The sequence below is a fragment of the Paenibacillus sp. TAF43_2 genome, from assembly GCF_052113545.1.
Classification (GTDB): Bacteria; Bacillota; Bacilli; order Paenibacillales; family Paenibacillaceae; genus Pristimantibacillus.
In genome coordinates this window covers 1-57671 of the sequence record NZ_JBFRDK010000013.1, presented here as the reverse complement: position 1 = coordinate 57671, position 57671 = coordinate 1, and the positions used below count along the sequence as shown (strand labels likewise).

The 57671-nt window shown below is 45.6% G+C and carries 51 protein-coding genes (1 of these 51 running past the window's edge); 35 read left to right on the top strand and 16 right to left on the bottom strand.

Going from position 1 to position 57671, the window contains the following annotated elements; translation table 11 throughout:
• The 7 genes from rlmN to AB4Z17_RS04965 form a co-directional block, all read left to right on the top strand.
• A protein-coding gene (gene rlmN, locus AB4Z17_RS04995; protein WP_441958497.1) for a 23S rRNA (adenine(2503)-C(2))-methyltransferase RlmN crosses the window boundary here: on the top strand, window positions 1–236 show its 3' portion. The gene continues 868 nt to the left of window position 1, outside the view; only the last 236 of its 1104 coding nucleotides appear in the window; its start codon lies beyond the left edge, outside the window; it ends in the stop codon at window positions 234–236.
• 183 nt (window positions 237–419) lie between these two features.
• Entirely contained in the window at window positions 420–1256 is an 837-nt protein-coding gene (locus tag AB4Z17_RS04990) for a YitT family protein (protein ID WP_076266441.1), read from the top strand.
• Between the two features lie 97 nt (window positions 1257–1353).
• Complete coding sequence (gene greA, locus AB4Z17_RS04985) at window positions 1354–1830, top strand: transcription elongation factor GreA (RefSeq protein ID WP_076266440.1); 477 nt, start codon at window positions 1354–1356, stop codon at window positions 1828–1830.
• 281 nt (window positions 1831–2111) lie between these two features.
• Complete coding sequence (locus tag AB4Z17_RS04980; RefSeq protein WP_441878364.1) at window positions 2112–3308, top strand: ParM/StbA family protein; 1197 nt, start codon at window positions 2112–2114, stop codon at window positions 3306–3308.
• Between the two features lie 52 nt (window positions 3309–3360).
• Window positions 3361–3732, top strand: coding sequence for a hypothetical protein (locus AB4Z17_RS04975; RefSeq protein ID WP_441958496.1), 372 nt, complete (start codon window positions 3361–3363; stop codon window positions 3730–3732).
• A gap of 233 nt (window positions 3733–3965) precedes the next feature.
• Window positions 3966–6770, top strand: coding sequence for a hypothetical protein (locus AB4Z17_RS04970; protein ID WP_441958494.1), 2805 nt, complete (start codon window positions 3966–3968; stop codon window positions 6768–6770).
• 24 nt (window positions 6771–6794) lie between these two features.
• A complete protein-coding gene (locus AB4Z17_RS04965; RefSeq protein ID WP_441958492.1) occupies window positions 6795–7742 on the top strand; it encodes a YbjN domain-containing protein in 948 nt (315 codons plus the stop codon).
• A gap of 71 nt (window positions 7743–7813) precedes the next feature.
• Here the strand turns inward: AB4Z17_RS04965 and AB4Z17_RS04960 are convergent, their stop codons facing one another.
• The gene (locus tag AB4Z17_RS04960) at window positions 7814–10114 is read right to left on the bottom strand and encodes a helix-turn-helix domain-containing protein (RefSeq protein WP_441958491.1); all 2301 of its coding nucleotides are present in this window, start codon (window positions 10112–10114) and stop codon (window positions 7814–7816) included.
• Between the two features lie 254 nt (window positions 10115–10368).
• Here AB4Z17_RS04960 and AB4Z17_RS04955 point away from each other — a divergent pair, with 254 nt between their 5' ends.
• Genes AB4Z17_RS04955 through AB4Z17_RS04945 form a run of 3 tightly spaced genes read left to right on the top strand, consistent with a single transcriptional unit; the run spans window position 10369 to window position 13797 of the window.
• Window positions 10369–11313: an ABC transporter permease gene (locus AB4Z17_RS04955; protein ID WP_441958490.1), complete on the top strand. Its 945-nt coding sequence runs from the start codon at window positions 10369–10371 to the stop codon at window positions 11311–11313.
• A gap of 18 nt (window positions 11314–11331) precedes the next feature.
• A complete protein-coding gene (locus AB4Z17_RS04950; RefSeq protein WP_441913011.1) occupies window positions 11332–12201 on the top strand; it encodes a carbohydrate ABC transporter permease in 870 nt (289 codons plus the stop codon).
• A 54-nt stretch (window positions 12202–12255) separates the two neighbouring features.
• Window positions 12256–13797 carry an extracellular solute-binding protein gene (locus AB4Z17_RS04945; protein WP_441958488.1) on the top strand — a complete coding sequence of 514 codons (1542 nt, stop codon included), beginning with the start codon at window positions 12256–12258 and terminating at the stop codon, window positions 13795–13797.
• Between the two features lie 64 nt (window positions 13798–13861).
• On the opposite strand, the gene AB4Z17_RS04940 is transcribed toward AB4Z17_RS04945, so the two are convergent.
• Together AB4Z17_RS04940 and AB4Z17_RS04935 are read right to left on the bottom strand one after the other, a co-directional pair.
• Window positions 13862–15043, bottom strand: a complete 1182-nt coding sequence (locus AB4Z17_RS04940; protein WP_076266432.1) for an NAD(P)/FAD-dependent oxidoreductase — start codon at window positions 15041–15043, stop codon at window positions 13862–13864.
• 36 nt (window positions 15044–15079) lie between these two features.
• Window positions 15080–15520, bottom strand: a complete 441-nt coding sequence (locus AB4Z17_RS04935; RefSeq protein WP_054025638.1) for a DUF1641 domain-containing protein — start codon at window positions 15518–15520, stop codon at window positions 15080–15082.
• Window positions 15521–15975: 455 nt separating this feature from the next.
• Here AB4Z17_RS04935 and AB4Z17_RS04930 point away from each other — a divergent pair, with 455 nt between their 5' ends.
• Together AB4Z17_RS04930 and AB4Z17_RS04925 are read left to right on the top strand one after the other, a co-directional pair.
• Window positions 15976–16299 (top strand): MGMT family protein, encoded by a 324-nt coding sequence (locus tag AB4Z17_RS04930; protein ID WP_441913006.1) that lies wholly within the window; start codon window positions 15976–15978, stop codon window positions 16297–16299.
• A 133-nt stretch (window positions 16300–16432) separates the two neighbouring features.
• Window positions 16433–16894 carry a hypothetical protein gene (locus AB4Z17_RS04925; RefSeq protein ID WP_441913005.1) on the top strand — a complete coding sequence of 154 codons (462 nt, stop codon included), beginning with the start codon at window positions 16433–16435 and terminating at the stop codon, window positions 16892–16894.
• 186 nt (window positions 16895–17080) lie between these two features.
• Here AB4Z17_RS04925 and AB4Z17_RS04920 read toward each other — a convergent pair whose 3' ends face one another.
• Complete coding sequence (locus AB4Z17_RS04920) at window positions 17081–19321, bottom strand: GDYXXLXY domain-containing protein (RefSeq protein ID WP_441958486.1); 2241 nt, start codon at window positions 19319–19321, stop codon at window positions 17081–17083.
• Between the two features lie 260 nt (window positions 19322–19581).
• Here AB4Z17_RS04920 and AB4Z17_RS04915 point away from each other — a divergent pair, with 260 nt between their 5' ends.
• Genes AB4Z17_RS04915 through AB4Z17_RS04905 form a run of 3 tightly spaced genes read left to right on the top strand, consistent with a single transcriptional unit; the run spans window position 19582 to window position 22289 of the window.
• On the top strand, window positions 19582–21030 hold the full coding sequence (locus AB4Z17_RS04915) for a DEAD/DEAH box helicase (RefSeq protein ID WP_441913002.1): 1449 nt from the start codon (window positions 19582–19584) through the stop codon (window positions 21028–21030).
• A 44-nt stretch (window positions 21031–21074) separates the two neighbouring features.
• On the top strand, window positions 21075–21650 hold the full coding sequence (locus tag AB4Z17_RS04910; RefSeq protein ID WP_441913000.1) for a class I SAM-dependent methyltransferase: 576 nt from the start codon (window positions 21075–21077) through the stop codon (window positions 21648–21650).
• Between the two features lie 21 nt (window positions 21651–21671).
• The gene (locus AB4Z17_RS04905; protein WP_441912998.1) at window positions 21672–22289 is read left to right on the top strand and encodes a class I SAM-dependent methyltransferase; all 618 of its coding nucleotides are present in this window, start codon (window positions 21672–21674) and stop codon (window positions 22287–22289) included.
• Window positions 22290–22298: 9 nt separating this feature from the next.
• On the opposite strand, the gene AB4Z17_RS04900 is transcribed toward AB4Z17_RS04905, so the two are convergent.
• A complete protein-coding gene (locus AB4Z17_RS04900) occupies window positions 22299–22985 on the bottom strand; it encodes a class I SAM-dependent methyltransferase (RefSeq protein WP_441958484.1) in 687 nt (228 codons plus the stop codon).
• Between the two features lie 108 nt (window positions 22986–23093).
• On the bottom strand, window positions 23094–24083 hold the full coding sequence (locus AB4Z17_RS04895; RefSeq protein WP_441958482.1) for an N-acetylglucosamine kinase: 990 nt from the start codon (window positions 24081–24083) through the stop codon (window positions 23094–23096).
• A gap of 229 nt (window positions 24084–24312) precedes the next feature.
• Between AB4Z17_RS04895 and AB4Z17_RS04890 the strand changes: the two genes are divergently transcribed.
• The 5 genes from AB4Z17_RS04890 to AB4Z17_RS04870 all read left to right on the top strand — a co-directional run bounded on the left by AB4Z17_RS04890 (window position 24313) and on the right by AB4Z17_RS04870 (window position 29412).
• Window positions 24313–26058, top strand: a complete 1746-nt coding sequence (locus tag AB4Z17_RS04890; RefSeq protein ID WP_441958480.1) for an ABC transporter ATP-binding protein — start codon at window positions 24313–24315, stop codon at window positions 26056–26058.
• Window positions 26059–26082: 24 nt separating this feature from the next.
• The gene (locus AB4Z17_RS04885) at window positions 26083–26757 is read left to right on the top strand and encodes a response regulator transcription factor (RefSeq protein WP_441958478.1); all 675 of its coding nucleotides are present in this window, start codon (window positions 26083–26085) and stop codon (window positions 26755–26757) included.
• On the top strand, window positions 26754–27815 hold the full coding sequence (locus tag AB4Z17_RS04880; RefSeq protein WP_441958476.1) for a sensor histidine kinase: 1062 nt from the start codon (window positions 26754–26756) through the stop codon (window positions 27813–27815). The genes AB4Z17_RS04885 and AB4Z17_RS04880 overlap by 4 nt, the downstream gene beginning before the upstream one ends.
• Window positions 27816–27954: 139 nt before the next feature.
• Complete coding sequence (locus AB4Z17_RS04875; RefSeq protein ID WP_076266420.1) at window positions 27955–28206, top strand: GlsB/YeaQ/YmgE family stress response membrane protein; 252 nt, start codon at window positions 27955–27957, stop codon at window positions 28204–28206.
• 276 nt (window positions 28207–28482) lie between these two features.
• Window positions 28483–29412, top strand: a complete 930-nt coding sequence (locus AB4Z17_RS04870) for an MBL fold metallo-hydrolase (protein ID WP_441958508.1) — start codon at window positions 28483–28485, stop codon at window positions 29410–29412.
• Window positions 29413–29497: 85 nt separating this feature from the next.
• On the opposite strand, the gene AB4Z17_RS04865 is transcribed toward AB4Z17_RS04870, so the two are convergent.
• From AB4Z17_RS04865 to AB4Z17_RS04855, 3 genes are all read right to left on the bottom strand, one after another.
• Window positions 29498–30346: a carbohydrate ABC transporter permease gene (locus AB4Z17_RS04865; protein WP_076266419.1), complete on the bottom strand. Its 849-nt coding sequence runs from the start codon at window positions 30344–30346 to the stop codon at window positions 29498–29500.
• Window positions 30347–30366: 20 nt separating this feature from the next.
• Entirely contained in the window at window positions 30367–31254 is an 888-nt protein-coding gene (locus AB4Z17_RS04860; RefSeq protein ID WP_076266418.1) for a carbohydrate ABC transporter permease, read from the bottom strand.
• A 97-nt stretch (window positions 31255–31351) separates the two neighbouring features.
• A complete protein-coding gene (locus AB4Z17_RS04855) occupies window positions 31352–32599 on the bottom strand; it encodes a sugar ABC transporter substrate-binding protein (RefSeq protein ID WP_441958475.1) in 1248 nt (415 codons plus the stop codon).
• A 543-nt stretch (window positions 32600–33142) separates the two neighbouring features.
• On the opposite strand from AB4Z17_RS04855, the gene bglX reads away from it, so the two are divergent.
• The 8 genes from bglX (at window position 33143) to AB4Z17_RS04815 (ending at window position 43273) form a co-directional block, all read left to right on the top strand.
• Entirely contained in the window at window positions 33143–35299 is a 2157-nt protein-coding gene (gene bglX, locus AB4Z17_RS04850) for a beta-glucosidase BglX (RefSeq protein ID WP_441958473.1), read from the top strand.
• A gap of 48 nt (window positions 35300–35347) precedes the next feature.
• Complete coding sequence (locus tag AB4Z17_RS04845) at window positions 35348–38707, top strand: GH36-type glycosyl hydrolase domain-containing protein (RefSeq protein ID WP_441958471.1); 3360 nt, start codon at window positions 35348–35350, stop codon at window positions 38705–38707.
• A 78-nt stretch (window positions 38708–38785) separates the two neighbouring features.
• A complete protein-coding gene (locus AB4Z17_RS04840) occupies window positions 38786–39769 on the top strand; it encodes a LacI family DNA-binding transcriptional regulator (RefSeq protein WP_441958469.1) in 984 nt (327 codons plus the stop codon).
• A 187-nt stretch (window positions 39770–39956) separates the two neighbouring features.
• Window positions 39957–40403 (top strand): MarR family winged helix-turn-helix transcriptional regulator, encoded by a 447-nt coding sequence (locus AB4Z17_RS04835; protein ID WP_441958467.1) that lies wholly within the window; start codon window positions 39957–39959, stop codon window positions 40401–40403.
• 195 nt (window positions 40404–40598) lie between these two features.
• Window positions 40599–41000 carry a DoxX family protein gene (locus tag AB4Z17_RS04830; protein WP_372238955.1) on the top strand — a complete coding sequence of 134 codons (402 nt, stop codon included), beginning with the start codon at window positions 40599–40601 and terminating at the stop codon, window positions 40998–41000.
• A gap of 61 nt (window positions 41001–41061) precedes the next feature.
• On the top strand, window positions 41062–42009 hold the full coding sequence (locus AB4Z17_RS04825; protein ID WP_441958465.1) for a ring-cleaving dioxygenase: 948 nt from the start codon (window positions 41062–41064) through the stop codon (window positions 42007–42009).
• On the top strand, window positions 42009–42620 hold the full coding sequence (locus tag AB4Z17_RS04820; protein ID WP_441958507.1) for an alpha/beta hydrolase: 612 nt from the start codon (window positions 42009–42011) through the stop codon (window positions 42618–42620). Before AB4Z17_RS04825 ends, AB4Z17_RS04820 begins: the two co-directional genes overlap by 1 nt.
• A 38-nt stretch (window positions 42621–42658) precedes the next feature.
• A complete protein-coding gene (locus AB4Z17_RS04815; RefSeq protein ID WP_441958463.1) occupies window positions 42659–43273 on the top strand; it encodes a flavin reductase family protein in 615 nt (204 codons plus the stop codon).
• A 162-nt stretch (window positions 43274–43435) separates the two neighbouring features.
• On the opposite strand, the gene AB4Z17_RS04810 is transcribed toward AB4Z17_RS04815, so the two are convergent.
• The 3 genes from AB4Z17_RS04810 to AB4Z17_RS04800 form a co-directional block, all read right to left on the bottom strand.
• The gene (locus AB4Z17_RS04810; protein WP_441958462.1) at window positions 43436–44197 is read right to left on the bottom strand and encodes an alpha/beta fold hydrolase; all 762 of its coding nucleotides are present in this window, start codon (window positions 44195–44197) and stop codon (window positions 43436–43438) included.
• A gap of 564 nt (window positions 44198–44761) precedes the next feature.
• Window positions 44762–45772, bottom strand: coding sequence for a DUF4179 domain-containing protein (locus AB4Z17_RS04805; RefSeq protein WP_441958460.1), 1011 nt, complete (start codon window positions 45770–45772; stop codon window positions 44762–44764).
• A gap of 11 nt (window positions 45773–45783) precedes the next feature.
• A complete protein-coding gene (locus AB4Z17_RS04800; protein ID WP_441958459.1) occupies window positions 45784–46323 on the bottom strand; it encodes a sigma-70 family RNA polymerase sigma factor in 540 nt (179 codons plus the stop codon).
• A 186-nt stretch (window positions 46324–46509) separates the two neighbouring features.
• Here AB4Z17_RS04800 and AB4Z17_RS04795 point away from each other — a divergent pair, with 186 nt between their 5' ends.
• The 4 genes from AB4Z17_RS04795 (at window position 46510) to AB4Z17_RS04780 (ending at window position 50940) form a co-directional block, all read left to right on the top strand.
• Complete coding sequence (locus AB4Z17_RS04795) at window positions 46510–47217, top strand: response regulator transcription factor (RefSeq protein WP_430056572.1); 708 nt, start codon at window positions 46510–46512, stop codon at window positions 47215–47217.
• Window positions 47214–48224 (top strand): sensor histidine kinase, encoded by a 1011-nt coding sequence (locus AB4Z17_RS04790; protein ID WP_441958457.1) that lies wholly within the window; start codon window positions 47214–47216, stop codon window positions 48222–48224. Before AB4Z17_RS04795 ends, AB4Z17_RS04790 begins: the two co-directional genes overlap by 4 nt.
• A 93-nt stretch (window positions 48225–48317) precedes the next feature.
• Window positions 48318–49085 carry an ABC transporter ATP-binding protein gene (locus tag AB4Z17_RS04785; protein WP_441958455.1) on the top strand — a complete coding sequence of 256 codons (768 nt, stop codon included), beginning with the start codon at window positions 48318–48320 and terminating at the stop codon, window positions 49083–49085.
• Window positions 49057–50940 (top strand): ABC transporter permease, encoded by a 1884-nt coding sequence (locus tag AB4Z17_RS04780; protein WP_441958453.1) that lies wholly within the window; start codon window positions 49057–49059, stop codon window positions 50938–50940. The genes AB4Z17_RS04785 and AB4Z17_RS04780 overlap by 29 nt, the downstream gene beginning before the upstream one ends.
• A 58-nt stretch (window positions 50941–50998) precedes the next feature.
• Here AB4Z17_RS04780 and AB4Z17_RS04775 read toward each other — a convergent pair whose 3' ends face one another.
• Window positions 50999–53077, bottom strand: coding sequence for an acyltransferase family protein (locus AB4Z17_RS04775; RefSeq protein WP_441958451.1), 2079 nt, complete (start codon window positions 53075–53077; stop codon window positions 50999–51001).
• Between the two features lie 302 nt (window positions 53078–53379).
• Here AB4Z17_RS04775 and AB4Z17_RS04770 point away from each other — a divergent pair, with 302 nt between their 5' ends.
• Complete coding sequence (locus AB4Z17_RS04770) at window positions 53380–54621, top strand: hypothetical protein (protein WP_441958449.1); 1242 nt, start codon at window positions 53380–53382, stop codon at window positions 54619–54621.
• Between the two features lie 160 nt (window positions 54622–54781).
• Complete coding sequence (locus tag AB4Z17_RS04765) at window positions 54782–55162, top strand: VOC family protein (protein ID WP_441878494.1); 381 nt, start codon at window positions 54782–54784, stop codon at window positions 55160–55162.
• A gap of 91 nt (window positions 55163–55253) precedes the next feature.
• Here AB4Z17_RS04765 and AB4Z17_RS04760 read toward each other — a convergent pair whose 3' ends face one another.
• Entirely contained in the window at window positions 55254–55769 is a 516-nt protein-coding gene (locus tag AB4Z17_RS04760) for a DUF4309 domain-containing protein (RefSeq protein ID WP_441958447.1), read from the bottom strand.
• Window positions 55770–55824: 55 nt separating this feature from the next.
• On the opposite strand from AB4Z17_RS04760, the gene AB4Z17_RS04755 reads away from it, so the two are divergent.
• Window positions 55825–55950 (top strand): hypothetical protein, encoded by a 126-nt coding sequence (locus tag AB4Z17_RS04755; RefSeq protein ID WP_441958445.1) that lies wholly within the window; start codon window positions 55825–55827, stop codon window positions 55948–55950.
• Between the two features lie 60 nt (window positions 55951–56010).
• Here AB4Z17_RS04755 and AB4Z17_RS04750 read toward each other — a convergent pair whose 3' ends face one another.
• Window positions 56011–56673 carry a hypothetical protein gene (locus tag AB4Z17_RS04750; RefSeq protein WP_441958443.1) on the bottom strand — a complete coding sequence of 221 codons (663 nt, stop codon included), beginning with the start codon at window positions 56671–56673 and terminating at the stop codon, window positions 56011–56013.
• Window positions 56674–57176: 503 nt separating this feature from the next.
• On the bottom strand, window positions 57177–57671 hold a 495-nt coding region (locus tag AB4Z17_RS04745), incomplete at its 5' end, for an MraY family glycosyltransferase (RefSeq protein ID WP_441958441.1).

Genomic DNA, 57671 nt, shown 5'->3' with positions numbered 1-57671 from the left:
ATGTTAACCTCATTCCCTACAATCCGGTGGATGAGCATAGTCAATACCAACGAACGGATCGCGAAACGGTGCGAGCTTTCTATGATACGCTTAAGAAACAGGGTATCAGCTGCAGCGTTCGCCTTGAGCATGGTACGGATATTGATGCCGCTTGCGGACAGCTGCGGAGCAAACAGATCAAAAAATCCAAAGAGCAGAAATTGGGGCAAGAAAGCGCAGCAGCAGCGTCCCTCTAGAAGCGTATCATACCTTTGCAGCTGCTGCTTTTAAAAGATAATCATGTGAATAATATGAGAACACCTTCTAAAAGAGGTGTTCTTTTTATTTGTTTATACAGCCATTTTTTCTGAATATTTACAATTTCGGATAAGATGGACATACTACGAYCATATATTTTTAGATAAGAAGGGTGTATGCATATGAAGAAGAGAATAATGGATGTCATTACAATTATGGTTGGCGCACTTATTTTTGCATTAGCAATCAACTTATTTGTTATTCCGAACGAGTTTGGCGAAGGCGGGGTTACCGGGATAACGATTATTTTATATTATGTTTTTGGGTGGGCACCATGGTTAATGAGTTTAATTTTCAACTCCTTCTTGCTCATTGTAGGCTACCGTTTTCTGGATCGACAGACGGTAATTTATACAATCGCAGCAGTTCTTTTTCATTCTTTGTTTCTCCATTTAACAGCAGACTGGAGTATTCAATCCGATGAATTAATCGTAAATGCGCTGTTTGGCGGCTTGTTTGGCGGAGCGGGAATTGGGCTTATTATCCGCGTTGGAGGCACGACTGCCGGAACAACGATTTTGGCACGTATTGCGAATAAGTATTTGGACTGGAACATTAGCTATGCCTTGTTGTTCTTTGACTTAATCGTCGCGTTCTCCTCTTATTTCATTATCGGTGCCGAGGCGCTGATGCTTACTATTGTCATGTTATACATCGGTACCAAGGTGATGGACTTCATCATTGAAGGGGTTAATCCGAAAAAAGCAGTCACCATTATTTCCAAGGAGCAAGGCAAAATTGCTGAGCAGGTTAATGTGGTGATGGATAGAGGAGTTACTGTTATTTATGGCCGTGGGCACTATACGAAAACACCGCAGGAAATTTTATATATTGTCATTAGCAAGCAGGAACTGAGTCAATTGAAAAAAATTGTAAAAGCATGCGATAAAAATGCGTTTATTACGATTCATGATGTGCGGGACGTATTTGGCGAAGGATTTATTGATATTTCAAAATGATTACAGCGATTGGTATAAAAAAGAAGGTCGTGGAATTTCGCTTATTTTCGGGATATAGAGTAAAATTAAAACAAGATAGCAGATAGGAGTTGTTTAGATGTCGAAAGACGAAGTAATTTTGACGCAAGAAGGCTTAGAGCAGCTGCAAGCTGAGCTGGATGATCTTAAATATGTGAAGCGCAAGGAATTGGCTGCGCGGATTAAACTCGCGATCAGTTATGGCGACTTAAAGGAAAACAGCGAATATCACTCAGCCAAAAATGATCAGTCCTTCATGGAAACGAGAATTCTTATTTTAGATAAAATGCTGAAGAAGGCTCGCGTGATCGAAGCGAAGACCTTAGACCTATCAAAAGTAAGCATCGGTTTAACCGTCATTTTAAACGATATCGAATTTTCCGAGAAGATCGAGTACAAAATCGTAGGTACTGAGGAAGCAGATGTTGCGGAGAACAAAATTTCCTACGAGAGTCCACTAGGCAAAGAGCTGCTTGGTCAGACGGTAGGCAGCATCATTAACGTAAGTGCTCCTATGGGTGTTATTAAATACGAGCTTCTCGAAATCAGAGCATAATTCATTATCCTATAGATCATTTCATCACAGCTAATCCGCCTGAAGCGGGTTAGCTTTTTTTGACGAAATAGGGCAGAAACGACAGCATCGTTAAAGAACCGATCGATACAAACATATTGCGACAGAAACAGATGAGAAAAGATTAACGGGCATTGGGACTATAGCTTGATGTAAACTAATACTTTGTATGGCAAAGTATTACCATGACAGTTGCAACAAAAAAACATAATCTTTGGAAGCTGTACAAGTTTCCAAAAACCTTTTCTAGGAGGAAAGCCATTATGAACTATCATTTCTTTGTAGGCAACGATAACGGAAACAGCGAGCATGATCTTATCATTGACGGCAAGCTGGTTCAGCAGCCTAATGTAAATTGTACGGTGGACGAGCTTCCATGGAGCGAAGAGCAAACACCAGAGAGCTTTATTAAGAATTTGCAGGATCAGCTTGTTGTAACCATCGATTCGCCATCAGCAAGACCAGGGATGTACTATGTCGGGAAGTTCGCTTTAGAGAGCGGAGAAGTGCTGGACAATCTGCAAATCGGAATTGATCTGAAGAGCGATATGGATTTGCCGGTTATCAATACGCTTGCCCAAATTGCGGCGATGGCTGTTCAGAAGGCGTACGAGGAAGAGAAAAAAATACCTGCACAAATCGATGTGGAAGTAGATATGGCAACGGCGCTTCCGGTTACGCAGCACACGGATGAGACCTCTGCTAAGTTTGAGAAACGATTTACGTCTGGCTTGCACCATGTGACGGTTCATTTGGGCATGCAGCGCGTAGCTGTAAAAATCGTGTTCCCGTTTGCGAAGGTCGTTCCAGAAGCCACTCCGGTTATTTTCACGCTGCAGAAGGATACAGCGGGCGGCTGGAGAGAGGGCGAAATCTTTGGAGATTTCCTTGAGTCCTATGAAGTAGATAAGAAATTCAACGGCAGTTATTTCAAAGACAAACGCATTCTTCATGTGGATATCGGAGACGGCTCTACGGAATATCCGATTACGGAGGGGAATAAGTTTCTGCGTCAATTCGTGCATGGCAGCCATCATGGCGCCGGTTATGCGATTGAAGAAGCGCTGCAGGAGTTTAACCGACTCATTCATTTGGCGGACAGCCCGCGTCAATTTTTCAGCGATGTTATCAAAAATCCTAACCATAAATACCATGCACGTGCGCTTAAGACATTAAGAAGACCGCTTGAGAGCCAGGTTAGACAAATCGTGCAGCATGTCAAAAAACAGCTGACCAAAGCACGCAATGAAATCGATCTGATTTGCGTTTACGGCGGCGGAAGCATACTTATGCGCTCAGTACTCTACGGACAGCTGAAAGAGCTGTGTACGGAAAGAGAGATGCAGCTGCTGTATATTCCTGCTGAGTACGCAGTGCAGCTGAATGCAATGGGTCTTGATGCATTTGTGCGTGGCAAAATCTATGAGGCATTAAAAAATAAAGCGGTTCAGCCTGCATAAGCTTGTTCATCAGGTTGAGGTATAATCTAACGGATTCTGGTAGGTGAGAGGTATGAAGAAAACAAAACTGCCCGGTGAAAATATAAGCTTGAAAACCAAGAAATCAGAGGATCCCTTAATTATGCTTTGGTTGAATTCTCAATCGAATCTCATGGATTCTCTTCGATATTTGGTTGAAAATGAGATCGCCTTAAACGGCGTTCGGAATTTACAAGCTTTTGTTCCGATGGAGAGAAGTCGATTGCAAGGCTCATCAGCCTTGCAGCAAGGCAGCGAAATTAATTCTCCATTAACAGGGGAGGAACAATTGTCAGCAGCGATCGCTGAAGTTAGCGCCGCTGTCACTGCTCCCATTCCTGACCCAAAAGCTTCTCCGGTTGTAGAGGAAGAAATTGATGATGATGATATTGAAGCATGGAGCTAATGAAAAAATGGCAATATTGAGACTTACTTAGTTGTGTTATGTATGACTAAGTAATTCAAAGTATTACCGAATAACACAAAACACCACTAAGGGATGCTTGATCATTCCTTGTGGTGTTTTTTTACGTAAAACAGTTCTTTAAGTCTAGTAACCCTAGTGTATAATAGTAATATGTTCCATTTATTTTCATCATATCCGTTTAGTATATAAGACTATATAGAGGTGGGCCGTCCATGCCTTTTTTCTCACGAAGCTCGAATCCAACCGTTGCTAAACCAAAACCAGCTCCTCCAGCGCAAAGCACTGCGCCTGCGCAGCCACAGCAATCACTTCAATCACCGGCTGTGAATGCTGGGCAGCTCCTGCAATTGCAGCAGACGGCAGGCAATCAGTCTACGAGTGCACTAGTAGGCGGGGCTGCGACTGCCCCTCAGAAGTCACCTAAAGATGTGCGAAAGGATGAGCTCAAAGCAGATCGTGATGCGCAGGTCACTGTCAAACCACAGCAGCTCTTTGATGGGCTTATTCAGCAAACGAGTCAGCRTATACATACGTTCTTAAATAGTGATAAACAAACAGCATCGCTAAGAGCCAGTCTGCAGGCTAAAGCCAAGACGGCGGTAGAAGCAAATATCGATCAGAACGGTGTAGCAGAGGCCCATGAGAAGGCTGATGAAAAGCTTTATGCTGCAGAACATGTAGCTGCAAAAGGCATCGTATCCGATACGTTAAAGAAATATGCGAGCGATACTGTCGTGAGCAAGCTTCCATCGAGCCAAAAGAGCCTGCTGGCGAATAAGTTCATTGAAGGCTATAACAAGACGGAGGCAAGGCCTGAGGTTCCTTTAGCTAAACAAGTGTTAGCTGCGAACGCACAGGCGACGAGGGAGGCAACTGCTGAAGCTGAACGGTTGTCTAATGTTTCTCTTGCACAGATTAAAAAAGATGCTGTGGACAAGGTTAAGCAAAGTGCAGCATTTCTCGATAGCAGTGTAGACGTTGGCGATTTGGGTAAAGCAGAAGTGGAAAATCGRCATCAAATGGATAGTACGCTTGTTCAGCCAGCTGTTATTAATACGGTTTATACGAATAAGCTGTATGAACCCATCAAGGAAGCTGTCGTTATGAAGCTCGGCGTAGGACGAGGCGCTTGGCGAAGATCCAAAGAACTTAATGCTTTTCGTCAGAAGATGAAAGATGCTGCGCGAGAGCAGTCGAGAACGGATATTGACAATCAATTGGACACGAATGCACTAACATCGGGCAAAACGCAGCTCGATAAGAAGTTTACCGGCATGATGGCAAAGAAGGAAGCACATGCAACCTCCAAGAGCTCTGTCGATGCAGCTATGACCACTGAGGCAGTCAATATCACGAAAAGAGTGCTGCCTGAAGGGGATATTAAGAAGCTGCTGAAAGAAGCAGCACAAACCTCAGCATATGGCGTAGCACGTACAAACGCTGCGGGTGTAAAAGTAAATGAAGCGGCTTTAGCTGGTGCTGAGAAGAAAGCGATTGAACTGCTGAAGAGCAAACAAACCGAAGCGGTGAACGCTGTTCGAAGCATTACGAAAGGCGATAAAAAGGTGCCAGGCTCGAAGCCGGATGCTGCGCAGCTTACGGCACTTGCTGAGAAAACGAAGGAGCAGGTTACGGCGGATGATATAGCTGGCAAAGCCATTAAAAAAACAGTAGAAGCTCCTACGCTAAACAAAGGGCTCTTCGTCATAGGCAAGGTGCTTGATCTTGCCGCGCCGAATATTGGCGACTCCAGCTCGTTCAGCTTTGATTTGAAAATACCCGTTCATGCTAGCGGCGTCTATGTTCTGTTCGGACTGGCTGGCTCGGTAGGCAGGGAAGATAAAGAATTAACGATGGCCGCTGAAATTACTTTCGGAGCTGGCTTCCAGTCGTTTGGCTTCGACGCCAATTTCCGTGCGGGCTTCTTCCTGGAGAGCATAGGAACAGATTCAGCCGGTGTCATGAATTTAACCTCGTACGGCATGTACAGGCAAATAAGAAACATTTCCGATAGGGCAGCGGATTATTTCTGGGGTATGGGAGGCAAGTCCGGAATGGCCGAGGTCGAAGAAGCAGAAATATGGGCAGCTATGATCGAGGAGCAGGAATTGCAAAAAGCAGACAATCATGTTGATATTGGTTTGATGTTTAAAGGGGAAGCTGAAGCGAATGCGGGGGTAGCCGAGATGGGAGCAGCCCTTGGCTACAAGTTCTTAGGCCGCTTTGACAAAGAAGCTCTTGAGAAACAAGCGCCTAACGGATTTGGCGGAGCAACGGATCTGACGAAGCTGAAGGAAAAGGCAGCAACCCTCCGCAGGGGTATGAATGTGCATGTTATGGAAGCATCTGCCGAAGCGAAGGTGAAGCTCGGCGGCAACGATATCTCCTTTGGACTCGAAGCCGCAGGCTCCGTAATCAACAATAATTTGAGATCGCTCGAAATTACAGCTAGCGGCTCTATTCCATTCCAATTCGGTGAAGATGCGGACGAATGGGTCAAGATTGCATCGAAAGTAGCGACACCGGTCGCAGGCTCGGCCAAAAATCTCGTTGGTTTCATCACTAGCAAAGTGAAAAAGGATAAGGATATGGCGGCGAAGGGTATAGGATCAGCTCTAGATACCGGGACGGATTTGTTATTTGTGGTTCCGCAATTTGAAGCAGCTGGCAAAAGCCTTGCCGAAAAAATCAAAGGCGATGAAACTGTCAATGATACAATTCGAGGTTGGTTAACGGGTGATTCAAGTGCGAGTGCGATTGATGAAGGCAACAAAATAGCGCTCGCAAGCTCTCTTGATCTGAGTATCGGGTTTGAAAAAAAATGGGATAAAGATAATAAGTCCAAGGGCTGGGAGATTGCACTAGAAGTTACGCAAACGAAGTCATTCGAAGTGGAGGCAGGCATCGTGAATGTAGCGGTAGAGAAGTCCAAGCGGCTTGGAAAGCTGAAATATGAACAGGATGCGAGTGGAGCAGGGTCCATTGCAGGGGAACTGGCGGGGCACGAAATAGGTTAACATTTGCTAGGAGTGATCGTAGTCATGTCCAATCAACAGAAGTATACGGGAGATACAAGCATTACTACAGAGCTGCCGATAAATTTCCATACGCTGACGGGAGAGTCTGTGCCTGCTGTCTTGCGGAAAGTTAATTTTCAAAGCTTCGAGGACTCGCTTTCTTGTCAGATGATGATCGAGGTTAGCGGCCAAACTTATCAGGATATTATGGAGAACGAGTGGTTTAACCTGTTCGCCAGCATGAGGACAGGCAGCAGCGCGGCTATGGATGATAATCAACCTGTAGAAGTTCATGTCGCGCTAAGGCCAAGCTTGACGAAGCTGGCTGCTCAGCACGGATTCGATGCAGAAGCTATATTTGATAGCGTGCGCTCAAGTACGGAGCCAACGAGCAAGCTGCTGAGCTTAGATCATACCRAGTGCTGGCTTGCGCTGGAATTAAAGCAAAGCGTTGTTTTGCCTGAAGCGTTGAAGGATGAAGGCGTCTTAAAGATGGGATTCAGGACGGCATGGGCTGCAGAAATGGATCAAGAAATTTCAGTACCCGAAGAGCCTTCTATTGCAAATGGGGCTTTAAATGAGCATATCACATCATTTCTAACGGACAATGAACTGAAATATGAGGTTATAGACGATCAACTGTATAAGCTTATATTTACTAGTAGAGGCGAAAGCTGGGTTGGTCTCATTCGGATTGAGGAGGTCCAGGATTATTGTGCGGTTTATTCCGTCTATCCGGAGCTCGTCCCTGAGCATCAGCGTGAGGAGCTTGCCTTGTTATTATTGAACGAGAACATGGACCTCCTCAGTGGCAGCTTCGAGCTGGATGATGAGGATGGCGAGCTAAGATTCCGATCCTCCTATTATGCCGGGAAAACGTATGATTCTGAGGTATTCAGCAGAATACTCGGCAATCACCTTGAAGCGGTAGAGTCTTATTTCTCTGAAATTCGTGAAGTGCTTAAACGCTAATATCATCGATAACCAAAGGGCTGTTTGCAGGAAGGGTGTACCCTCCCCTGTGCAAACAGCCTTTTTTGTGTTTATTTTGTATGTTGTTCGCGGTACTGAGCGGGTGAAATGCCGTATGTTTTTTTGAACAGGGTGAAGAAATAGGTTGTGTTGAGCACGCCGACACTTTCGCTGATGACTGCAATGGAATCATTTGTTGTCGTAAGAAGCCGTGTAGCTTCCTCCAGCCGAATTTTCTTTAAATAATCATTAAACGACAGCTGCGTATGGCTGCGGAACAGCTTGCCGAGGTAGCCGGAAGATAACTGTACGGTCTCCGCTATCGTTTCAATGCCCAGATCAGACTCGTGATAATGCTTATGCAAATAAGCGCAAACCGATTCAATCAACGTGTCTGTTTTGGTCGTTTGCTTCTTGTCCATCATGAGGCCGATAAGGGTACAGAAGTGACGAAGCAGCGAGTGAACCTCTTGAAGCGTTTCCTGCTTCTGCAATTGGTTAACCGTATCGTAATATTCTTTGGAATATTCCTGCATAATGGGCAACGCACCGTCAAAATCACGCAAAAGGGCGTTCAAAAGCTGATTTGCGCTGGAGATGGCTTGATAGTAGCTCATCTCGCCCAGCTGCTTCATAAACTGATCAAGTGCTTGATTGACCTTGTCATTGTGGTTTAAACGAAGCTCCTCGCATAGCTTCTTCTCAGCTGCTGCAGGGTACACACTTGCTTGCTGCATGACCTTAACAACCATAGCTTCATGAATAATAGCCTGATGTCCGTAGAAGAAACGATACTTGGCGTATTCCTGTGCCGATTCGAAGGAACGATCAATTTCATATTTGTCTTTAACCGTTTCTCCTAAGCTGAACGTAACCGTAAATTTGAAATAGCTGTAGATGATTTCTTGAATTTCGCCAAGTGTTAATAAGATATGCTCGGGCACGGAAGGCGAATCCAGAAACAATAAAATGGCTAGTGTCTGCTCATCGACAACGATTGTTTCGTTTTTCGCGTGTTTCTGAAGCAGCTCATTCGTAATATTACTGACAGAGAAGCGGAAAAGTCCCTGTTTCGTCTGATTGTTATGCTGCGCAAACTCCGTAAACCGATCAATTTGCGCGACGATAACGACATAATTCGAGCTGGTAAAATACTCATTAATCGCGGATTGGATCATATGTGTCGCAGATAAGTCATGCAGCGTTCCATGCAATAAATGCTGAAGATAGGTTTTCTTTAGCACCGGCAAAGACTGCTTCTGCTCCAGTTCAACCATATTCGCTTGATCAATCACGTTGGAGAAGGCCTCAGAGAGTAGTGCAAATTCATTTTGATTTTGCTCAGCAAGCGGTTTTTTGTTGCCCGTAACCTCATGCACTTTCTTAATTAGACGGCCAAGCGGATTGTACAGTTTATTTGTGGCAAAAAAAGCTGTTAATGCACCAAGCGCAATAATGACCATAGCAATCAAGCCCGTGAAGGTTCTCAATACGGAAATATCCGAAATAAGCAGTCGGTACGGCTTAACGCTGACAAAATACCAATTAAGCTGGTTTGATTTCACAAAGGTGACCAGCTGTTTCGATCCGTTCACTTTAGCTTTGAAATGCCCCGCATTCATGGACGAATTCAAAATTCGTTCGATATGGGGCATCGATGCGAAGCTTTGCATGAACTGGTTCGCATCGGTATGGGATAATACAAGCCCGTCTGCATTCATGACAAATACATCATCGTTAGCACTGCTAATCGCTTTGATCGTGTTCAAAATATACTGTTCATCCACATGGATGGTGATAGCTCCTTTGTATGCAGAGGTAAGCGCATAGTTTGGACGCAAAATCGCAGTGAGCACATGTTCCGGCTTGCTTGTGCTTGGAGCGTTTGGCATACGAAGCTGGTTTGCGAACAGCTCCATATACTGCAAGTGATTGATATCCGTAATTCGCTCCCTCTCCATATCATTTAACACATAGGTTGTCCCCGCCGTGTTCAAATACCGCTTCGTATGATCGTTATAAATGCCAATGTATTTAATGAACGGATAAGTGGACTGGATATCCAGAAGAATATCCATCGCGTCACGATCCTGAACATAATCATGTTCTTTATTCATCAGTACGGTGATGATTCGATTATTGCTTAACAAATGGTTGCCTATCGTTTCGATTTGCTCATGGACGATGCTGGAGGTATAGCTCGTTTGCTGCAGCATGGAAATGACGTTTTTGCTGATCGTCTCTTCCGTTTTGGAAGCAAAGAAAAAGTATAAGGTGCTGCTGACAGCTAGAACAGCGAGAGCGACGAGTAGGATGTAATAAATCAACATCTTGCGGTAAACGGAATAATTAAATAATTGCTTCCATTTCATCGGGCCTGTCTCCTTACTCCGTTAATAAATGAATCGCTTACATCGTTTATTTAGAAAACTTTAAAATACATCCTTCTTTAATGCAACGTTCTTTCGCTTTATTAGCAAAAATTGAAGGTTTAACTGATTTTTATAGTCCCAAAAAGCCTTGATTTTAAAGGGTTTATCAAGATTTTAACTATTCAGCGATACTTGCCGCGGCGCATACTGAAATCACCGAAAACAAACAAATCATCATGAAGGGAGATGCTGCTGTGAGTAAGGCTAAAGGTCAACGGCAAAAGCGATACACTTTTTTTACCGACATTAAGCGAAACAAGGTTTCATATTTGCTCGTCTTGCCGGCGATGCTTTACACATTCGTATACGGTTATATGACGCTGCCTTATATGGTTATCGCTTTTCAAAAGTTCAATTATACAAAGGGCATCTTCGAGAGCGACTGGGTAGGATGGAAAAACTTCGAGTTTTTCTTCAACTCAACGGCTGCTGCGATGGTCACTTGGAACACGATTAAGCTGAACTTTTTATCTATTTTATTTGGGACGATTGTCGCGTTGGCATTTTCTATTCTACTGAATGAAATTCGCTCACGCGTATTTAAGCGAGTATCGCAATCGACGCTGTTGTTCCCGCATTTCTTATCATGGATTATCGTCAGCTACATCGTCTACAGCTTGTTTGCAACCGAGCATGGCCTTATCAACAACATGTTGGAGACGTTTGGTTTTGATACGCACAATTGGTATTCCGATCCTAAGCCATGGACATGGATTTTGGTCGGGCTCAGCATCTGGAAAGAGACGGGCATGTCCGCCGTCATCTATTTAGCAGCGATTACAGCAATTGATGATTCCTTGTATGAGGCCGCAAAAATCGATGGAGCCAATCGCTGGCAGCAAATTAAATCCATTACGATTCCAATGTTGATGCCGACGGTATCTATTCTAACGCTGCTTGCGATCGGCAAAATCTTTTACTCCGATTTCGGAATGATCTACGCCATTATCGGCGACAATGGCATGCTTTATTCGACAACGGATGTTATCGATACGTATACGTTCCGAACGCTTCGTACATCGGGCAATCCTGCAATCGCAATGGCAATTGGATTGTATCAATCGGTCGTTGGATTTGTGCTTGTTCTATCTGCCAACTGGATTGTGAAGAAATTCAATAAAGATAGCGCGATGTTCTAAGGAAAGGAGGGAATGTGCTTGAAAAAAATAGATGTATTTCAAATCGTTAATACGATTTTTGTATTGTTGTTCGCACTGCTTTGTACGCTTCCCATCCTGCTCGTTCTCATCGTGTCTTTCTCGGATGAGGAGTCTATCCTGAGAAAAGGCTACAGCTTTATACCGGATCACTTTTCACTAGAAGCCTACAAATCGGTATTCGGCAGTAATGATCAGCTGCTGCAAAGCTATGGGGTTTCCATCGGCGTAACGGTTATTGGTACTTTAGCGGCAGTCGTCATCACAGGAATGGCCGGTTATATGCTTGCCAATCGACAGGTTCGTTACCGCAATCCAATCGCGTTGTTTTTCTTCATCACGATGCTCTTTAACGCAGGCCTTGTGCCTTGGTACATGATGAATGACCTTCTAGGGTTCAAAAACAATCTGCTTGCCCTTATCGTACCGACTTTAATATTCAGTCCCTTTAATTTGTTTCTCGTACGCAATTTCATGCAGGAGCTGCCTGAAGCTCTACTAGAGAGCGCAAGAATCGACGGAGCAAGCGATGCCTATATCGCATTCCGCATCGTATTTCCATTATCCTTGCCGGTACTGGCAACGATCGCTTTATTTTACGGATTAGGCTACTGGAACAATTGGTTCAACGCGATCATGCTGGTCGACAAAGAAAGCTTGTACCCTTTGCAATATTTATTGTATAAGCTGCAATCCGAGATCAATATGGTGAACCAGATGCAGGGCTTGGTCACTTCCAACATAACGATTCCAACCGAATCATTCAAAATGGCGGTAGCTATCATAACCATTGGTCCTATCGTACTGCTTTACCCGTTCCTGCAGCGTTTTATTATCAAGGGTCTTATCGTTGGAGCAGTCAAAGGATAGATATGTCGCCTTAGGGCCATATATAATTAAAGATTCAGAGAGGGGTTAATCAAGATGAACAACAGGAAGATGCGCTTCATTCCGGCAAGCTTGGTTATTGTTATGATGCTCGTTCTTATGATGGCTTGCAGTAATGCGGGAGACAAAGCGGGTTCAAATGGCAACGCCAGTGGAAATGAAGGAGATAACGCTGAAGTATTGCCGCTGAAATACGTGATTCCGGGTACAGCCAAACCTCATACCGATGAGGTTGTTCAAAAAGTAAATGAAAAGCTGAAGGCTGACGGCGTTAACGTTAAGCTGGAAATAAATTTTATCCCTTGGGATGCTTGGGATCAGAAAACCAACCTAATGCTGAGCACAGGTGACGAGTTCGACATGCTTCATGTTATGGAGAACAGCTCCGTCCCTACAGGCTCCTATGTTGGGCGAGGCGCGCTTCAGCCACTCGATGAGCTCATTGACAAGTATGGTCCAGAGCTGAAAAAAATCATTCCTGACTACGCATGGGATGCCGCAAAGATCGATGGTAAAATCTATTCCGTTCCGGCTGTATGGCGCTTTGAGACCTCAGGCAGCGGTGAGATGGGTACGCTTGGCTTCCGCCAAGATTTGCTCGATAAAGTAGGCATGCCTTTCCCAAAAACGTCGGACGAGCTTATCGCAACGGCTGAGAAGATGCAGCAAGCTTCCGACAAGAAATTATATATTCAAACGGAAACCGATGTTACGCCAGTATTTTTACACCGTACGTACGATTCATGGCCATTTTTTGTAGATTACCGCGAACAAATCATTAAGGTTGATCAAGCGGGCAATATAAGCTCGTGGCTCGAGAGTGAAGAATTCAAAAAGGATGCAGAGTTTTTCCGCCAGCTTTATGAGAAAAAGCTGATTAACCCTGATATTTTGACGTATAAGAAGGAAGAGCGCGACAAAGCCATGACACTGGGCGATTTTATTTACAGTACGAACGGCGCTTTGTACTCTTCGATCGCAATTGCGAGAAATAATCCAGAAGCAAAAGTAGGCGAGGGTTATTTGGCAGAAGAGAAACCGCTGCTTCAATACTTGGCATTCGGAAATACAAATGCAGTTCCAATTACATCGAAGCACCCAGAAGCAGCTATTATGTTCTTGAACTGGCTGTACAGCAACAAGGATAATCACAACCTGTTCCTATATGGGGAAGAAGGCACGCACTACAAAGCGGTAGGCGAGCGTACGGCAGAATTTATTCGTGACGCGAATGATGAATCGTATTATTTTGATTCGTGGATGATCGGCAACATTAACTACATGTTGTTTGATGTTAAAACGCCGGAAGATTATTTGAAAATGCAAACGACAGAGCCATCGAATCCAGTTGAATTCTCACCAGTTCTTGGTTTCCGCCTAAATACGGAGCCGATTGCTGTTGAATATGCGAATGTGCTATCCGAAGTGAAATCGAAGATCATTCCAATTAAAATGGGCGTGGTATCCTATGATAAATACTTCCCGGCAGCTCTTCAAAGCTTAAAGGCTGCTGGATTAGACAAGGTTGTCGCTGAATATCAGAAGCAATTTAAAGAATGGCAGGCACTCCAGAAGTAAGGTTAGCGATGGGTAAAACAAAAAGAAGGAGGGCAGCTGCCCTCCTTCTTCTTGTTTGTGTATATTAGTAAGCTAGTGCGAACAAACCGTGAATATGCGACAGGTAACGAACGTTGCTTGCTTCCTTCATTAGGGAAGCAGGCAAGCCCTTAAGCTGAGTTGCGTTGCCTCCGATTGTACCTACGCCATCTTTGCGGCCAAGGCTGCCTAGTGTTCCGGAGAATACAGGTACAAACTTATCCATAACTCCGCCTTTGATTTGAACCGCTAGGTTGTAGCCTACCGTTTCGCCCATTTGCCAAGCAAGCTGAGCTGTTGGAGGGTAAGGACGTTCGCTGCCTTCTGGGAATACAACTGCGCAGTCGCCAGCAAGGAATACATCAGCATGTGAAGTCGATTGAAGCGTTGGTGTAACAAGTGAACGACCACGGTCTTCTGCAAGACCGCTGCTGCCGACAACTGGATTACCTTTAACGCCGCCAGTCCAAATGATTGTGCTGGATTCAATCGTACGTCCGTCTTTAAGCGATACGGAGCTTTTTGTCGCTTCTGTAATCGCTACGCTAGTGATGAAGTTAACGCCGCGTTTCTCAAGGCTTGTTACAGCGCGGTCGATCAATACTTTCGGGAAGATTGGCAGAACGGCAGGGCCGGCTTCTACGCAATAAAGCGAAATATCATTGAAGTCGATGCCTTTGCTGCGGCAAATCTCAGGAAGTCTGTCAGCGAATTCGCCAACAAGCTCAACGCCAGTCAAGCCGCCGCCGCCGACAACGATTGTTGCGTCAGCTTTGTTGCCTGATTTTTTGTAAGCGTCAAGACGATCTTCAACATGCTTGCGGATTTTGTTAGCATCAGCAACGGATTTAAGAACAAGGCTGTTCTCTTCCAATCCTGGAATGCCGAAGTAGTTCGTTTCACTTCCAAGTGCTACAACAAGAGTGTCGTACTTTTGCACTTGTCCGCTTTCAAGAACCACTTGCTTCTCGTTAGGTTTAATTTCTTTAACCGAGTCAACGATGATGTTAACTTGTTTGTCGCCTAGAAGCTTGCTAAGCGGTAGAGCAACCGCTTGCTCAGCAATTGTGTCCCCAGCAAGTCTGTGCAGCTCAGTAATGATTTGGTGAGTTGGAAAACGGTTTACGATTGTGATGCTAGCTTCTGCTGCAGTCAAATGTTTGCGTGCTGTTAGAGCAGTAAGAAGACCGCCATAACCGCCACCAAGAATTAGTATTTGCTTCGACATGTTCATCCTCCGTTCGTTCTATACGTATTCGGTGTATTATACTTTATCGTTTTTGCGTTCAGACAAAACACTAAGGAAAGCTTGAGCGAAACGAAGCGTTTTTTGAACTTCCGGATCTTTAAGCATTTTCAACATAGCGAATAGGCCAACAGAAGAGTTAGCCGCTTCTTGCGAGCGCTCGCCAGCTTCAATAGCTGCTGTTGCGATACCTTTTGCTTTCTCTTGAACCGGTTTAACGAATTCACCGATACCTTGAGCGAAATCGTTGATCAACACTTTGTCTGTAGCGATGTTTTGTGCAAAATCATAAGCTTTGGTCATTAGAGTAACCATTTCAGCTAATTTAGGCAGGCTGTCCACGAGTACAGTTAGAGACTCTTGAACCTCCGGCTTCATCAATTGATCAAGTACATCCAACGTTTGTTTTTCTTCGACGAGGCTAGCTGCAACCTCTTGTCCAGCAGATGGTTGTGACATAATAGAATGTCCTCCTTTACGTAAATTTGAAAGTAAGTTGTAGTCTCAATTGTGTCAGCCGCTAAAGCCTAAGATGCATCCTGAAAGATTGTTACACTTTTCACATAGTTACTCGAAAAATGTTTATACGGACGTAACAGTCTTATTTCTGCATGAGGCAGAAGGATGTGAATGCGCGTATGACGTAATCGGATTAAACCCTTTGTTTCTATTCTACATCGTTTTCACCAAAAGTTAAAAAGAAATTTATTGCTTTCGGTAAAAAGATTTGGAATATTGCTGGCATTCAGGCATATAGCTGCTGTTCGTTGATTAATCATCCAATTTATGGATATTAAATTGGATGATTTAATGTGATTTCAAACGCTTTATCGTTCAACAAGCGTAAATGAAGCGCAATTCAGTTATGATAATAAAAAACAATGATTAAAAACATACATAAAAGGAGTTTTAATATGCAGCCCTATACGCAAAGAGTCGTATCCATTATTAAGGCGATTCCGGAAGGCACCGTAATGACCTATGGGCAAGTCGCAGAGCTGGCTGGCAATCGCAGGGGGGCAAGGCAGGTTGTCCGTGTTCTGCATTCGCTAAGCGGCATTTATAATCTTCCCTGGCACAGAGTTGTTAATGCAAAAGGGGAGATATCGATTCAAGAGGAGGAATCTCGTTACATGCAGATCTTTTATTTAAAAGAGGAAGGTGTTTCAGCGAGCGAGGACGGGCGAATTGATTTGGAAAAATACCGCTACAATCCGGAAAGAGAAGAAGAAAGATGACCTTGCCCGGATGAAAATTATGCTTCTTCGCGGTTAAACGGCTGCGATTAACTTTTTCTAATGAGGCCCCATTTGAAACCCCGTATCCGAACCTTTATTATGGTATAGACCATTCGGAAGGGAGAGAAAGAACATGACATCAGAAATTACACCGGGAAACGTTAGAAACTTCACTGTTTCCACCGAAATCTTTTATAACCAAAGCTTGGATATTTATTCGCAAATGATTTATATCGTACTCAGCTCAAGCACGGCGGATTCCGCATCGCTCACCTTAGACGAGGTTGCCAAAAAAGGCCGTATGACGACAAAACTTGCAATAAAAGCGATGCAAGCCTTAGTTGACGAGCAGCTAATCCCACATAAATTGTTCCGTAAAATGATCGGTGAATTCCAGGATGATCGCTTATCTTGGGCAGCCAAAGGGCTGCTCACGTATTGCAAGGAGCATAAAAACATTACATTGCCTGAGCTCTTAGCACTATCAGATCAATCTGGCGAGGATGAGGTTAGCATTCGGAAGGCATTGATGGAGCTGGAGAGAAACGGTTATTTAGAGGAATTTACGGAATTGAACAAACTGATGCACGGATAATCGAAAGAATATGAAAAAAGCCATCAACGTCCTCAGCAAACGGAAGCTGCGTTGTTGGGCAAATATAAGCTAAGTAGAAGCAAATAAAATATTTCCTTCTATTTTGAAAGAAGCAGGACCTCCACAGCTGTTGCGCTGTATAGGTCCTGCTTCTTTTTTTGTTTATTGGCGGTCAATTATACAGCACTATTCTTTCGTTAATTTCTCTAGAATAGCGTCGCCTTTTGTTCCAACCATGACATACGCAAAGCGGGCATTTTGCTCCGTTTCCAGCCCAGTGCCTTCGGGTACAAAATAAGATTCTATGCCGTACTGGATGTTTCTCCAGCCGCTAGTGGAACCGTTAATAATGATTTCCTTGTCAGCTAAAGGCTCACCTTTTTTATATAAACGATCCAAGTTGTATACGCCGCCCGCACCTTGTTGAAGCACGACCTTAATTCGGCTGTTGCTTGGACGTCTTTCCAGTTCCTGAGCGATGTGATCTGGCGGTGCCGAAATATTGTATTGAAGYGCTACATAATCGCCTTGCAAAATGGATCGTGGATCAAGCGGCACGATGGCCAGCTTAATCGGAGTGCCGCTCGAGAGCAATATTTCGCTTACTGCGGCATGGTAACCGACATAACCGAGCTGCAGCACTACCACGATAGCAATGAGAGCGGGGCTTCTGCGCAGCAATCGGCTGAATGAGTCTGCTTGCTCAGATACTGCTGCGCGTGTTCTATAGGCGTAAATATAAGTAGCTGCTATGATAATCACGCCAAGCAGAGCGAGCGTAATCGACTTGTGCAATAACGTCCAGAACAAGTCGTAATATTTGAACGCAAGGAAGATGAACCAGAATACGAAGCTAATTGCTGCTTCAAGAGCTTGGCTGCGCCTAACAAATAGAAAGGCTGCGATCGTAACTACAATGAAATTCAATATATTAAATAGCTCATATGAGTAAGGGAAAATGTTATCCATGAAGGTTAGCCAAAATAGAAGCAGCAAAGTAAAGAACCAACCGCATTCTCTTACATGAATCTTGAATGCGCCTTCCCTAAGCAGATGGTGACTTGCGTAAATGACTGCATTGAGCGACGTTACGATGAACACGATGAAGGAAGCCGCATTATGAACAGATCCAAATAACTGAAACAGAAGAATAGCGATATTGATATTCAGTAAGGTGTAGATAAAGAAATGCGGTACCCTTCCTTGCCATTTGAACCATCCGACAAGCAGTACCGCTATGAAAAAAATAGACAAGGCTGAAGTATCAATCCAAGCGGTCGAGATAAGTCCAGCTATATATCCAATCGTAAGCACGGTGTAGCGTACAGCCGTATTTAAGCGCGTCAGCAGCAGTGTTGGAATAATAAACAGCAGTGACAGGACAAATAAAATGTTTTCGGGCGGGACTTCACCAGAGGCTAATAGTACTAAGCCTACTAAGGAGATACTGCCAATCAAAACACCGATTACGGTAACGATTGTGAATGCGATTTTGCCAACAAGAGTGCTCTTATGTTCTTCTGATGGATGGGATGCTTGGTCAGCTGGGTCATTAGAGCTTGACTGATGCTTGCCGAGCTTGTTTAAGTAACGGAAGAAAAAGACGTTGGCTGTAAGTAATAAAGCGACAAAGAGGAGTCCAAATATAAAAAATAAGGTGGAATAATGCTCGGACATCAGCTCAAAATATTTAAATACAGCGAAAGCGGAAGCAGCCAGCGCGTTAAGGGTAAGCATCATTTTGTCCAGACGCACTTGGGCGAAATAATAGAATCCGAACGCGATTGCCGCAGCGCTTGCGACGTTCATCCATGCGCCATAATGTTCGTATAGATCGGAACTTGTCAAGACGAGCAAAGAAATATGAAAGACAATAAAGCTAATATATTTAAGCGGCGCTGATGCGAGACGTTTGGCTTCTATTAATGCGAATAAAATAAGATTGATAAGCGCAAATAACCAGCCAATCAGCAAAATTTCTTGGTCGCTATGGACGATGGAATACGCGCTTGGGAAAAAGTATTGCCACAGGGTTAGATGAACGAGTATATAGGCAAGGATATAAAAAGGATTAAAGCGGGTAATGAACGCAAGCAGCAGGGCAGGAATGGACCAGACGAGAAACAGCTCATAGGTGTCTGCATGCGAATTATATATTTGATTTAGAAGGGCAACCGCCACGCCAAACGCGACACAGCCGCCGACTAGAAAAGTAACAGACAAAAAATAGTGATGCCCAAGCATTATTTTCATTTTGGAAAATACGAAAGCAGCGCCATAGAATAACACCATGATGCCGGCAGACGCGAGAATTTTATCGGCGCGGACCAGGCCGCCCCAGTTCGCCGCGAAGAAATAGATGATGGAAGCAAGCAGAAGTGAAACGCCCATTAGAAATCCAACACGCGCAACATTTAATCGAAGCATAGCACTCACAAGCCTTTCTAGTTGATCTGGCTTTTATTATAATGACCCAATCCAAAGTGAACTAGTACTCACTTTTTGTAGTACTGCCTTGCTTAGAGCGAAGCAAGCTCTTATACGATATAACCCGATTTAGCGGTTGATCTAACAAATAATTTTTGAAAGCTGGGCTGTACAAAGGTTTATGAATCAAATGGGCCGTTAATATGCTATTCTTAAGGTTACGAAAGATTTAACTACTAAAGTGCGGAAGAGGTCTATAGATGAGTGAAATAAAGTTTGCGGATTATGCGTTAAGCCAAGAAATCGTTCGAGCGTTGGAGAGTTTGTCCTACGAAACGCCAACGGAGGTGCAGCGCGAGGTTATTCCGGTTGCGCTTGAGCAAAAGGATTTGGTCGTTAAATCACAAACAGGCAGCGGCAAGACGGCAGCCTACGGTATTCCATTATGCGAGCTGGTTGATTGGAACGAAAACAAGCCTCAGGTGCTTGTGCTGACGCCAACGAGGGAGCTGGCACTGCAAGTCAACGAGGACATTACAAATATCGGCCGCTTCAAGCGGATCAAATCGATGGCCGTCTACGGTAAAGCGCCTTTCCATATCCAGAGAGCCGAGCTTAAGCAAAGAACGCATATGGTCGTAGGGACGCCTGGACGCGTACATGATCACATTGAGCGTGGAACACTTCCCATCGAACGAATCAAATATTTAGTCATCGACGAAGCGGACGAAATGCTGAACATGGGCTTTATCGAGCAGGTACAAGCTATTATTGGGCAGCTGCCTACGGATCGAGTGACGATGCTGTTCTCTGCAACGTTCCCTGAGGATGTAGCTAAGCTAGCGCATAGATATATGAACACTCCTGTACAAGTAGAGATCAAGGCAGAGGGACTTACGACTGCTACGATTGAGCACTCGGTTATTGAGGTGAAGGAAGCAGATAAGTTTAAGCTGCTCCAAGACGTGATGATCGTCGAAAATCCGGACAGCTGTATTATTTTTTGCCGGACACAGGAGAATGTGGATCAAGTGTTCAGACAAATGGCGGAGCTCGAATATCCGTGCGACCGCATCCATGGCGGCATGGAGCAGGATGAGCGTTTTGAAGTAATGAATGCGTTCCGCAGAGGGCAATTCCGTTATTTGGTTGCAACGGATGTTGCAGCTCGAGGCATTGATATTACGAATATTACGCATGTCATCAACTTTGATATTCCGCTGGAGAAGGAAAGTTATGTTCATCGTACGGGCAGAACGGGACGGGCTGGCAAAACGGGTAAAGCGATCACCTTCGCAGCATCTAAGGATGCAAGGCGCCTAGCTGAAATAGAAGGCTACATCGGATTTAGCATTAACAAAGCGAAGGCGCCATCCGAAGAAGCGGTTGACCTTCGCAGAGAAGATTTTGAACAGAAGCTCAATATTGGTCCTGTTCTCAAAAAAGACAAGCGCGAGCAGCTGAACAAGCAGATTATGAAGCTTAACTTTAACGGCGGCAAGAAAAAGAAGCTTAGAGCGGTCGATTTTGTCGGAACCATTGCCAAAATAGAAGGCGTGTCCGTGGAAGATATTGGTATTATTACGATTTTGGATAATGTTACCGATGTTGAAATTTTGAATGGCAAAGGCTCGCTAGTGCTGGAGGTTATGCGAAATACGACAGTGAAGGGCAAGCAGCTGAAGGTTCGCAGAGGGAATAAGTCTTAACTAACAGAGCGGATTCAAACTAGGGAAATAAAGCGGAATCCTCCATGAAACAAGATAGGGGGATCATCGTGGAAAGCTTCATCTATCAGAATGTATTGCTGGTCGTGGCAGCTATCGTGCTGATTGCCTTGCTGTCCATCGTATATGCAAGCTGGCGGAACGGGATATCGCCTATGCCTTCCTCAGCGCCGGTACGGCGCGTTGTAGTTGATGAGATCAGACGGCTGCAAAGCCGCGGCGTTATGGTGGAGGCGGGCTCTGGCTGGGGTACGCTCGCGCTTCAAGCGGGGAGAACCAGCAGAAACCTGCGAATCATCGGGATCGAAAATTCAGTTATCCCCATGTGGATATCTTTTATGGCTGCGAAACTCGAAAATCGAACGAATGTATCGTTTAAAAAGGGCGACTTGTACACATATTCGTACCGGGATGTGGATATGGTTGTGTGTTACCTCTATCCGGGCGCGATGCGGCGTTTAGGTCTTATTTTTCACGAGCAATTAAAGCCGGGTGCACATGTCATAAGCGTATGTTTTGCGCTGCCGGACTGGGAGCCTGAGCGTACTCTTATTTGCCGTGATATGTATCGGACGAAGGTATATGTATACAAGGTAAAGTAAACATCATAGAAGGAGGAGCAAATGATGGAGATGGAATTGAAGGAGCAATTTGGCCGCATCGATATTTATTTATTTGATCAGCTGCTAAAGGGATCACTGACAAAGGATATGCGCATTCTTGATGCAGGCTGCGGCTCAGGGAGAAACCTAACGTATTTGCTTCGCAGCGGCTATGACGTATTTGCAATCGATCGATCAGAGACGGCTATTCAAGAGTTGCAGCGGTTAGCGGACTTGATAGCTCCTAAATGGGCGAAAGAGCAGGCACGCGTGGAAGCGGTAGAGCAGATGAGCTTCGCCGATGCCAGCTTTGACTTTATTATTAGCAGCGCGGTTCTGCATTTTGCCGATAATGAGGAGCATTTTGATCAAATGGTTGACGAGCTCTGGCGCGTGCTTAAGCCAGGCGGGAAGCTGTTCGCTAGGTTGGCCTCCTCCATTGGCATGGAGTCCCGTATGCAGCCGCTTGGTGAAGGACAATATCTGCTTCCTGACGGAAGCAGACGTTTTCTGGTTACGGAGGAAAAACTGCTTGGAATGACGGCAAAGCTGAGCGGGCATTTATTCGAGCCGCTCAAAACCGTTATCGTGGCAGACAAACGCTGCATGACTACTTGGTGTGTAGAAAAATCAGGCTAACACGCTTGATTACAAATGAAGCCACCAAATACCAGCGCATTCGGGCAGGTGGACGAGCTTGTCCCGCGCTACCCTGTCTGCTAATTCATCGCTAAAGAAGAAACGTGTTAATTGCTCCGCTTGTTCCACATTGTCAAAGGCATAATCCGTTCGTATCCATTTGTGCGAGAAACCATAATCCTGCTCGAGTGCAGCGTAATATTTTTTCAAAAAGTCAGGCGGGTTTGGTGTTTCGAAGCCAGTGCCCATCGTCTCAAAAATAATAATGGTTCCGTTACCGCGGAGCACACGTYTCATTTCGCTCATAACCTGCCGTATGTTCTGCTCCCAGTTCGGTAGATTATCGCTGCCTAAGTAACAAATACTCCAGCCGGAAACGATGAGATCCGCGCTTTGGCTCGCAAGAGGCAGCTCGCGATGATCAGCAGCCTGCGTTCTCCAATTCGTATAGCCAGCAGAGCGTAATCGTTCTGCCGCTACGTGCAGCATAGGTTCAAATGCATCAAGCGCAACAATCGTTTTGGCCTGATCGGCTAGTACGGCAGTCAGTCTGCCGGAGCCGGCACCAAGATCTACAATATCCAATCCTCTAATTGGTCTTATCTCTTCGATCCAATGCTGCACGCTCGGCTGCTTCGCGATTAATTCATGATAACGCGCCGCTTCCTCCTTATAAATCACATCATGGTCTGGCATTGCAATTCCTCCTCAGTAGGGTTCAAAATGATTCATCCCTAGCTTAAAGGTATACGTAACGGAAAGGTCAATAGCCATGTTCTAAACGGTTCACGTGCGACCAAGCTTCTATTCAGCAGTCACAAATGTATATTCACTTAGGTTATGGATTACGTCATCATTTATGGCAATATCCAGCTGCTTCAACGCGAGTAAAACAGAGCCGACTACAGGCGGGAATTTAGGCTGAACAACGGTGTAGCGCTTGTTGTTTCCTTGCCGAAGCTGCTCGCCCAGCTCGCGAATAAAATAAGGGCTGTTTGCAACGCTGCCTGTGAAGGTAACAGCAACCTCATCACTATAGAAGGAGGCAGCAATCATTTCAATGCCTACCTTGATTTGATCGATGGCACGGCTGCACACGCGGATAGCGAGAGAGCTACCACGTTCGGCGGCTTCTGTAACCGCAGGAGCGAACTTCCCAAACTGCTTATCTCGTGCACGGCGATCATCCACAAAGCCTTTTTTGGCTATATCAGCAAGCTGCTGGGCCGTTGAAACATCCCAATGAACAAGCATGGCTTCGCAAAGCTCACGGTCTGTATCATCACAATTGCCTGCCAGCATCTCATATACAGCGTCATAGGCAACAAATCTCGCTGCGCTAGCTGCATAATGGTGAAAATCATAGTTGCGAATCAATTGTCCGTCGTCCGTCATGCCTACGATAATCGAGCCCGTTCCAGCGATAACGACGATGCCTTGTTCGCCCATTAATGCGCCTCTATGAGCCGAGACCGCATCGTTCACATGCCACATCGGGCAGTTAAGTCCCGGAAGCTTTGTTAATGTCTGAATCCATTCGAGGTCAGATGGCGAATCGAAGCCTGCAATGCCGGCAACCAGTGCCAGCGCATGTTCAGGAGTTCGGCCAGCTTGCTGCAGTGCTTGGGCGATAGCGCCTTGCACATTTTCTGCTGCCATCTCGTCTTTGTAAATAGAGGCGGAGCCTCGTTCCAAATAAGAAAGCACATGTCCTCTATGGCTGCAAACCATGACGCGGGTATGAGTTCCTCCGCCGTCTATTCCAATCACAACCTGCTCTTCTTGCATATACATAGGCAGCTCTCCTATTCGTAGTGGCTTGTGAGGCGTCGAACGAACGCTTGGTCAAACTATCGCATTATTTTACCTCAATTTACCATATAGAGGAAGTGGCGGATTACAAAAAGTGAGAATGGCTTGCTTAAATACGCAGCGATAGCTTCGTTGTTTATATTGCGTTTAAACAGGCAAGGTAAAGTAGGAACTGTAGTGGAGAGAATAGAGAGATACAGGAGTGATACTGATGAAAAATAAAAATAGCAACGTTAAGCGATTCATAGGGCTGATTATGGAGACGAATCCCCCGAAGATGATGCTGTCTATTGCGGTTATTTTGAGCGTCATTACGACGCTAGTTAGCTTGACCATACCCCTATTCACGAAAAATATGGTTAATGGCTTCTCGCTGGGGTCATTGAGCACGGGGCAAATTGTCTGGATGGCGGCTGTCTTTATCGCGCAGGTTGTGTCTGGAGGCGTGTCTGTTTACCTGCTGCATTACAGCGGCAATAAGATCGTCTCGTCTATCCGGGAGCGGTTATGGAGCAAGCTGCTGCGCTTGCCAGTCCCGTATTATGACAACAAATCCTCCGGCGATACGATTAGTCGGCTGACTAATGATACAGCGCTGCTAAAGGGTCTTATTACGGAGCATGTAACTGGTTTTTTCACAGGCATTTTGTCCATTATCGGTGCATTGTCGATTCTTTTCTATATGAATTGGCAGATGACGCTTATCATGTTAACCGTCTTCCCTTTGGCCGCACTCATTATGGTGCCGATTGGACGGAAAATGTACAGCATATCCAAATCCACGCAGGCGGAGAACGCAAGATTTACTTCCGTCGTAAATCGTGTGGTGTCGGAGATTCGGCTGGTCAAAGCATCCGGCTCCGAGCCTGCTGAATATGAGCAAGGACGCGTCGGCATTCAGAATTTGTTTGGTTTTGGTTTAAAGGAAGCACGCATGCAGGCGCTTATTTCGCCAATCGTCACTTTTATCATCTTATTGCTGCTGGTATGCTTAATCGGCTTTGGCGGTGTTCAAGTATCATCAGGTAAGATGACTGCGGGTGAATTAGTCGCCTTTATTATGTACCTGTTCCAAATCATGCTGCCGATTACGCAGATCTCACAATTTTTTACGCAATTTCAGAAGGCAATGGGCGCGACGGACAGCATTATTGGTATATTAGAATCCGATGAAGAAGATCAAGATAATGGCAAGGAAGTAACTCAGATGGACCAGACCTTGCAGGTGGAAAATGTATCGTTTGCCTATAAGCCCGATGAGCCAATCCTGCGGGATGTGAGCCTGACGATTGAAGCGGGCAAAGTAACGGCACTGGTCGGCCCGAGCGGCAGCGGCAAAACGACGCTATTCTCGCTGCTGGRGAGGTTCTACGACCCGACATCCGGGGCGATTAGGCTTGGCGGAACGGACATCCGAGACGCGTCTCTGCGTTCATGGCGCAGCCAGATTGGCTACGTTTCGCAGGAGAGCCCGATTATCGCAGGCACGATCAAAGATAATTTATGCTACGGTCTGACGCATGAGGTGACGCAGCAGGAAATCGAGCAGGCTGCACGAATGGCTTATGCAGACGGTTTTATTGAAGCATTGCCTGAGAGCTATGAAACCGAAGTTGGCGAGCGCGGCATTAAGCTGTCGGGTGGTCAGCGTCAGCGGATTGCCATTGCAAGAGCGCTGCTGCGTGATCCGCAAATCCTTATGCTCGACGAAGCGACGTCTAATCTCGACAGCAAGTCAGAAGAAGTGGTGCAGGATGCGCTCAAAAATCTCATGATCGGACGGACGACTGTCGTTATCGCCCATCGCTTGTCGACGGTTGTTGATGCGGATTCGATCGTCTTCCTAGAGAAAGGCGTCATTACCGGGGTAGGAACGCATGATCAATTATATGCTAGCCATACCATGTATCGAGAATTCGCTAATGGACAGCTTCGAGTGAATAAAACGGCTTCTTAAGTAAGCAGAGAAGAGGGTGGAGAAATGGGCTATGTGCTGATTGCAGACGATGATCCGCATATTCGTGAGCTGGTTCGTGTTATTTTGGAGAAAGAGGCATTAAGCGTGCAGGAGGCTCCGGATGGGCAATCGGCGCTTGCTCAAATGGAAGTCTCTCCGGCAGATATGGTCATATTGGATATTATGATGCCGAATATGGACGGCTGGGAGCTGTGCCGTGAGCTGCGGGAGCAGTACGATATTCCGCTGCTCATGCTGACGGCCAAGGGAGAAATGGGCGATAAGGTACGAGGGTTCCACCTCGGAACGGACGATTATTTAGTAAAGCCGTTTGATCCCGCGGAGCTGACTGTCAGAGTTAAAGCGCTATTGAAGCGATACCGAATCGCGGTGTCGCAGCAGGTTTCCGTAGCGGAGATCATGCTCGATCGGCAGACTTATGAAGTGAAGATTCATTCGGATTATACGACGCTTCCTCCGAAGGAATTTGAGCTGCTGTTCAAGCTCGTTAGCCATCTAGGACGTACATTGACACGCAACCAACTGATCGAAGCAATTTGGGGCTATGATTTTGACGGCAACGAACGAACGCTGGATGTACACATCAACCGGCTGCGTGAGCGTTTTGTCGCTTGGGAGGTATCGATTAAGATCAGTACGATCCGTGGACTCGGTTATCGGCTGGAGGTACTTCAATGAATCGTAAAATGTCAAAATGGGAAGTTTCACTGCGTGTTGTAGGAGCTACGTCGATGGTATTCCTACTGAGCGGAAGTGCCTTCTCGCTGGCCTATTGGTTGACGAAGTGGTTTTACACGAGACATGAGGTCCGCTTTCCTGAATATATAGTGCAGCTGGTGAACTGGGGACTAGGCATTTTATTTATTATTGTGCTTTTCGCTATCGTTAATTTGGTGATACGACCGAAGCAGAGGGAAGTTTGGGTTGAAATGATCGATGCGCTAAAACGAATGGCAAAGGGAGATTTCAACGTGGCCTTGGATCGTGACAAGAAATTTCATGGCCAATTCGGGGACGTTATCCAGTCCATCAACGATATGGCGCATGACCTGAAGCAGGTAGAGCTGCTTCGCCAGGAATTTATTTCTAACGTATCGCATGAAATTCAATCACCTCTGACCTCGATACGCGGATTTGCGAGCACGCTGCAGCGCGAGGACCTTAGCCCTGAGGAGCAGCGTCATTACTTGTCGATTATTGAGCAGGAAACGACACGGTTGTCCAAAATTAGCGACAATCTGCTTAAGCTGACAACGCTCGAATCCGAGCAGCAGCAGCTGGACACGAAGCGATACAGGCTCGATGCGCAGCTTGAGAACATTGTACTCGCTAGCGAGCCTCAGTGGCTGGACAAAGCACTTGAACTTGAACTGGAGCTGGAGGAAGTAGAAATTTCGGCGAGCGAAGAGATGCTTAGTCAGGTTTGGGTAAACCTCTTTCATAATGCGATTAAATTTACACCTGCCAAAGGGAGCATTAAGATTGTACTGGAGCGCCTAGGCGATGAGGTCAAAGTAAAGATTACAGACACGGGTATTGGCATTTCTTCGGAGGATCAGCTCCGCATCTTTGAACGTTTCTATAAGGGTGACAAGCAGCGGACGAGAACGGCTGACGGCAGCGGATTAGGCTTGTCGATCGTCCATAAAATCGTTGAGCTCCACCACGGCAATATTCGTGTAGACAGCAGGTTGAATGAGGGTTCTTCTTTTGAGGTGACGCTGCCGCTTACTTAGCAGCCAGCTATTCATAGAAAGTGCCTTGAAATGACAACGAGTTCTGTTCTTCCATATATTACACTCGACTGTTTTGTTTCAAAATAGCCATATGAGGTTAATCATAGCTATATCGAATGACAGAGAGGGGCAAAAAAATATGGGTCTATTATGGACATTAATCGTTGGCGGAGTAATTGGTTGGTTAGGTGGTTTGCTTGTTGGGCGCGACGTACCGGGAGGAATTATCGGCAACATCGTAGCTGGCTTCATCGGAGCTTGGTTAGGTACGCTAATTCTTGGCTCGTGGGGACCGACGATGGGCGGATTTGCTCTCATCCCGGCTATCATTGGAGCTGTTGTAGTCGTGCTGCTGTTAAGTGCAATCTTGCGAGGAACACGACGCGCGTAGTCTAATCTTTACGTAAACTTGATAAAACCGTTGTTGAAGTAGTAACGTATACTTCAATAGCGGTTTTTCTGCGTGTAGATATTGATACGGCAAGGGGAGAGGTTAAAAGGCATGCTCATATTCGTTAGTATTATTGCGGTAGTCATAGTTGTTGTGTATTTGGTCCTCCAGTATTACCCTGCTTTTGGGGCAGCACAATCGAGGGAGCGGCGGCAGCAGTTAAGCCGTTCGAACCAATATGGCCGTAAAAAATTTATAAATGCGATTCCTACAGCCATGGATACGACAACAAGCGAGAAGCTGAAGCTGCTCGTTCAATTTATGAAAGGCAATAAGATGGCTAGGCCAAGCAAAGCGTTAGTCGTTGAGTCGATGAGTGAAGGATATGGTGCCGGGCAGCATCAGCCTAAGCTCACATGGTTTGGCCATTCTGCAGCTTTGCTTGCAATCGACGGGAAAACACTGCTGCTTGATCCGATGTTCGGCAAAGCGCCGTCCCCGTTCCCGTTTATAGGCGGTAAAAGATTCAGCGATAAGCTGCCGTTTGAGATGGAGCAGCTTCCGATGATCGATGCAGTACTCATTTCACATGATCATTACGATCATTTGGACTATGGCTCGATCGTAAAGCTTAAGGATAAGGTGAGACGCTTTATTGTGCCGCTTGGCGTTGCGCCTCATTTGGTAAGATGGGGAGTAGATCCATCCCTTATAGAGGAGCATGATTGGTGGGATGAGTTTTCTTATGAGGGGATTCAACTGGCTTGTACGCCAGCAAGACATTTCTCGGGTAGAAGTCTAACGGATCGCGATGCAACGCTTTGGTGCTCTTGGGTAATACATGGCCGAGAGGCACGCATCTTCTTCAGCGGAGATAGCGGCTATGGTCCTCACTTTAAAGAAATTGGCGACAAATACGGACCCTTCGATCTCACATTAATGGAATGTGGACAGTATGATGAGCGCTGGGCAGCTATCCATATGATGCCGGAAGAAACGGTACAGGCGCACTTGGACGTTCGCGGAAAGATTATGATTCCGATACACTGGGGTGCATTCACACTTGCCATGCATGATTGGACCGACCCTGTGGAGCGAGCGGTAAAGGCAGCTAAGGAGATGAAAACACGTATTTCGACTCCGAAAATCGGTGAGACTGTACTGCTTCAAGCGGCTGAGTATCCGTCCTCGGCGTGGTGGCGGTAGCATATATAGCTGAAATGCTTATAAGACATAGCAGGGGCTGTCTTCAAAGGTCTAAACATACCTTTAGAGACAGCCCCTGCTGTTATTATTTGATGCCTGAGATCGCGTAGTTCTCAATAATATGCTTCTGGAAGAAGATAAAGATGATAATGATAGGCACAACCATAAACGTTGATCCAGCCATCTGGAGCGCATAGTTGCCGCCGTATTGCCCTTTGAGCAATGACAGACCAACGGAGAGAGTGTAGAGCTTCTCATCGTTCGCGATAATAAGCGGCCAAAGGAAGCTGTTCCATCCGCCAATAAAGGCTAATATGCCCTGTACCGCAAGTATCGGCTTCGAAATAGGAAGCACGATTTGCATGAACGTCCGGAATTCACTTGCACCGTCAAGACGGGTTGCTTCCAGCAGCTCATCTGGAATGGTAGCCATGAACTGACGGAACAGGAATATACCGAAGGCGCCGACAAGTCCGGGCAGAACGATACCGATCATCGTATTCGTCAGATGCATTTCATTTAGGATTAGATAGACCGGAATCATCGTCACCTGACCAGGAATCATCATCGTAGCAAGTACGATATAGAACAAGTTATTACTGCCTTTGAATTTGTATTTCGCGAAGCCGAAACCAGCCATCGCATTCAGGAATAAGCCAATAAAGGAGAAGAAAACGATAATGAGCGTATTTTTCAAATAAACGCCAAAGTTCATATTCTCAAACAAGTTCTTGAAATTTTCCGTCGTGAAGCGTTCAGGCAGTAAGGTAGGCGGGATATTCTGAATCTCGCTCTCTGGTTTAAAGGAAGAAAGGATCATCCATACGAAAGGAAGGATGACCAATACCCCGCCGACCGCGAGGCATATGCCTAGTATCCACTTGAGCGCTTTTTCGCCTTTTGAGGCGCTTGACGCTTTTGCTTGCGAACTCATCCATTACACCTCCGTTTGGATTATAGATCCGTTTCTTTATTTTGAAATCTGAATTGTACGAGCGTAATAATAATGATTGCGATGAACAGGACAAATGATCCTGCTGCCGCGTATCCGAAGTTGCTAAGCTGGAAGCCGTTCCGATAAATAAACAGGGCCACAGATGTTGTGCTGTCCAGTGGACCACCGTCGGTCATAATGAATGGCTCTTCGAAAAATTGCAGCCAACCGATCATGGTAGTGATCGATACAAAGAAGATCGCGAAGCGCAGCATTGGAATCGTGATGTAAGTCAGTTGTTTCCATGTGCTGGCACCGTCGAGCTGTGCCGCCTCGTAATAAGACTTCGGAATACCTTGAAGCGCGGCGATGAAGATGATCATATTGAGGCCGATCCCTCTCCATACCGCCATCAGAATAAGCGATATTTTAGCCATGACTGGATCTTGAAGCCATGGAACCGTAGGCAGATTAATCGAATCAAGAATATAGTTGAGCAGACCGAAAGCCGGATTGTAAAGGAAACCCCATACAACAGCAACGGCAACAACGTTTGTAACTGATGGCATATAATAGACGACGCGGAAAGCTTTAAATGCACGGTTTGCGCCGAAATTAATCATGATCGCAATAGCAAGTGAACATAAGATAACCAGTGGAACACCGATGATTACATAGAACAACGTATTAAGTATGGCTTTTACGAAAATAGGATCAGCCAGCACGTCTACATAGTTTTTGAATCCGACGAATGAAATATTGGACCAGTCAGCAAGGCCTGCCAAGTCCATGTCCGTAAAGCTTATTATTAAGGCTACAAGGATCGGCAATAACGAAAATAAGGTAAGCAAAATAAGCGTTGGAGCGATAAAGAAATACGGTGCCTTACTCTGAGAGATGCCTTTCATAAACGACCCTTCCTTTGCTATGAGCGCCTGGCTTTATCCATTTCTAATGGAACCGGCAGCGGCTCTGTTCCAGAACCGCTGCCGGCGATGGCGATCATTATTTATTCAAAATTTGTTCAGCTTTGGCGTTGAAGCTGTCAAGTTCCTTCTTAATTTCAGACTTGCCGCGGTAAATTCTCTCGAATGTCGATAGCACGTTTTGAGCAATTTCTTCCCATGGCTTAATAAGCGGCATAGGCTCCGAGCTGTTCAACTGCTCACCGATAACTTTTACATTAGGATCTTTCGTCAAAGCTTCGTTTTCCCATGCTTTTTTCGTGGAAGGAAGCGAGTTTGTAAGCTCCAGCCATTTCAGCTGTGTCTCAGGCTTGCTCATGTAAGCAAGGAATTTCAAGGCTTCTTCTTTGTGCGTTGTATGTTGGAAAATAGACAAGTTAGAGCCGCCTAGAGAAGAAAGGTTGTTCTCTTTCTTAGGAAGTACAGCTGTTGCCCATTTGCCTGCAAGCTCAGGTGCTTGGTCATTGATTAGTTTAATCATCCAAGGTCCGCTGATGAACATTGGCGAGATACCCTCACCTTTAAATGCAGGGATAATATCCATACCTAGATCAATCGGTGCAGAGCCGTCTTTGAAGAAGCTGTCCAAATATTCAACGGCTTCCACGAATTCTGGTTGGTTGAATTGTGGTTTGTTGTTCTCGATAAGCTTCGAGCCGTTTTGACGAGCGAACATGAATAGCAGCGATTGTTCTTTAACATCAAGGCTGATGCCGTATTTGTTTTTGCCGCGAGCTTTAAGCTTTGTTGCAGCATCTTTAAGCTCATCCCATGTTTGTGGAGCTTTATCGTAGCCTACTTCTTTCAGTAGATCTGTACGGTAATAAAGCACGCGAGTGTCGATGTACCAAGGCACGCCTACAGTTGCATCTTCGTATTTAGTCGTTGATACCGATCCTGGGTAGAAGTTTGCTTCAGCAAGTTCTGGATATTCAGTTACGTAAGGAGTGATATCCATAAGCGCTTTAGCGGATGCGAACTCAGGAATCCAAGTTGTTCCAATTTGAAGCACGTCTGGACCTTTTTTGGAAGCGACAGCCGTCAACAGCTTGTCATGTGCCGTATCCCAAGGAAGTGCTTGTACATTGACCTTAATGTTAGGGTTCTCAACCATGAATTGCTCTGCAATTTTCGGCAAGGATTTGGCTTCTTCACCCATGCCCCATACGTTGATTGTTACTTTATCATTTGCTGCTCCTTCATTGCTGTTGTTGCTTCCGCAAGCAGTGAGGGCGCCGATAAGCAGCATAGAGCTAGCTAGTGCAGTTGCCACTGATTTCTTAAACATTAATTATTCCTCCCATGTGAATGATTGTTATCAGTACTATGCTGTGAATCCGTGCAAGTTATGCACGCAGGCGGCTGTTGTTTGCCGTATATATAAGCCTAAGCTGGGTGTTGATAAGCAGGTAAATGTTGCTTTCCCTGCCGCAGCAAAAACGTTCGCCACAAGTATATAGAAATACTAATTGATGTGGTGAAACGTTTCTATAAACAAAATATATTACCGTTTACAACTTTAGAACCAGACCTGCTTATTGATTCGAAACGTTTCGACATCATTATAGATCAAAGTTTTGACGGGTTCAAGCGTTTTTTTAATTCAGGAAAATAGTCTCATATTAGTAATATAAACGTTTCTATTAAAGATGAAACAGCAATTGACGGCTCTTTTTGAATTGTTTATAATCCAAATTAGGAGTCAATAGAAACGTTTCGATTGTTATAATTATTGGCCATAAGACATAAGCGTGGTAAAGACAGAAGGACCTGTAAACATTAACGATAAGAACGATAAATTTGATTGGCTATTACGAGGAGGAACACGGATATGGAAAAGCAACCTGCGGCTCTTCTAAAGCTCATGACGCTTGAGGAGAAGATCGGGCAGCTGCTGCAGCTGGCGACGCCATTCTTTGAAGGCGCGGATGGACAAATTACCGGACCGATGGCTGAAATGGGCGTAACGGAAGAAACGGTTCGGGGTACAGGCTCCGTGCTTGGCTTAACAGGAGCGAGGGAAGTCATTAACATACAGAAGCAGCATTTGGCGAACAACCGCTTAGGCATTCCGCTTCTAGTGATGGCGGATATCGTCCATGGCTACAAAACGATCTTTCCTGTACCGCTGGCAATCGGCTGCTCATGGGATATGGAGCTGGCGGAACAAAGTGCCGAGATCGCTGCTAAGGAAGCTGCTGCGGCAGGTGTGCACGTTACTTTCGCTCCGATGGTCGATCTCGTAAGGGACCCAAGATGGGGCCGAGTCATGGAATCGACAGGCGAGGATCCATATTTGAACAGTGAATTCGCCAGAGCCTTCGTAAGAGGTTTTCAAGGAAAAGACCTTGCAAATGATATTAACCGCGTGGCAGCATGCGTAAAACACTTTGCCGCATATGGAGCTGCAGAAGGTGGACGCGACTATAACACGGTTGATCTGTCTGAGCGTCAGCTTCGCGAGTTTTATTTGCCTGCATATAAAGCGGCGCTGGATGAAGGCTGCGAAATGGTCATGACGGCATTCAATACAGTGGATGGCATTCCAGCTTCAGGTAACAAGTGGCTGATGCGTGATCTTCTTCGCGGCGAATGGGCGTTTGACGGTGTGCTGATCTCCGATTGGGGCGCAGTAAAAGAGCTGATCCCGCACGGTGTTGCAGCGGATGAGTCGGAAGCGGCAATGAAGGCGATCAAAGCCGGCGTCGATATTGAAATGATGACGACCTGTTACACGGATCATTTGCAGCGGCTTGTTGAGGAGAATGAAATCGATGTTGCTTTGATCGACGAAGCTGTACTTCGTATTCTGGAGCTGAAGCAGAAGCTAGGATTGTTCGATCAACCGTATCGTGGTGCGAATGAAGAGCGTGAGTTGGAAATTGTAGGCTCAGCAGCACATCGCAAGGCTGCGCGTGAGCTGGCTCTTAAATCTTGTGTCCTCGTAAAAAATGAGGGTGTTCTTCCGCTTGGCCGTGAGCAGAAAATTGCGTTGATTGGTCCTTTCGCGGCTAGCGGCGATATTCTTGGACCTTGGTCTTGGCTTGGCTCCAAGGAAGAGGCGGTACAACTGGCAGCAGGCATCGCAAGCAAAGTAGATGCATCATTGTTGTCTGTAACAGAAGGCTGCGGTATTGAAGACGCAACGGATGAGCAGTGGCAAGCGGCATATGCTGCAGCTGAAGATGCAGATATCGTGGTGCTTGCTTTAGGTGAGCATTCGGATATGAGCGGAGAAGCAGCTAGCCGGTCGAATATTAGATTGCCGCAGGTACAGCTTGAGCTAATCGCTAAGCTGAAACAGCTAGGCAAGCCGATGGTGACTGTCCTATTCAACGGACGACCGCTTGATCTGCACGGTGTAATTGATCAATCGGATGCCGTATTAGAGGCGTGGTTCCCAGGTACGGAAGGCGGCGCTGCCATTGCGGAATTATTGTTCGGCGAGTCGGAACCGACTGGAAGACTGTCGATGTCGTTCCCTCATTCCGTAGGCCAAGTGCCGGTTTATTATAACCGATTTAATACGGGAAGGCCGCAGGGCGCACCTGATGCGCAGGTGAAATACGTATCTCAATACTTGGATGTTCCGAATGAACCGCTGCTGCCGTTTGGTTATGGGCTAGGTTATACAACCTTTACCTACAGCGGAGCGAAGATGGCCATGGATACGATGAGTGCTTCTAAGCCATTGCATGTAAACATCACAGTAACGAACACTGGGGCGCGCGCTGGTGAGGAAACCGTACAGCTGTATGTACGCGACATGGCGGGGGATGTTGTACGTCCGCTGCAAGAGTTAAAGGCATTCCGCAAGGTGATGCTGCAGCCAGGAGAGAGCAAAGAGGTCTCGTTTACGCTGGAGGAAATACAGCTGCGTTATTATCATGCTGATCTGACCTTCACAAGCGACCCTGGTGACTTTGAACTGTACATTGGGCCAAACAGCCGCGATGTAGAAACGCTTAAATTCAAACTAAGCAAATAGAAAGGCAGTGAGAAGAAAATGGAAGCTATAGTGAATGCGTTGAAAGCAATGAATAAATTGCAAATAAAAGCAGGAGAGCTGACGTTTGATTTTTTAAGCAGCGGAGACCTTGCGCAAGCAGTCCATAAAGGAACGATGCTGAATCAAGTGGTGTCGAACAATGTAGATGGCTCGCTTAACAATCTTTACTTGCGCATGCATACCGAAGAAGGAGTTTCATATGAGCCTTTGCTTGGGATTCATTCGTCAAGCCGCATGTCAGCGGTGGATGGTCGTCTGCTATGGGAGGGGACTGCATTTGATGGCATCGACTATCGCGTAGTCTTCACATTAACGAACCATGGCATCTGGTTCTGGGATGTGACCGCTCATTCGCAAGGAAAAGTAGCGAAGATCGACATTATTTATGGACAAGACATTGGACTCGCGGATATTGGCGCAGTGCGGTCGAACGAAGCATACATGTCGCAGTACGTTGACCATAAAGCTTTTAAAGATGAGAAGCTGGGTTATGTTCTTTGCTTCCGCCAGAATCAGCCGATGCAAGGATCATTTCCTTACATGCAGCACGGTTCACTAACAGGAGCAGCCAGCTACTCAACGGACGGATTCCAATTCTTTGGCCTTAGCTACAAAGAAACGGACGTGCCGGAAGCGCTTGGCAAGGCTGAACTAGCAAATGAGGTTTACCAATATGAATTCACTTATGCGGCGCTTCAAGCTGAGCCTGTCTTGTTGAAGGATAAAGCTCGCTTTGTATTTTACGGCATGTTCAAGGCCGATCATCCATCAGCTGTGAGTGAAATAGAATTCAGCGCTGAAGTTCAGAAGGCTTGGGAAGAAGTTGAGCGTTCGAATGAGACCGACTTCGCTGCGGCGGCAACACCTGTAGCTAAGTCTGAGGTTGCAAATGCGATTGGAACGCCAGTACGCACGGCATCAATGACGATGGAGGAAGTTAACGCGTATTTCCCTAACCGTCATCAGGAGGAATGGCAAGACGGCAAGCTGTTGTCTTTCTTTACAGAGAGCCATGAGCATGTTGTGCTTAAGGAGAAGGAGCTGCTAGTTGAGCGTCCGCATGGCCATATTCTTATGTCTGGCGGCAATGATCGCATGACAGAGGATGTTATGACGACAACTTCCTATATGTACGGTATTTTCAACTCACAATTGCTAGTAGGCAATACGAGCTTCCACAAGCTGTTTACGAATGCGCGCAATGCGCTCAATAATTTAAAGACATCTGGACAACGTATTTATGTCGAGTTGGAAGGTTCATACCGCCTTCTTACTATGCCTTCAATGTTTGAGATCGGCTTTAACTATGCTCGTTGGTTCTACAAAACAGCAGATGACACAATCATCATTACAAATTATACAACGGTTGATTCGCCTGAGGTACGCCTTCACCTTCGTTCGGTAAATGGACAGGCTTACCGCTATTTAGTTACGAATCAAGTATCCATGAATAACAATGAATACGAGCTGCCGTTCCATATGGAGCTGGAGGACGGCGTATTTACTTTCAAGGCTGACCAAGCATCCATAAGCGCTCCGATCTTCCCTAATCTGCAATATCGGATGTTCGTGAGCGGGGCAGACATGACTGCAGGAGATGAAAGCTTGCTTGTTAGCGGTACGGTATCAGGCGCTGCATCGCTTGTGGTGATGCAGCTTGGCCAAAGTACGGAATGGACAATTACGATGCAAGGTCTCTTGCGTGGCGAGGCATTGCCGCAGTCAGAGCGGAAGGCAGAGCTTGAAATCGAGCGCTACCGTGAGTTTTTCCGTCACGTGATGAATGGCTTCCATTTATCTGCTGAGGGTACTGAAGCAGCTTCAGCTGAGCTGGATAAAGTGAATGCATTGGCATGGTGGTACACGCACAATATGCTCGTTCACTACTCTGTGCCTCATGGCTTGGAGCAATACGGCGGTGCAGCATGGGGAACGCGCGACGTTTGCCAAGGACCGACTGAGTACTTCATGGCTATGAACAAATACGAGCAGGTTGCTGAAATCTTGAAGACCGTGTATTCCCATCAATACGAGGATGACGGAAATTGGCCGCAATGGTTCATGTTCGACAAGTATTTCCACATTCAGCAAGAAGAAAGCCATGGCGATATTATTGTTTGGCCGCTGAAGGTGCTCGGAGACTACTTGGCAGCAACAAAGGATTATAGCATTTTGCAGGAGCGTGTTCCTTATACGGTCCGTCATAAAGGCGAATTCACGACAGAATCTTCGACGCTGCTTGACCACGCGATGAAGGAAATTGCCTATATGAAGAGCCACTTCCTGCACGACACGCATTTGTCATCCTATGGCGACGGAGATTGGGATGATACGCTGCAGCCGGCTAATGCACAGCTTAAGCAATATATGGTCAGCAGCTGGACAGTGGCGCTTACGTATCAGGTAATCGCACAGTTTGGCCGCGTGCTGGAGGAAGTTGATGCGATGCAGGCAGCCGAGCTTAAGGAGCTGGCATCAGCTATTCAAGCGGACTTTAATCAGTATATGCTGCAACAGGATGTCATTCCTGGCTTTGTATACATGGAGGAGCCGGGCGATGCGAAGCTGATGCTTCACCCGACTGACACAACTACAGGCATTCAATACCGCTTGCTTCCAATGACACGCAGTATGATTAGCGAATTGCTTACGGAAGAGCAAGCTGCTGAGCATTACCGTGTTATTAAAGAGCAGCTGTATTGCCCGGATGGCGTAAGGCTGATGAACCGTCCTGCACAATATGCAGGCGGCGTAAGCACTAACTTTAAGCGGGCAGAGCAGGCATCTAATTTCGGCCGGGAAGTCGGCTTGCAATATGTTCATGCTCATATTCGTTATGTAGAAGCTATGGCGAAGCTGGGCAAGACGGATGAAGTATGGCAAGGTCTACTCATGATTAATCCGGTTGGATTGCGTGATGTTGTTCCTAATGCAGAGCTGCGTCAAAGCAACTCTTACTTCAGCAGCTCCGACGGCAAGTTCAACAACCGTTATGAGGCGCAGGAGCGTTTCGGTGAGCTTCGTGAAGGAACTGTACCTGTTAAGGGCGGCTGGAGAATTTATTCGAGCGGTCCCGGAATCTATATGAACCAATTGATTTCGAATGCCCTCGGTATTCGTCAGTTGGAAGGTAATCTGGTTATCGATCCGATTTTGCCAGCTAAGCTGGATGGCATGCAATTCGATTTCATGTGGAACGGCTTGCCGATTACTTTTGTTTATCGCCTTAGCGATGCAGGACAGGTGACGAAGGTCATCATTAACGGTAAGGAAGCGGAAGGCAAGCCTTCAGCTAACCGTTATCGTGTAGGTGGAATACTAATATCCGAAGAACAATTGAAAGCTAATCTTCATTCGGAATCGAACCGAATCGAAATATTTATGTAAGAAGCAGACTGGCGGTCTCCAAGAACCGCCAGTCTTTGTGATATAGTGAAGGAACAATGAAAGATAGGAGCGAATGCTGTGGTTAGTATTAAGGATATCGCTAAACAAGCGGGGGTCTCGATCTCGACGGTATCTTACGCGCTTAACGGCAGCCCCAAGGTGACGGATGAGACGACAGCAAGAATATTGGCTGTTGCCAAGGAATTAAACTACATCCCGAACGCTGCTGCAAGGTCGCTCAAGACGAGAGAAACAAAAATTATCGGTGTCTTTCTTACCGACTTCAGCGGCGCATTCTACGGCGATCTCTTGCAAGGAACAAAGGAGATTTTATCGGAAAAGGGCTATGATCTGATCGTGTGCAGCGGTAAGCAATCTCATAGGATGCTGCCTGAGCGAATGATCGATGGAGCGATTATACTGGACGAGACGTTTGGCAGCACTGAGCTGCTGAGCTACGCGGAGCGCGGACATAAGCTTGTCGTGCTGGATCGTGAACTGCAGCATTCGAACATCAATCAAGTGCTGCTCGATAACAAAGCAGGGGCGAGACTGGCAGCCGAATATTTGATCGAGCAAGGCCATCGGACACTTTATGCAGTGACTGGCCCTAGCGGCTCTTATGATTCAAGGCAGCGGCTGCAAGCTGTTACGCAAGCGGTGGAACGATCCGCTGGCGTTAAGCTGATTGTAATTGAAGGAGATTTCAATAAATCGGCTGGGGAGCAGGCTGCAGCGACAATTATAGCTGAGAACAGCAGCACGGCTGCGGCAGTGTTTTGCTTCAACGATGAGATGGCTATTGGTATGTTCAATTATTTGGCGGCGCATCATCCTGATATTCAGATCGGTGAACATATTCATATCGTTGGGTTTGATAATATGGAGCTGGCTTCTTACACTCAGCCCCGCTTGTCTACGATTGATTATTCCAAGCGCAAATGGGGGGCTCTTGCTGCCGAACAGCTGATCAAGCTGATCAGCGGCGACGAAGTGGAGCATGAACGGATTTATGTTTCTCTTATTAAAGGGAATTCGGTCAGGTCGGCCAAAGAAAGCTAAATGGAAGCCATTGACGGCGGAACGGTTTGAGGTGAAATCTCAAGCCGTTCTATTTTTTGAGAAGCATGCCTGTTATCGCCTAATCAAAAAGATTTGGCATAAGCGTTGACAACTGTTTCAAAATGTATTATCTTTAAATCAAGATAAATTAATTAAAGATAAAACGGCGCAGAGAGGAGTGATCATCATGGCAAATGAAAAACAAAATGATTCATTAGATCTCTTCATTGCGCTGTCTAGAGCGAGCCAATGGGTGAATGCCCATGCGGATCGTGATATTCGTAAAAACGGCTTGAACCGCACGGAGTTTGGAGTGCTTGAATTGCTCTATCACCGCGGACCGCAGCCATTGCAGCAAATCGGTGAGAAAGTGCTTATGAGCAGCGGCAACATTACTTATGTCGTTGATAAGTTGGAGAAGAAGCAAATGGTACGCCGGAGAGCTTCGACTACGGATAGACGCCTCATTTATGCAGAACTAACCGATGAAGGCAAACAGTTCGTAGAGGATGTATTTCCTGCTCACGAAGACGCTATCAAGCAAGCGGTAAATGGGCTGACAACAGAAGAGAAGCAATTGGCAAGCAAGCTGCTTAAGAAGCTAGGAAAGTTTGCTCAGGAGCACTACAAGTAGCGGGTTTAACTAGCTGTAAAGGTGTAATCATGCGCGTGGGCGTTTGTTGCATATCAATGATGGCTGTTATAAGGTAGCAGCGATCATTTATGCACACCATATATCTTAAAATAGAGATTCTTTAAATAGTGGTAAAAGAAGAACTGTGATGCAAGCAGTAGTTTAAACATTAAAAACAAAATGGAGGAGTTTACATTGAGTATTGCTTTGGGATTATTGGTTGTTCGTGTCGTTGTAGGTCTGTTGTTCGTTGGGCATGGTGCACAAAAGCTGTTTGGCTGGTTTGGCGGTTATGGGCCAAAGGGAACAGGCGGCTGGATGGAGTCGATTGGCATTAAGCCAGGGGTTGCTATGGCTGTTGCCGCTGGATTGATGGAACTAATCGGCGGCCTATTATTCGTCGCTGGTCTGCTTACACCTCTTGCTGCGGTATTGATTGTGCTTACTATGCTTGGTGCTATTGTGAAGGTGCATGGTCCTAACGGAATATGGGCTACCGCAAACGGTTATGAATATAATCTTGTTCTCGTAGCCATTGCTATAGGCATCGCATTAACAGGCGCTGGTGAATATTCCATTGATGCGCTTATCGGCTAATCAGAAGTGGAGCTAGTTACATTACTTTTCATATTCCTATAAAATAAGGAGTGTCATTACCATGACAAATCAAACAGCTGGTATTCACCATATAACCGCTTTTGTTAGAAACGCGCAGACGACGGCAGATTTTTATTCAGGCGTATTAGGTCTAAGGTTGATTAAGAAGACGATTAACTTTGATGCGCCAGAGGTTTATCATTTATATTTTGGCAATGAGATCGGAAGTCCAGGCACTATTATTACGTTTTTTCCTTGGGAGAATTCACGCAAAGGCAAAATTGGCGGGGGTCAGGTGGGTATAACCACTTATGTAGTTCCCGCAGGTGCATTCGGTTTTTGGAAAGAGCGTCTAGCTAAGCTTAATGTAGATTTTGCTCAAACATCAAGATTTGGAGAGCAGTATTTGCAATTCGAAGATCCTGATGGTTTAAAGCTTGAGATCGTAGCTAGGGAGCAAGGAGCGGACAGTAAATGGTCGTTTGGCGGCGTTCCGGCGCAGCAGGCGATTAAGGGTTTTGGCGGTGCCGTATTATATACGACGGCTTCGGCTAAAACCGCGGAGCTCCTTGTTAACGTGATGGGACTGGAGAAAGTCGGGGAAGATGAAGGTTATGCTCGTTTTAAAGCAACAGGCGATCTGGGCAATCTAATTGACATCAATGTAGAGGATATGGAGCATGGACATGGAGGAGCTGGCACCGTTCACCATATTGCTTGGCGGGCAAAAGACGACGCGGAGCACGCGCTATGGAGAAGCCACGTCGAGAGCCATGGCTTCCAGCCTACTAAGGTCGTGGATCGCCAATATTTTAACGCGATCTATTTCCGTGAAGCCGGCGGCATTTTATTCGAGATTGCTACAGATCCACCGGGCTTTGCTCGTGATGAAGAGCCGGAGCATCTCGGTGAAAAGCTGATGCTGCCGGAATGGTATGAGGAGCATCGTACGCAAATTGAGCAATTATTGTCACCATTTGAAGTAAGAGTATTGGAGGAGGACAAATGATGAAACATATATTCAAACAAGGAACAGATGCAACTGCACCAGTACTGCTGCTCTTGCATGGAACGGGTGGTACCGAGCGGGATTTTCTCCCGCTTGCTGAGCTAGTTTCGCCTGCTTCGTCCGTGCTGAGTGTCAGAGGAAATGTGCTCGAGAATGGTATGCCGCGTTATTTCAGACGTCTTGCTGAAGGCGTATTTGATCTAGAGGACCTTAAATTCCGCACGCAGGAGCTTAATGATTTTTTAGATCAAGCCGCAGTCGAATATGGATTCGACCGCAATAATATCGTGGCGATCGGTTATTCCAATGGAGCTAATATCGCAGGCAGCCTATTGTTCCACTATCAAGGTACGCTTCGCGGAGCGATCTTGCATCACCCGATGGTGCCGATTCGGGATGTTGATCTGCCTGACCTAGCTGGCGTACCTTGTTTCATAGGTGCGGGCTCGAATGATCCGCTTTGCACGCCTCAGGAGACGGAGGAGCTGGACCGTTTGCTGCAAGCAGCGGGGGCTCCGGTTACGGTACATTGGGAAACATTTGGGCATCAGCTAACGAGTTCAGAGGTAGCTGCGGCAGCGGCTTGGTTTAACGAAACCTTTAAAGGTTAATATAAAGCAAGCATTTCGCTTATGAAGGGGAGCCCATCATGTTATCGATTGATCCAACGAGTCAAAGTGTGCAGGACAATTATAAGCTTTTGATTGGCAGTATTGTGCCAAGACCCATTGCTTTTGTCACTACACTCTCAAGCGAAGGTGTTCTGAATGCAGCTCCGTTCAGCTTCTTCAATATCGTTACCGCTAATCCGCCTATGGTTGCGGTATCTGTACAGCGCAAGCCGGGAGGTATCCAGAAGGATACCTCCCGAAATGCCATCGCCCAAGGCGAATTTGTTGTACATATTTCTGATGAGAGCTATATCGAAGCGATTAATATAACGGCAGCAGCTTTGCCTTCGGAAGAGAGTGAGGTTGCGCTTGCAGGCTTATCGGCTATCGCAAGCGACCTTGTGCGTGTGCCGGGTGTGGCTGAAGCGAGAATTCGTATGGAATGTGTACTTGATCAATCGTTATCGCTTGGCGGTACAGCGGATTCGCCAGCCTGTGATTTATTAATTGGCAGAGTTGTACGTTTCCATGTGGATGAGGCTTTGTACGAGAATGGACGTATTAACACCGAGGCATTGAAGCCGGTGAGCCGGCTTGCTGGAAACGATTATGCGAAGCTAGGCGAGCAATTCACAATTGTACGGCCAACATAAACGTAATGTGCGGTAGAAAAATGCAGCTGCAGCTGCGGACAAGAAAAACGTCCGTGGCTGCTTTGCAAACCAATCTCCCCCGCTAACACAGCAAAAGCTGCCGAGTATAAATGTCGGCAGCTTTTTTGCTTAATCGTAAGCTTCAATTTTGATTAGATAATCTCACATGTCGGAAATCGGGTATGAGCCAATAAAATCTAGTATGGCGTCATTAACCAAAACCGGATTTTCTCTAAGCATATGAGGCCTGTGACTGCCGCCCTGAACGACGAGATATCGAGATCCTTTAATCAAGGAACTCAATTGTTTTATCTTCGCTTCACCTACAAAGGGATCATTTTCACCAGTAATCAGCAAGGATGGACAACGAATGCTGCTGAGCTGCTCGCTCGTAAGCTGAGGATAGAGACGCCAATCGTTCGCAGACTGCCGCATATGTTCTTGCCAATTCCCTCGATGAGCTTCTTCATGCCTTTCAATCATTTGATTGATGGTCGCTTGCTGCCCCTGTTCCAAAAGCCACTCTGGCTCGAATTGCTCGACACCCGTTGGATCTGCAAACCCGCTAGTTCCTATGGTAGTTAAAGTAGCAACTCTTTCGGGATAATGAACAGCGCCATATAATCCAACATTCGCCCCCAAGCTGTAGCCGATCAAATGTGCTCTAGAAATGCCAAGCGCGTCCATAAAACCAATCGTGTCCTCTACAAGCTGAGGCGTATTCCATTCGAGACTGCTGCACTTTGTTCGTCCATGGGCTCTGAAATCCGGATAATAACAAGTATATTTGCTCTGAAAATCAAGCAATTGGCTGGCGAAGGCTAGGATACCCCGAGAGTAGCCGCTGTGCAAAAAAATAACGGGCTCACCGTTCCCCATTTTTTCATAAAAAACGTCCAAATCCTTGAATGGAATGTGGGGCATGATTGTACCGCCTCCTAAATTTCATCTCAAATCCACGGCAGCTTTTTAAACGTTAGGCTTAAAGAGCTATCCTATGAATATCTCTTTTTTTGGGAGAATTGGCAAGATACATTGAAGATATAGGACTAGTTTCAAGTCCTATTTTTGAGAAATTCACGCTCGGGAGCTGAAATAGCGGGATGCGTTTTGATATAAGACTAGTTTCTATATCTAATTATGCTGAATTGGTTGTTTAAAGAGAAATAGGACTAGTTTCTAGTCCTATTTTTGAGAAATTCACGCTCGGGAGCCGAAATAGCGGGATGCGTTGWGAWATAAGACTAGTTTCTATATCTAATTATRCTGAATTGGTCATTTAARGAGAAATARGAYTAGTTTCTAGTCCTATTTTTGAGAATTCCACGCTCGGGAGCCGAAATAGCGGGATGCGTTGTGATATAAGACTAGTTTCTATATCTAATTATGCTGAATTGGTCATTTAAGGAGAAATAGGACTAGATTCTAGTCCTATTTATGAGAATTTCACGCTCGGGAGCTGAAATAGCACGATGTGGTGCTGCTATGCTATGGATTAATCGGTATCGATTGCTCCGGCACCTCTCCTGGATTGTCAGCATGAGGGTTCTCTGAGCTCTCGAAAGGAACCAAATAGTATTTCTCAGCTTTCAAATCAATTGGAACGTAGCGGTTATAAGAACCCTCAGCAGATATTTCCGCAGTGTTTGGCAGTAGCTCCACCCCGGATTCACTGACGATTTTAAACGCAATGTGGTTGGATTGCTCAGTCCAGTCATAATATAAAATCGTTGAAATAGGTGATACGACCATGTTTTTTAGATGAATGGATTGTCCGTTACCAAGTGAGATATCCTGATTAAAAGCAATCGTTTCACTTGTTGCAGCCAATTGATTCGTTGGAACCTTAATGTCAAAGGACCAAGGATTCTCAATCAGCTTCACTTTCGAATCGATGCTCCAGTCTAGATTATCGTATCTAATTTGGAAGGCAATCGTTTCACCGATCGGAAGCTCTGAAATTCGCAGCTCATTGTAGACCGTATACATGGAATCGTGAACTTTAATGGATTGTCCAGCGGTTCCTGAAGTGAGATTCTGTCCATTCATAAGTACGGTCGGCATCGGATGCATCTTGTAATTAAATTTGACCCCCTCTGCAGGCTCAAAAGTGGAGCTAATAAGCAAACGTCCGTTATCAATCAACGCTTCATCTAAGGTCCATTTCCCGTACTTATTTTCAGCAGTGGCACCAATTTCGGTTTTGAACGGAGAGTAGTCCGCGTTCTCATCTGCATTAGTTGCCATCAATCGCTCCATCAACCCTCCGACGAATGGAACATTGGCAAAAGTCACAGTCCCCGTACTGATTGAAATACCTACTGCCAATATAAAGGCCGCTGCAACGCCTGCATATTTCTTTTTATTATTGGTTTTACGTTTTCTAATTTTACTCCGTACACGTCGGTCCCAGCTCTTTTTTTGGAGGCTCGTGAGCTCCTGTTCTTCATACTGGCTTACATCCAGGCTAAGATCATTTAGCTCTTTATAAATCGACATAGTCTCACTCCTTATCCTTGATTATTTTTGAGCAGATAGCTTTTCAATTTCTTGCGTCCCCTAGAAAGCTTGTTGTGCACCCAAGATTCCTTGGCATTATAGTGCTCCGCAATTTCATGGGAAGGTGTTCCCTCTAAGTAATATTTTTCGAAAATATCCCGCTCATGCGCTGATAGTTGGTCAAACAGCTCATCTACTTGGCTTGTGCCGGCTGCTTCGCTTATTTTGAGCATGCGATCATCTATTTCGGAAACCGAAAATTGGTGATTGTGAAGCTTGATTTGTTTTCTTTGATAATCAATTGCTTTATATTTGGCAATCGCTGCAAGCCATTGTTTAAAGCCATTTTTCTCTGGATCGAAGTGCAAAATATGGTTCCATACTGAAAGCAGCACATCATCCAGACATTCCTCGTAATCCTGCTGCTGGCCATTCAAATGGCGTTTAATTATCGCAGCAAGCAGTCCTCCATATTGATGGATAATAAAAGAAATGGCTTTCTCGTTTTTGTTTTTTATGTGTTGTACAACATTGTCCTCTGTCAGTTTCAACCGTTCACCCCTCCTTGCAACAATTATTGGCGCCTACTAGGTAATACGAATAGAATTCCATTAATCTATCACATGAGAAAAAAAGAGCTAGCTTCCCGTTTCCATATCGATAATGTATCAAGCATAATAGATAGTGTTGCAATATTCTTATTTTGACATTAATGGTCCATACAAGGAGAGAGTGAGATGCACAAAATAATGATTGTAGAAGATGATCCGAAAATCGCGGAGCTTCTGCTGTCTACTATAACGAAATATGGCTATGAAGGGATACGTGTAAACGATTTTCAGCATGTTATGGATGAGTTCCATCAAGCCAAGCCGGACATGGTTCTTCTTGATGTGAATTTGCCTAGTTATGACGGCTATTACTGGTGCAGGCAAATCCGCAGCGCTTCGATCTGCCCGGTGTTGTTTATATCCGCTCGCGACGGTGAAATGGATCAGATCATGGCTCTTGAAAATGGGGGCGATGATTATATCACGAAGCCGTTTCACTCTGGAATTGTGCTGGCCAAAATCCACAGCCATCTTCGGCGTGCCTATGGGGAGTATGCCTCCAGATATGAGGAACGCGTTCTCGAAATCGAAGGGCTCATGCTTTATCCCGAAAGGCTGGAGCTGAAGCTAGAAGCTGCAATCATTGCGCTCACGAAAAAAGAATCCGACATTGTAGAAAGCCTCATTGAGCGATATCCACGGGTTGCCAGCCGCGAGGCTCTGCTTGAGAAGCTGTGGGATGATCAGGCTTACGTGGATGAGAATACGCTGAATGTGAACATTACCCGCGTTAGAAGAAAATTTCAGGAGCTTGGCATCGAAGATGCTTTGCTGACGGTGAGAGGCACAGGCTATCGGCTGAACGTCACATGGATGAAGGAAAGTGACAAGTGAAACTGTTTATAAGAGAACACGCTCTGCTCATTGTTGTTCAGCTTTTGCAATTGGGTATCATTTTTTCGATTTATTGGCTCGATGGCTATCACAATTTGGAGACAGCACTTTACGTTGTTTTTCTTGCTTTCTTCATCCTAGGCGGATACCTTGTGTACCACTTTCTTAGTCGGCGACATTATTACCTCCGCCTTAGTCAGCCTCTAGAATCGCTAGATGCTTCATTTCAGAAAATCGGGCAGTCGCCCATCTCGGAGGCGCTCCAGAAACTGTTGCATACCCAGTACCGTCATTATCAGCAGCAATTATACACGGTAAAGAAACAGCAGGAGGAGCATCTCGTTTTCATGGACCAATGGGTTCACCAAATGAAAACACCTCTTTCGGTCATTGAGCTCACTGTTCAAAATATTGATGAGCCGGAGTTTGCCAGCATACGTGAGGAACTGGAGAGAATGCGCTCGGGATTGCATACGGTCCTCTATATGGCTCGGCTCCGCGCGTTCGAACAGGATTTCCACGTGAAGCCCGTCGTTCTGTCACAAATCATCAGCGCCGTTGTCCATGACAACAAACGACTTTTTATTCGCAATCAGATTTATCCCGAGGTTCACATCAGTACACCTGAAATAACGGTCGAAACGGATGAGAAATGGCTATTTTTTATGCTCTCCCAGCTCGTCATCAATGCGATTAAATATTCTGCGAGCAAAGAGACAGAAGGGAAGAAGGTCGTGATTTCCTGCTATTTGCGCGGGAGCGAAGCTGTTACTGAGGTTATCGATCGTGGGGTTGGCATTCCTGCTGCGGATATGAAGCGGGTATTTGATCTCTTTTTTACCGGGGAAAACGGACGCGGCATGCGCGAATCAACGGGTATGGGGCTCTATCTGACGAAGGAGGCTGCTGATCGTCTTGGACATGGAATGGAGCTAACGTCAGTGGTCGATCAGGGTACGGAGGTACGTATTGTTTTTGCCGCCTATCAGAAGCTTACAAGCGTGTAATAAAAGTGAAAGTCTAATCGATAGTTAGCGGCTGACTGTCCACAGTATACTGATCACACATTAACTGTTTTCCTCTTGAAAGGAGATCTAAGTATGCTGCATGTAAGACAGGTTAGTAAAATATATGAAGGTAAAATGTCCTACCGAGCTTTGACCGACATTAATTTAACGATTGATGACGGAGATTTTGTTGGGATTATGGGTCCCTCTGGAAGCGGGAAAACAACGCTGCTGAACTTAATTGCAACGATTGACGAGCCGACAACGGGAGACATATCCTTTCACGGCAAAACGACCAGCAAGCTGGACAAAAATGAGTTAGCTATATTTCGCCGCCGTGAGCTTGGATTTGTTTTTCAGGATTTCAATCTGCTTCACACCTTGACGGTTGAGGAGAATATTGTGCTGCCGCTGACTCTGGATGGCAACAAGGTTAGCGAAATGAAGAAAAAAGTAAAAGCCATAGCAGAGAAGCTGGGCATTACAGAGATTATGGATAAACGCATGTATGAAATATCTGGGGGGCAGGCACAGCGGGCAGCGATAGCAAGGGCTATGATTCATTCCCCCAAGCTGCTGCTGGCAGATGAGCCGACAGGAAATCTTGACTCCAAAGCAGCGAAGGATGTTATGGAACTGCTGGAGAAAATTAACCGCGAGCAGAAAGCAACAATGATGCTGGTCACGCATGATGCGGTGGCTGCTAGTTATTGCAATCGCGTTGTTTTCATTAAGGACGGCAGATTCTATACGGAAATCCATCGGGGTGACAATCGTCAAACCTTCTTCCAAAAAATTATCGATACGCTTTCGCTGTTAGGAGGATATCATCATGACGTTTCGCCAGTTCGCATTCCGTAACGTCACTCGCAACAAACGGCTTTATGCAGGTTATTTTCTCAGCAGTCTATTTACGGTGATGGTTTTCTTTACTTTTTCGATCTTTGCATATCACCCTGTCCTTAGCGGGGAAAACATTCATTCCAGCGCTACGTTTGCGCTTTCTGTATCCAAGTGGATTATTTATGTATTTTCCTTCTTTTTTGTTCTGTACTCCATGAGTGCATTTCTACAATCGCGCAAAAGAGAATTTGGGCTGATGATCATGCAGGGCATGACCACTGTCCAGCTCCGTCTGATGATTTTTTTGGAAAATATGATTATTGGCATATTTGCCATTATCGGAGGCATTGGTTTGGGGCTTGTGTTTGCAAAGGCGATTTTGCTTGCAGGGGAAAATGTTCTTACCATCAACGAAAAGCTATCCTTTTATATTCCTTATAAGGCTATTGTTCTCACTCTGGTTTCATTTTTAATTCTATTTATTCTCATCTCTTTTTTTATTTCTACCGTACTGCGCAGCGGGAAGCTGGTTACGCTATTAAAGGCAAACAAGCAAGCGAAGAGCGAGCCGAAGTCATCCTTCCTTCTTTCCATGCTAGTACCAATCCTGATTGGAGCAAGCTACTTTCTTAGTTTGCGAGCCGATGGCACAGAGGCAATTTTTCTGCTTATTCCGGTTACGATCATGGTTTGCATTGGCACCTACCTGCTGTTTACACAGCTTAGCGTCTATATCATTCGGAAGCTAAAGAGTATGGAATCAATTTTTTGGCTCAAAACGAATATGCTGCTTTTTTCCGATCTCGCCTACCGCTTGAAGGACAACGCGCGCTCGTTTTTTCTGGTCGCTATTATTTCCACTGTCTCGTTTTGTGCGATAGGCTCGCTTTACGGATTTCAATCCATCATCGGTGGAGATAATGTTAAAGGAAATCCTTATCTATTCACCTACCAGACAACAATGGATGGTGATAGCAGCGAGCAAAAGCATATGGAGCAGATTGATCGCACACTGAAAGAATCGAACATCGCAAATGAAAAAGCAATGCTTAAGCTTGGTTATTACAAGGCCTCCAATAGCGATAAAATGATTGTAGTGGTTAAGCAATCCGACTATAACCATTTGGCCGAATTAATGAAAATAGATAAGATTAAGCTTTCAGGCGGCAAAGCAGCGGTTGTCGACTTTGGGATGTCACGAGCGGGTAAAGCGTTGCTTAACGAGCCATATACGCTGCAGCCTAGTGTTGTAATTGAAGCCAATCGAGCTGTTGTATCGCCAGCGGTACATGGCTTCAGCGGCTATTTCATTGTATCGGATGAACAATTTGCAAAACTCCAGCCTCCAGTACAAGAGAGCCATTATTATGCATGGCATGGACCACTGCGGCAGAAAGAAGCCATAAAGGCAGGCGGCAAGCTTACGAATCTCATTCCCTATAGCGATAAATATGAGTTTTACGCGCTTGAATTTCAAAATTCCGTGTTAAGCGAGCGCTTTGGCCCGATACTGTTCATTGGTTTGTTTATCGGAGTCGTGTTTTTTGTCTCCGCAGGCAGTTTTCTCTATTTCCGCCTGTACAGCGATTTGGATGATGACAGGCAGAAGTTCAAAGCGGTTTCGAAAATGGGTCTGAGCGACAAAGAGCTTGCAAAAATACTGAATCGACAAATGATATTGCTATTCTTTGCACCAATCGTGGTGGCATTAGTACATGGGGCTGTTGCCCTCATGACACTATCCAACATGTTTAAATACTCGCTGCTCAAGGAATCCATACTCGTGCTTGGCCTATTTTTTATCGTTCAAGTCATTTACTTCTTCATCGTTCGTTTCTTCTATATTAGGCAGGTAAAGATGGCGCTTGCCTAATTGAGCATAATTAATAAAGAGTGCTTCAGAGGTGATAACACCTCCAAAGCACTCTTCTTTATTTGTCTAATGCTTTAACAAGCAGGTCTGCATAAAACTGTGCTCCATGCTTTTTCAAATGCACGCCATCAGCGGCAAAAAAGTCCTTTTTCCCTTTGCTTGCTGTATACCAGTCTACAATGGTCACGTTCTCCGTCTTTTTCGCTGTGGCCGCGAGCATTTTATTTACGGAATCCTGCCATTTACGCGGGACACGCGTATTGATGAATATGATTTGACGCTCTGTGCCTAACGTGTCAAGAAGCTCATTCATCTGTTTTGTCGTAAAGGCACCGTTCGTTCCGAGCTGAATGACAACCGTATTTCCAAGCTGGTTATTTTTTTTCAAGCCCTCGATCACATCTAATGCCTGCCCAAACTGTCTTCCTATTTTTCCATCAACCACGATACCCGGAACCAGCTTCTCTAGGAATGGTTCAGCATCCAATAGGACGGAATCACCGATTGCTGTCACGCTGTTTTGATCGATAGGGGTGACAGTCGGTTTGTCTGGTACAGGCTTCTGATCTTTGTTTCCCTGTACGGGATTGCTGGTTGGTTTGTCATTAACAGTTGGTACAGGTTTTGGCTTACTGCCATCGGTACCGTTCACAATGGTATCAACTTTCGGCTGCTCGGGATCGGTGATAGACGGTTCGGTTTTATCCTTACCTGTACCCGGAGCCGTATTAGATTGACCAGGTTGTTCCGACGCTTGCGGAGGCGTTTGTTTTTCTGGTTCAGCTGGCTTCGGCTCGATCACAGCCTCATTTTGTCCAGTCTTGCCTTGTTCACGATCTTTGCCTGGAGCAGCTTCCTCCGAAACATTCGGCTTGGCGGGCGCAACTACAGAGGTTTCATTGTTTTTGCTATCGCCGCTGGCTGATTGCAAATTCACACTGCTTGTGCAGGATACGCTTGAGAAAACAATGACAAGCACAGCGAGATAGCTGCTGGCTTTTTTGAGTCCAATTCGCTGCGTGGTTTGCTGTTTAAACAAAGAATATATTTTTCCAAGCGCACCATGTCTTATAGGCTCCTCTATAAACCGCCAAGAAAGCTCAGCAAGTACGAACGTTAGGATTACTTGAATAAGTGCTCTTACAGGATGCAGCTCTCCGCTCTCGGCTGTTGGAGTCGTTAACACGATAATTGGATAATGGTATAAATAAATGCCGTAGGAACGGACGCCGATCCAAGCGAGTACTTTGCTCCCGATTACATTTGCGAATTTACTTGCGGGATGGGCGAGTGCAGCCACGACAACCGCAGTAGCAAGGGATAACAGCACCATGCCTCCGCGATATAGAAAAGAATCATACTCATTGGTCTGATTAATCATAACCAAAATGATGATGAAGCCGAATGTGCCTACAGCATCCATAAGCATGCGGCTGCGTGCAGACAAGGTCGATGACAGCTTCCAACTCGGCCAAACGATAGCAAGCGCTGCCCCTATGAGAAGGGAGAATGCTCTGGTGTCCGTCCCATAGTAGACACGGCTTGGATCAACACCCGGCTGGTAAAGTAGGATCATCGCACCGGCTGATACCGCAGCTGCCGCCAGTGTCCACAGTGCAAGTTTGCCCCGTTTTGGAGAGAAGCGGATAACGGCTAACAGCACGAGGGGCCACAATAAATAAAATTGTTCTTCCACTGCAAGCGACCACAAATGGCCGAACGGAGAAGCGGGGCCGAAGCTCTCGAAATAGGAAACCTCATGGAAAATAAGATACCAGTTGCTTATATAAAGAAGAGCTGACCCGATATCGCCTTTTAGAGACAATAACCGGCCTGTATCACTAATCAACAGCCATAATGAAACGACAGCTATCATGAGGAACATCGCAGGCAGCAATCGCCTAGCTCGGCGAATAAAAAACGTTTTGAGATCTAATTTCTTGGAAGGATGAAGCTGTTTCAGCAAAATGTCCGTGATTAAATATCCAGAGAGGACAAAAAACATAGTAACACCGAGCAGTCCGCCCGGTACCCATTGCAAGTTCAAGTGATAAGCAATGACGGCAAGAACGGCAATGGCGCGCAAGCCATCCAGTCCCGGCATATAGCGACTACTGTTGCCGATTGGTTTAGGCATGGCGGAATCCTCCTACAATGAATGAAATGGGGAGAATTGCAGCAAGGTCGATGAGAATAAGACGGTGGAAAAAGCTATGATTACGAATAATACCGATGGTAAAAATGGTGTTCAGCCCCTCTGGATGATGAATCGTTGTAAATCAATTATATGGCGGCAGCTAAAATAATTCGTAACAGAACAGTTACAAATCGGTATCAAACTGGAAACAAAAAAAACGAAAAATTACAGAACGAATAAATGCATGTTTCCACCAGTAAAGGGAACCGTAACCACAAGTATTTTTTTGGGAGGTTCCCTAGATGAGAATCGTAAAAGTTTGGATCGCTTCGTTTCTTGCGTTGTTGTTTATGACGAGTGGAGCAGATATTGCAGCGGCGCCGAATGGGGAACAAGAACAACTTCTAAGGGCTGCTTTTGTGCGAAATGGCGAGCTTTGGCTAAAGACAGGTCAAGTGGAGAAGAAGCTTGTAAGCGGACCTTTTGTGCGCAATCCCAAGTGGTCATTCGATGGAGAATGGCTTGCATATACGCAGGGAGATGCAGAGCAAGAGCTATGGGTGCTGCATTTGCCAACAGGCAAGAGCAAGCTCGTCGCTGCAAATGTCGGCAAAAATTTTCAATGGGCACCGAAGAATAAGCTGCTGGCCTATCAGATAAAGGATCAACTGCAATACGTTGATGCGAGCTCGCCGGACAAACCGCTTGGTTCCGCGGCAGCCATAGATAATTTCTCATGGCTGCCATATGGTAAAGGTTTTTTTGCTTCTTCACAGTCAGAGCTGCTCCCGGATGGATGGACGCCGATCCATCTYTATCAAATGCCACTTCGTACAATGGACGATCCTCGCACCTATACAACCGTTCATGTGCTGCCAGCACCATCTGACGATTTTTTTGCAGTCGGCACGAGTGAGTTCAAATGGTCCGCTGATGGTCGATGGATCGCATTTCTTGCTAAGCCAACCGCGTCGTTATCGGCCGATAGCAACATCCTCTGTGTGATTTCAACTGACGGCGTTGTTTTTCGAACACTTGATGAGATGGTGAATAATCCCCAGTGGTTCTCATGGGCAAAGAGCGGCAGCCGGCTCGCTTACATTGCAGGGATCGGGCGCGAGGCCACCAGTAACAAACAGCTGAAGGTGCTGGAAGTGACATCTGAGAAGGGGGCTGCGTACACGCCTAAGCATTTCGTTGATCAAGCATTTGTTTGGCAGGATTTGCAGCATATTATTGTGTCGAGAGCAGCGGAGTCTAAACCAGATGGTGATCAGCGCCGTGCAGCATTTCCTTACTTAGTAAGGGTGGAGCTGAATAATGGCGTGCAAAAACATATGACAAAGCCCTCCCGAAAGTATGGCGCTTATAACCCGGTAGTTCTTCATTCGAAGCTCTTTTGGGTGAGGGATGATCATACTACAGCAAATGTAATCATGGCGGACATAGATGGACACCATGCAGTGGAATGGATAAAAGGTATCGACCAAGCAGATTCTTATTATGGACAATGGGACTGGTCTGAGGTGATTGCATTCTATTGAGTGTTTCATGTGCATCATAACGTATGCGGCAAAGATCAGAATATGCTCAATTGATAACCTATTCTACATGCTATAATATATGGAGGTAATGGAGACAAGCTGGCTGAGGAACGCCCAGTTCAATTATGATAATTACTTAAACAAGGGAGTGGAACAATCAATGATTAGTAAAGTCGGTCAAATCATGCTGTATGTAGATAACCAAGATAAGGCAGTGGAATTTTGGACAGAAAAAGTAGGTTTTCAAGTCATTTCTGAAGAAAATAACGGCCAAGGGTTTCGATATATTGAAATTGCTCCTACAAAGGATTCAGAAACAACGATCATTCTACATAATAAGGAATTCGTTGCAAAAATGTCACCAGGATTAAATCTTGGTACACCATCTTTAATGTTTTTTACGGAACACTTCGAACAGCTGCATGGCGACTTGTCAAATAAAAGTGTCACTGTCGGTGACATTGTAACGATGCCTTCTGGAAGAGTATTCAACTTTGCAGATGATGAAGCAAACTACTTTGCTGTAATGGAGAAAAAGTAATATTCCCCTTCCTTTTCAGTGTATTCAGAAACGAATGCTCTATCAAACAGCGGCAGTCTTTCGAGACTGCCGCTGTTCTTGCAATGACAAGTTAATTCATGCTCTTTATTCGAACAATCCCTTCAGTTGATGCCGCGTCTTCGTACATAAAATATAAAGAATAATCTCCTGTTGTATAACTAATGCCATATTCATCATACCCGCCATCAGAATTGCCTTCGGAATCTGGTTCTCCCAAAACCTTTTTAACCTCTTCTACGGATTCGTTTATTTTTATATCGATTACGCCTATCTTATTTTCGTCCCAAATATAGAAGTAGCAGTTATCATATTTTAAATAATCAGCATTTTCAAACCCAACTTCGTCAGGCTGTCCATAGGCTTGCTCTAGTTCGCTTCTAGATTGGTTTAAATTCACTTTTAAGCCCTTAAGCTGCCCTTTTTCGGCTGTTTCTAGAAGCTCGCTGTCGAGGCTAAATCGACACGCATTCCCTTTACCCGTTTCTATTTGACGCGTTTCAGGTTCTTCGGCTTTCGCACAGGCGGAGAGGAGGAGCATCGATAGTAAAAGGCATATTCCAGTGGTTTTGCTTATCCTACTTATCATAGAAACGCCTCCAATAGTTCACTCGATATAACTCTAAACGGGCCGAGTAAATGAAATGTTTCAAGAGCTTCGCGCCGTCAAGCTAGGTCAAGTGTACAAGGTGTCTGAGGACTGGCTGAGGGAGGACCCGCTTTCCATGCTGGGACAAATGAGCGATGTTGTGAAAAGGCTTGGTGAGTGAGGTGTGCTCGTGCTTGGCCACATAATTAAGTCTGAATCCCACAGACGATAGTGAACGTTTCTAAGTATCGCCTGTTTTTAGCTCACAACCCTCGCATTCTGTACGAACAAAGCGCTCGCCTTGCCAAGTGTAAAGCGTTTGCGCTTCTTTCCCTTTGTCCATGTCGTAATAACGATTTATAAATGAGGTATTTCCGGCTTTTTCGTATAGGGTGGAATAGCTGTTGTCAGCCGTGAACAAGCCTTGATGCAAGACAGCGATGCCTTCTGGCAAGAGAGAATACAAATTAAAAGTTGAGCCGTTCGAGGTAAAGGATTGGCCGATTGAAAAGTCGAGGCTGCCATCGTTGTTATAGTCTGCAAAAGAAATAACAAATTGGCAGCTCTGATTGAAAATTAGCGGTCCGCTGTTGAATGTAGGATTTAAGTCTAAAGCATGCAAGAGCGTGCCGTCTTTAGCAATCAGCTCCAGACGAAATTCCCCTTCCCAGTATGTCCCCATATTAGGGCCTATTTCCTTCTCCTCTTTAGACTCGCCAGACATCATGCGCACATAAAGCTTTTCTTCTTCGCCGTCTTGGTCATAATCGACAGCTGCTTCGGCGATCACCGTCGGTTTTTCTGTTCCATTGGAATGTGTAGAAGCTTTTTTAGGGAGTGCGCATCCTGATGAGATCAACATAATCAGCATAACGATACTTAATACAGATAGAGCTCTGTTCATGAAGCACCCGCCATCCGCTTGAAATATTTGCTAATTAATCAGACTGCGTAACAGGAGGAAATGTTTCATCAATAAATTAAATTATGTTCGAGATTTAGCGGGGATGGGCTAATTAGCTTTATTCAAAAAGGACAGGAACCATTAAAGAAATAAATATGGTTCCAACTAAGAATGAGATTAACGAAATTTTATAACTACGTTTTATTATAAAAATTATCCCCAATACAACAACTAAAAAGGGAATGCTCCACAAAAAGTAAGGCAAAAACTGTTGAATCATAATATTGAAAATTCGAAACCATGTTTCTCTTTTTCGACGTTGTATTCCTTGCTGTCTAAATAATGGCGCTAGTTTTTAATAACGCCATGCCAAATCATCTACTACCCATTATTATATCCTTTCGTATACTCATATTTGTTCGTCAATAATAAGATTGAACATAGTCAAACAAAAAAAGGGATGCTCTTAAGCGAATAAATTCGCTTGAGAGCATCCCTATTCCTTATATCTGAACAAGCAGTAAAATGATAGATGATAAACATAAGCATGTGCTGACCAAGCATAGGAACATGACGACCTGCTTATGATTGAGGCCGGCCCGCAGCAAGCGATAATGCGCTTGGCTGGCATCTGCCTGATAGATGGCTTTGCCTTGCAGCATGCGCTTCACGACAACGAATATATTATCGAAGATCGGTACGCCGAGCGCCAGAATTGGGATAAACAACGACATCACGGTAGCTTGCTTAAATGCGCCGTCTAGTGCAATGACCGCCAAAATAAACCCAAGGAAGGTAGCTCCAGCATCGCCCATAAAGATTTTTGCAGGAGGTTTGTTATATCGCAGGTACGCAATGGTGACACCTACTAAAATAATAGCCATGATGGCGGAATTGGATTGTCCTTTGGCCAGTGCTACAACGAACAGCGTTACGGCAGAAATCGCCGATAGTCCGCCAGCGAGCCCGTCCATGCCATCGGAGAAGTTAATGACGAC

What these genes read in the sequence shown, in the direction of transcription:
- AB4Z17_RS04860 (WP_076266418.1), bottom strand. Translation starts at nt 31,254, where the DNA reads ATGAAAGGCATCTCTCAGAGTAAGGCACCGTATTTCTTTATCGCTCCA.
- AB4Z17_RS04875 (WP_076266420.1), top strand. Translation starts at nt 27,955, where the DNA reads ATGGGTCTATTATGGACATTAATCGTTGGCGGAGTAATTGGTTGGTTA.
- AB4Z17_RS04870 (WP_441958508.1), top strand. Translation starts at nt 28,483, where the DNA reads ATGGATACGACAACAAGCGAGAAGCTGAAGCTGCTCGTTCAATTTATG.
- AB4Z17_RS04785 (WP_441958455.1), top strand. Translation starts at nt 48,318, where the DNA reads ATGCTGCATGTAAGACAGGTTAGTAAAATATATGAAGGTAAAATGTCC.
- AB4Z17_RS04895 (WP_441958482.1), bottom strand. Translation starts at nt 24,083, where the DNA reads ATGTATATGCAAGAAGAGCAGGTTGTGATTGGAATAGACGGCGGAGGA.
- AB4Z17_RS04915 (WP_441913002.1), top strand. Translation starts at nt 19,582, where the DNA reads ATGAGTGAAATAAAGTTTGCGGATTATGCGTTAAGCCAAGAAATCGTT.
- AB4Z17_RS04940 (WP_076266432.1), bottom strand. Translation starts at nt 15,043, where the DNA reads ATGTCGAAGCAAATACTAATTCTTGGTGGCGGTTATGGCGGTCTTCTT.
- AB4Z17_RS04795 (WP_430056572.1), top strand. Translation starts at nt 46,510, where the DNA reads ATGCACAAAATAATGATTGTAGAAGATGATCCGAAAATCGCGGAGCTT.
- AB4Z17_RS04930 (WP_441913006.1), top strand. Translation starts at nt 15,976, where the DNA reads ATGCAGCCCTATACGCAAAGAGTCGTATCCATTATTAAGGCGATTCCG.
- AB4Z17_RS04760 (WP_441958447.1), bottom strand. Translation starts at nt 55,769, where the DNA reads ATGATAAGTAGGATAAGCAAAACCACTGGAATATGCCTTTTACTATCG.
- AB4Z17_RS04865 (WP_076266419.1), bottom strand. Translation starts at nt 30,346, where the DNA reads ATGAGTTCGCAAGCAAAAGCGTCAAGCGCCTCAAAAGGCGAAAAAGCG.
- AB4Z17_RS04945 (WP_441958488.1), top strand. Translation starts at nt 12,256, where the DNA reads ATGAACAACAGGAAGATGCGCTTCATTCCGGCAAGCTTGGTTATTGTT.
- AB4Z17_RS04975 (WP_441958496.1), top strand. Translation starts at nt 3,361, where the DNA reads ATGAAGAAAACAAAACTGCCCGGTGAAAATATAAGCTTGAAAACCAAG.
- AB4Z17_RS04835 (WP_441958467.1), top strand. Translation starts at nt 39,957, where the DNA reads ATGGCAAATGAAAAACAAAATGATTCATTAGATCTCTTCATTGCGCTG.
- AB4Z17_RS04855 (WP_441958475.1), bottom strand. Translation starts at nt 32,599, where the DNA reads ATGTTTAAGAAATCAGTGGCAACTGCACTAGCTAGCTCTATGCTGCTT.
- AB4Z17_RS04805 (WP_441958460.1), bottom strand. Translation starts at nt 45,772, where the DNA reads ATGTCGATTTATAAAGAGCTAAATGATCTTAGCCTGGATGTAAGCCAG.
- AB4Z17_RS04935 (WP_054025638.1), bottom strand. Translation starts at nt 15,520, where the DNA reads ATGTCACAACCATCTGCTGGACAAGAGGTTGCAGCTAGCCTCGTCGAA.
- AB4Z17_RS04780 (WP_441958453.1), top strand. Translation starts at nt 49,057, where the DNA reads ATGACGTTTCGCCAGTTCGCATTCCGTAACGTCACTCGCAACAAACGG.
- AB4Z17_RS04960 (WP_441958491.1), bottom strand. Translation starts at nt 10,114, where the DNA reads ATGAAATGGAAGCAATTATTTAATTATTCCGTTTACCGCAAGATGTTG.
- AB4Z17_RS04825 (WP_441958465.1), top strand. Translation starts at nt 41,062, where the DNA reads ATGACAAATCAAACAGCTGGTATTCACCATATAACCGCTTTTGTTAGA.
- AB4Z17_RS04815 (WP_441958463.1), top strand. Translation starts at nt 42,659, where the DNA reads ATGTTATCGATTGATCCAACGAGTCAAAGTGTGCAGGACAATTATAAG.
- AB4Z17_RS04750 (WP_441958443.1), bottom strand. Translation starts at nt 56,673, where the DNA reads ATGAACAGAGCTCTATCTGTATTAAGTATCGTTATGCTGATTATGTTG.
- AB4Z17_RS04925 (WP_441913005.1), top strand. Translation starts at nt 16,433, where the DNA reads ATGACATCAGAAATTACACCGGGAAACGTTAGAAACTTCACTGTTTCC.
- AB4Z17_RS04905 (WP_441912998.1), top strand. Translation starts at nt 21,672, where the DNA reads ATGATGGAGATGGAATTGAAGGAGCAATTTGGCCGCATCGATATTTAT.
- greA (WP_076266440.1), top strand. Translation starts at nt 1,354, where the DNA reads ATGTCGAAAGACGAAGTAATTTTGACGCAAGAAGGCTTAGAGCAGCTG.
- AB4Z17_RS04885 (WP_441958478.1), top strand. Translation starts at nt 26,083, where the DNA reads ATGGGCTATGTGCTGATTGCAGACGATGATCCGCATATTCGTGAGCTG.
- AB4Z17_RS04910 (WP_441913000.1), top strand. Translation starts at nt 21,075, where the DNA reads ATGAAACAAGATAGGGGGATCATCGTGGAAAGCTTCATCTATCAGAAT.
- AB4Z17_RS04775 (WP_441958451.1), bottom strand. Translation starts at nt 53,077, where the DNA reads ATGCCTAAACCAATCGGCAACAGTAGTCGCTATATGCCGGGACTGGAT.
- AB4Z17_RS04765 (WP_441878494.1), top strand. Translation starts at nt 54,782, where the DNA reads ATGATTAGTAAAGTCGGTCAAATCATGCTGTATGTAGATAACCAAGAT.
- AB4Z17_RS04990 (WP_076266441.1), top strand. Translation starts at nt 420, where the DNA reads ATGAAGAAGAGAATAATGGATGTCATTACAATTATGGTTGGCGCACTT.
- AB4Z17_RS04820 (WP_441958507.1), top strand. Translation starts at nt 42,009, where the DNA reads ATGAAACATATATTCAAACAAGGAACAGATGCAACTGCACCAGTACTG.
- bglX (WP_441958473.1), top strand. Translation starts at nt 33,143, where the DNA reads ATGGAAAAGCAACCTGCGGCTCTTCTAAAGCTCATGACGCTTGAGGAG.
- AB4Z17_RS04755 (WP_441958445.1), top strand. Translation starts at nt 55,825, where the DNA reads ATGTTTCAAGAGCTTCGCGCCGTCAAGCTAGGTCAAGTGTACAAGGTG.
- AB4Z17_RS04880 (WP_441958476.1), top strand. Translation starts at nt 26,754, where the DNA reads ATGAATCGTAAAATGTCAAAATGGGAAGTTTCACTGCGTGTTGTAGGA.
- AB4Z17_RS04810 (WP_441958462.1), bottom strand. Translation starts at nt 44,197, where the DNA reads ATGCCCCACATTCCATTCAAGGATTTGGACGTTTTTTATGAAAAAATG.
- AB4Z17_RS04845 (WP_441958471.1), top strand. Translation starts at nt 35,348, where the DNA reads ATGAATAAATTGCAAATAAAAGCAGGAGAGCTGACGTTTGATTTTTTA.
- AB4Z17_RS04980 (WP_441878364.1), top strand. Translation starts at nt 2,112, where the DNA reads ATGAACTATCATTTCTTTGTAGGCAACGATAACGGAAACAGCGAGCAT.